The organism is Pseudomonas knackmussii B13 (assembly GCF_000689415.1).
Taxonomy (GTDB): domain Bacteria; phylum Pseudomonadota; class Gammaproteobacteria; order Pseudomonadales; family Pseudomonadaceae; genus Pseudomonas; species Pseudomonas knackmussii.
Genome location: NZ_HG322950.1, coordinates 5,815,084 through 5,872,754 on the forward strand (window position 1 = coordinate 5,815,084; position 57,671 = coordinate 5,872,754).

46 protein-coding genes (1 of these 46 running past the window's edge) are annotated in these 57,671 nt (G+C 66.7%); 29 read left to right on the forward strand and 17 right to left on the reverse strand.

What is annotated here, in order from left to right; genetic code table 11:
* The first annotated feature begins 36 nt into the window (after positions 1 to 36).
* The 7 genes from PKB_RS27100 to PKB_RS27130 all read left to right on the forward strand — a co-directional run bounded on the left by PKB_RS27100 (position 37) and on the right by PKB_RS27130 (position 10,825).
* Positions 37 to 1,836: a sensor histidine kinase gene (locus PKB_RS27100; RefSeq protein WP_043256205.1), complete on the forward strand. Its 1,800-nt coding sequence runs from the start codon at positions 37 to 39 to the stop codon at positions 1,834 to 1,836.
* Positions 1,833 to 3,227 carry a sigma-54-dependent transcriptional regulator gene (locus tag PKB_RS27105; RefSeq protein ID WP_043256206.1) on the forward strand — a complete coding sequence of 465 codons (1,395 nt, stop codon included), beginning with the start codon at positions 1,833 to 1,835 and terminating at the stop codon, positions 3,225 to 3,227. The genes PKB_RS27100 and PKB_RS27105 overlap by 4 nt, the downstream gene beginning before the upstream one ends.
* A gap of 586 nt (positions 3,228 to 3,813) precedes the next feature.
* Complete coding sequence (arcD, locus tag PKB_RS27110) at positions 3,814 to 5,244, forward strand: arginine-ornithine antiporter (RefSeq protein ID WP_043256207.1); 1,431 nt, start codon at positions 3,814 to 3,816, stop codon at positions 5,242 to 5,244.
* Positions 5,245 to 5,261: 17 nt separating this feature from the next.
* Positions 5,262 to 6,518, forward strand: a complete 1,257-nt coding sequence (gene arcA / locus PKB_RS27115; RefSeq protein ID WP_043256209.1) for an arginine deiminase — start codon at positions 5,262 to 5,264, stop codon at positions 6,516 to 6,518.
* Positions 6,519 to 6,628: 110 nt separating this feature from the next.
* The gene (locus PKB_RS27120; protein ID WP_043256211.1) at positions 6,629 to 7,639 is read left to right on the forward strand and encodes an ornithine carbamoyltransferase; all 1,011 of its coding nucleotides are present in this window, start codon (positions 6,629 to 6,631) and stop codon (positions 7,637 to 7,639) included.
* Positions 7,640 to 7,704: 65 nt separating this feature from the next.
* On the forward strand, positions 7,705 to 8,637 hold the full coding sequence (arcC, locus tag PKB_RS27125) for a carbamate kinase (protein ID WP_043256212.1): 933 nt from the start codon (positions 7,705 to 7,707) through the stop codon (positions 8,635 to 8,637).
* Between the two features lie 280 nt (positions 8,638 to 8,917).
* A complete protein-coding gene (locus PKB_RS27130) occupies positions 8,918 to 10,825 on the forward strand; it encodes a beta-ketoacyl synthase (RefSeq protein WP_043256214.1) in 1,908 nt (635 codons plus the stop codon).
* 131 nt (positions 10,826 to 10,956) lie between these two features.
* Here PKB_RS27130 and PKB_RS27135 read toward each other — a convergent pair whose 3' ends face one another.
* Complete coding sequence (locus PKB_RS27135; RefSeq protein ID WP_043256215.1) at positions 10,957 to 11,835, reverse strand: HDOD domain-containing protein; 879 nt, start codon at positions 11,833 to 11,835, stop codon at positions 10,957 to 10,959.
* Positions 11,836 to 12,047: 212 nt separating this feature from the next.
* On the opposite strand from PKB_RS27135, the gene PKB_RS27140 reads away from it, so the two are divergent.
* The 8 genes from PKB_RS27140 to PKB_RS27175 all read left to right on the forward strand — a co-directional run bounded on the left by PKB_RS27140 (position 12,048) and on the right by PKB_RS27175 (position 22,791).
* Positions 12,048 to 13,244 carry a class I SAM-dependent rRNA methyltransferase gene (locus PKB_RS27140; RefSeq protein WP_043256216.1) on the forward strand — a complete coding sequence of 399 codons (1,197 nt, stop codon included), beginning with the start codon at positions 12,048 to 12,050 and terminating at the stop codon, positions 13,242 to 13,244.
* A 234-nt stretch (positions 13,245 to 13,478) separates the two neighbouring features.
* Positions 13,479 to 15,317: a dihydroxy-acid dehydratase gene (gene ilvD / locus PKB_RS27145; protein WP_043256218.1), complete on the forward strand. Its 1,839-nt coding sequence runs from the start codon at positions 13,479 to 13,481 to the stop codon at positions 15,315 to 15,317.
* Between the two features lie 387 nt (positions 15,318 to 15,704).
* Positions 15,705 to 17,084: a nucleobase:cation symporter-2 family protein gene (locus PKB_RS27150; protein WP_043256219.1), complete on the forward strand. Its 1,380-nt coding sequence runs from the start codon at positions 15,705 to 15,707 to the stop codon at positions 17,082 to 17,084.
* Positions 17,085 to 17,260: 176 nt separating this feature from the next.
* Entirely contained in the window at positions 17,261 to 17,908 is a 648-nt protein-coding gene (locus PKB_RS27155) for a 2Fe-2S iron-sulfur cluster-binding protein (protein ID WP_043256220.1), read from the forward strand.
* Between the two features lies 1 nt (position 17,909).
* On the forward strand, positions 17,910 to 19,577 hold the full coding sequence (locus PKB_RS27160) for an FAD-binding protein (protein ID WP_043256222.1): 1,668 nt from the start codon (positions 17,910 to 17,912) through the stop codon (positions 19,575 to 19,577).
* Positions 19,574 to 20,836 (forward strand): complex I 51 kDa subunit family protein, encoded by a 1,263-nt coding sequence (locus PKB_RS27165; RefSeq protein ID WP_043256224.1) that lies wholly within the window; start codon positions 19,574 to 19,576, stop codon positions 20,834 to 20,836. Before PKB_RS27160 ends, PKB_RS27165 begins: the two co-directional genes overlap by 4 nt.
* Positions 20,837 to 20,864: 28 nt before the next feature.
* The gene (locus PKB_RS27170) at positions 20,865 to 22,319 is read left to right on the forward strand and encodes an anion permease (protein ID WP_043256225.1); all 1,455 of its coding nucleotides are present in this window, start codon (positions 20,865 to 20,867) and stop codon (positions 22,317 to 22,319) included.
* 4 nt (positions 22,320 to 22,323) lie between these two features.
* Positions 22,324 to 22,791 (forward strand): metallophosphoesterase family protein, encoded by a 468-nt coding sequence (locus tag PKB_RS27175; protein WP_156958098.1) that lies wholly within the window; start codon positions 22,324 to 22,326, stop codon positions 22,789 to 22,791.
* 49 nt (positions 22,792 to 22,840) lie between these two features.
* On the opposite strand, the gene PKB_RS27180 is transcribed toward PKB_RS27175, so the two are convergent.
* On the reverse strand, positions 22,841 to 24,214 hold the full coding sequence (locus PKB_RS27180; RefSeq protein ID WP_043256227.1) for a GTPase/DUF3482 domain-containing protein: 1,374 nt from the start codon (positions 24,212 to 24,214) through the stop codon (positions 22,841 to 22,843).
* Complete coding sequence (locus tag PKB_RS27185; protein ID WP_043256228.1) at positions 24,207 to 25,598, reverse strand: DUF2868 domain-containing protein; 1,392 nt, start codon at positions 25,596 to 25,598, stop codon at positions 24,207 to 24,209. Before PKB_RS27185 ends, PKB_RS27180 begins: the two co-directional genes overlap by 8 nt.
* Before the next feature lie 170 nt (positions 25,599 to 25,768).
* On the opposite strand from PKB_RS27185, the gene PKB_RS27190 reads away from it, so the two are divergent.
* The 3 genes from PKB_RS27190 to PKB_RS27200 are packed head-to-tail and all read left to right on the forward strand — an operon-like array spanning position 25,769 to position 28,404.
* The gene (locus PKB_RS27190) at positions 25,769 to 26,791 is read left to right on the forward strand and encodes a hypothetical protein (protein ID WP_043256229.1); all 1,023 of its coding nucleotides are present in this window, start codon (positions 25,769 to 25,771) and stop codon (positions 26,789 to 26,791) included.
* Positions 26,788 to 27,849: a hypothetical protein gene (locus tag PKB_RS27195; RefSeq protein WP_052355402.1), complete on the forward strand. Its 1,062-nt coding sequence runs from the start codon at positions 26,788 to 26,790 to the stop codon at positions 27,847 to 27,849. Before PKB_RS27190 ends, PKB_RS27195 begins: the two co-directional genes overlap by 4 nt.
* Positions 27,850 to 27,882: 33 nt before the next feature.
* Positions 27,883 to 28,404, forward strand: a complete 522-nt coding sequence (locus PKB_RS27200; RefSeq protein WP_043256231.1) for a dihydrofolate reductase — start codon at positions 27,883 to 27,885, stop codon at positions 28,402 to 28,404.
* A 42-nt stretch (positions 28,405 to 28,446) separates the two neighbouring features.
* Here PKB_RS27200 and PKB_RS27205 read toward each other — a convergent pair whose 3' ends face one another.
* The 4 genes from PKB_RS27205 to PKB_RS27220 all read right to left on the reverse strand — a co-directional run bounded on the left by PKB_RS27205 (position 28,447) and on the right by PKB_RS27220 (position 32,261).
* Entirely contained in the window at positions 28,447 to 28,761 is a 315-nt protein-coding gene (locus PKB_RS27205) for a type II toxin-antitoxin system RelE family toxin (RefSeq protein WP_043256233.1), read from the reverse strand.
* Positions 28,742 to 28,999: a type II toxin-antitoxin system Phd/YefM family antitoxin gene (locus PKB_RS27210; RefSeq protein WP_043256234.1), complete on the reverse strand. Its 258-nt coding sequence runs from the start codon at positions 28,997 to 28,999 to the stop codon at positions 28,742 to 28,744. The genes PKB_RS27205 and PKB_RS27210 overlap by 20 nt, the downstream gene beginning before the upstream one ends.
* A gap of 233 nt (positions 29,000 to 29,232) precedes the next feature.
* Positions 29,233 to 31,023, reverse strand: a complete 1,791-nt coding sequence (locus PKB_RS27215) for an acyl-CoA dehydrogenase C-terminal domain-containing protein (protein WP_043256236.1) — start codon at positions 31,021 to 31,023, stop codon at positions 29,233 to 29,235.
* A 2-nt stretch (positions 31,024 to 31,025) separates the two neighbouring features.
* Positions 31,026 to 32,261, reverse strand: coding sequence for a 3-hydroxyacyl-CoA dehydrogenase (locus PKB_RS27220; protein WP_043256238.1), 1,236 nt, complete (start codon positions 32,259 to 32,261; stop codon positions 31,026 to 31,028).
* A gap of 110 nt (positions 32,262 to 32,371) precedes the next feature.
* On the opposite strand from PKB_RS27220, the gene PKB_RS27225 reads away from it, so the two are divergent.
* Positions 32,372 to 33,271, forward strand: a complete 900-nt coding sequence (locus PKB_RS27225) for a LysR family transcriptional regulator (protein ID WP_043256240.1) — start codon at positions 32,372 to 32,374, stop codon at positions 33,269 to 33,271.
* 253 nt (positions 33,272 to 33,524) lie between these two features.
* On the opposite strand, the gene PKB_RS27230 is transcribed toward PKB_RS27225, so the two are convergent.
* Both PKB_RS27230 and PKB_RS27235 read right to left on the reverse strand, forming a co-directional pair.
* Complete coding sequence (locus PKB_RS27230) at positions 33,525 to 34,127, reverse strand: nitroreductase family protein (RefSeq protein ID WP_043256241.1); 603 nt, start codon at positions 34,125 to 34,127, stop codon at positions 33,525 to 33,527.
* 104 nt (positions 34,128 to 34,231) lie between these two features.
* Positions 34,232 to 35,731, reverse strand: a complete 1,500-nt coding sequence (locus PKB_RS27235) for a flavin-containing monooxygenase (protein ID WP_043256243.1) — start codon at positions 35,729 to 35,731, stop codon at positions 34,232 to 34,234.
* Positions 35,732 to 35,925: 194 nt separating this feature from the next.
* Here PKB_RS27235 and PKB_RS27240 point away from each other — a divergent pair, with 194 nt between their 5' ends.
* Positions 35,926 to 36,363 (forward strand): MEKHLA domain-containing protein, encoded by a 438-nt coding sequence (locus tag PKB_RS27240; protein ID WP_043256245.1) that lies wholly within the window; start codon positions 35,926 to 35,928, stop codon positions 36,361 to 36,363.
* On the opposite strand, the gene PKB_RS27245 is transcribed toward PKB_RS27240, so the two are convergent.
* The 3 genes from PKB_RS27245 to hslO all read right to left on the reverse strand — a co-directional run bounded on the left by PKB_RS27245 (position 36,360) and on the right by hslO (position 41,113).
* Positions 36,360 to 38,285, reverse strand: a complete 1,926-nt coding sequence (locus tag PKB_RS27245; protein ID WP_043256246.1) for a RecQ family ATP-dependent DNA helicase — start codon at positions 38,283 to 38,285, stop codon at positions 36,360 to 36,362. The genes PKB_RS27240 and PKB_RS27245 overlap by 4 nt on opposite strands.
* Before the next feature lie 224 nt (positions 38,286 to 38,509).
* A complete protein-coding gene (locus PKB_RS27250) occupies positions 38,510 to 40,051 on the reverse strand; it encodes a phosphoenolpyruvate carboxykinase (RefSeq protein WP_043256247.1) in 1,542 nt (513 codons plus the stop codon).
* A 168-nt stretch (positions 40,052 to 40,219) separates the two neighbouring features.
* Entirely contained in the window at positions 40,220 to 41,113 is an 894-nt protein-coding gene (gene hslO / locus PKB_RS27255) for an Hsp33 family molecular chaperone HslO (protein ID WP_043256249.1), read from the reverse strand.
* Between the two features lie 118 nt (positions 41,114 to 41,231).
* On the opposite strand from hslO, the gene PKB_RS27260 reads away from it, so the two are divergent.
* Complete coding sequence (locus PKB_RS27260; RefSeq protein WP_043256251.1) at positions 41,232 to 42,032, forward strand: phosphatase PAP2 family protein; 801 nt, start codon at positions 41,232 to 41,234, stop codon at positions 42,030 to 42,032.
* 96 nt (positions 42,033 to 42,128) lie between these two features.
* Here the strand turns inward: PKB_RS27260 and PKB_RS27265 are convergent, their stop codons facing one another.
* A complete protein-coding gene (locus tag PKB_RS27265; protein WP_043256252.1) occupies positions 42,129 to 42,524 on the reverse strand; it encodes an RNA-binding S4 domain-containing protein in 396 nt (131 codons plus the stop codon).
* Between the two features lie 120 nt (positions 42,525 to 42,644).
* Here PKB_RS27265 and rimB point away from each other — a divergent pair, with 120 nt between their 5' ends.
* The 3 genes from rimB (at position 42,645) to PKB_RS27280 (ending at position 45,102) form a co-directional block, all read left to right on the forward strand.
* Positions 42,645 to 43,121, forward strand: a complete 477-nt coding sequence (gene rimB, locus PKB_RS27270; protein WP_043256254.1) for a retropepsin-like aspartic endopeptidase RimB — start codon at positions 42,645 to 42,647, stop codon at positions 43,119 to 43,121.
* Positions 43,118 to 44,023: a 30S ribosomal protein S6--L-glutamate ligase gene (gene rimK, locus PKB_RS27275; RefSeq protein ID WP_043256256.1), complete on the forward strand. Its 906-nt coding sequence runs from the start codon at positions 43,118 to 43,120 to the stop codon at positions 44,021 to 44,023. The genes rimB and rimK overlap by 4 nt, the downstream gene beginning before the upstream one ends.
* A gap of 152 nt (positions 44,024 to 44,175) precedes the next feature.
* Positions 44,176 to 45,102, forward strand: coding sequence for a S66 peptidase family protein (locus tag PKB_RS27280; RefSeq protein WP_043256257.1), 927 nt, complete (start codon positions 44,176 to 44,178; stop codon positions 45,100 to 45,102).
* Between the two features lie 14 nt (positions 45,103 to 45,116).
* Here the strand turns inward: PKB_RS27280 and PKB_RS27285 are convergent, their stop codons facing one another.
* Together PKB_RS27285 and ompR are read right to left on the reverse strand one after the other, a co-directional pair.
* Positions 45,117 to 46,436 carry an ATP-binding protein gene (locus PKB_RS27285; protein ID WP_043256259.1) on the reverse strand — a complete coding sequence of 440 codons (1,320 nt, stop codon included), beginning with the start codon at positions 46,434 to 46,436 and terminating at the stop codon, positions 45,117 to 45,119.
* 59 nt (positions 46,437 to 46,495) lie between these two features.
* Positions 46,496 to 47,236: an osmolarity response regulator transcription factor OmpR gene (gene ompR / locus PKB_RS27290; protein WP_043256260.1), complete on the reverse strand. Its 741-nt coding sequence runs from the start codon at positions 47,234 to 47,236 to the stop codon at positions 46,496 to 46,498.
* A gap of 220 nt (positions 47,237 to 47,456) precedes the next feature.
* On the opposite strand from ompR, the gene PKB_RS27295 reads away from it, so the two are divergent.
* The 3 genes from PKB_RS27295 (at position 47,457) to gshA (ending at position 51,939) form a co-directional block, all read left to right on the forward strand.
* Complete coding sequence (locus tag PKB_RS27295) at positions 47,457 to 49,793, forward strand: Tex family protein (protein WP_043256262.1); 2,337 nt, start codon at positions 47,457 to 47,459, stop codon at positions 49,791 to 49,793.
* 36 nt (positions 49,794 to 49,829) lie between these two features.
* Positions 49,830 to 50,192, forward strand: a complete 363-nt coding sequence (locus PKB_RS27300; protein WP_043257858.1) for a PaaI family thioesterase — start codon at positions 49,830 to 49,832, stop codon at positions 50,190 to 50,192.
* Positions 50,193 to 50,355: 163 nt separating this feature from the next.
* Positions 50,356 to 51,939 (forward strand): glutamate--cysteine ligase, encoded by a 1,584-nt coding sequence (gshA, locus tag PKB_RS27305; RefSeq protein WP_043256263.1) that lies wholly within the window; start codon positions 50,356 to 50,358, stop codon positions 51,937 to 51,939.
* Positions 51,940 to 52,094: 155 nt separating this feature from the next.
* Here gshA and argA read toward each other — a convergent pair whose 3' ends face one another.
* A complete protein-coding gene (gene argA / locus PKB_RS27310; RefSeq protein WP_043256265.1) occupies positions 52,095 to 53,393 on the reverse strand; it encodes an amino-acid N-acetyltransferase in 1,299 nt (432 codons plus the stop codon).
* Positions 53,394 to 53,515: 122 nt separating this feature from the next.
* Positions 53,516 to 54,655: an acetylornithine deacetylase gene (argE, locus tag PKB_RS27315; RefSeq protein WP_043256267.1), complete on the reverse strand. Its 1,140-nt coding sequence runs from the start codon at positions 54,653 to 54,655 to the stop codon at positions 53,516 to 53,518.
* 192 nt (positions 54,656 to 54,847) lie between these two features.
* On the opposite strand from argE, the gene PKB_RS27320 reads away from it, so the two are divergent.
* A complete protein-coding gene (locus tag PKB_RS27320; RefSeq protein WP_043256268.1) occupies positions 54,848 to 56,209 on the forward strand; it encodes a CYTH domain-containing protein in 1,362 nt (453 codons plus the stop codon).
* A gap of 82 nt (positions 56,210 to 56,291) precedes the next feature.
* Positions 56,292 to 57,671: the 5' portion of a type IV pilus assembly ATPase TfpB gene (gene tfpB / locus PKB_RS27325; RefSeq protein WP_043256270.1), read on the forward strand. 405 nt of this gene lie beyond the right edge of the window; 1,380 of the gene's 1,785 nt are visible here — the first part of the coding sequence; the start codon lies at positions 56,292 to 56,294; the stop codon falls past the right edge of the window.

Sequence of the window (57,671 nt, forward strand, 5' to 3'; positions counted from 1 at the left end):
AGCATCGCCGGCAATCTTCGAGCGATGTGAACCACCTTGAACCGCTACCTATCCCGCTGGCGTTCCTTGGGCGCTCTGGCAGTACTCTTCGTCCTGTCGCTCTGGCCGCTGCAGTTCTTCGCCGAGCGCTACTACAGCCAGCAACTCGCCGAGCAGAACCAGCAGACCCTGGACCTCTACGTCGCCACTCTGCTCGGCACGCTTCGCCGCTACGAGGACCTTCCGCCGATCCTCAGCGAACTGCCGCTGCTGAACGCCACCCTGCAGCGCACTGACGACACGGTTCTTCAGGCAAAGGCAAATTCGCGACTAGCGGAAATAAAGCAGCGCACCGGTGCAGACGTCATCTACCTGATGCGCCCGGACGGCACCACTCAGGCCGCTTCGAACTGGGACCAGCCGGACAGTTTCGTCGGTCGCAACTTCGCCTTTCGCCCCTACTTCAAGGACGCCATCCAGGGCCGGCCGGCGCGGTTCTTTGGCCTGGGCACCACCTCCAATCGGCGGGGCTACTACTTCGCGAGCGAAGTCCATGGAGTCGATCGCGTACTCGGCGTGCTGGTGGTCAAGCTGGACCTCGAACACATGGAGCAGCTCTGGGGCAATACCCCCGAGCAGTTGCTGGTGACCGACGCCAACGGCGTGGCCATCCTCAGCTCCAACGACGTCTGGCGCTTCCATGCCAGTCGACCGCTATCGCCGGCCAAACAGCGCGAAATTGCGCAGAACATCCCCTATCCGGTGCTGGACCCGAAGCCGTTGCGCATCAATGAGCGCAGCTGGATCAGCCTGAGCCGAGAGCTACCGGAAACCGGCTGGACCGTGAGCATCTACTCGCCGCGCAGCCAGGTCGACCGCCCGGTACGCAGCGTCCTGCTTATTGGCGGTGCCACCCTGCTGGCCTTGCTCCTGTTATTGGCACTGCTGAGCATCAGCCGCCGCCACTACATCGAGCGCATCGCCCTTGAGGCCCAGGCCAAGCGCCAACTGGAGATGCGCGTGCTCGAGCGCACCCAGGAGCTGGAAGACGCCAACGCTCGCCTGCAGCAGGAAGTCCATGACCGCGAGCAGGCGCAGCGCGAACTCATGCACGCCCAGGAAGAAGTGGTGCAAGCTGGCAAGCTGACCGCGCTGGGCACCATGTCGGCCAGCATCAGCCACGAGCTGAACCAGCCGCTCGGGGCGATCCGCAGCTATGCCGACAACGCGCGCGTGCTGCTTGATCATCAGCGCCTGGATGACGCTCGCGGCAACCTCGAGCAGATCAGCTCGCTGACCGAGCGCATGGCCTCGATCATCGCCCACCTCAAGGCCTATGCCCGCGGCGCCCGGCGCGCGCCGGAGAACGTCGCCCTGCAGCCGGCGATCAATGACGCCCTGGCGCTGGTCGCCAGCCGCCGCCAGGCCATGAATGTCGAATTGCAGCGTGACCTGCCCGATGCGCCCCTCTGGGTCCAGGCCGGCGAAACGCGGTTACGGCAGATCCTCGCCAATCTGCTTTCCAATGCCCTGGACGCCCTCAGTGAGAAAGCGCCGCCGCGGCGCATCTGGCTTACCGCCGAGCAGACAACCGAAGGCGTCATCCTGTCCCTGCGCGACAACGGTCCGGGATTCTCCGCAGAGGCTCTGGCGCATGCGCGCGAGCCGTTCTTCACCACGAAGACCAGTGCAAAGGGCCTTGGCCTCGGCCTGGCGATCTGCGACACCCTGCTGCGCGCCCTCGGCGGCCGGCTGGAACTGGGCAATCACCCCGAGGGCGGCGCTCTCGTACAATTGCACCTGTTGCCGGGCATCCCCGGCGTGACGCCGACGCCCCAGGAGGAAACCCGCGCATGACCCAGAGCGCCGCATTCGCCGCCGACAACCAGGTCGTCCTGATCGACGACGACCCGTACTTGCGCCAGGCGCTCAGCCAGACCCTCGACCTCGCCGGCTTCAAGGCGATCAGCCTGGGCGATGCGCGCGAGCTGGATGCAACTCGCTGCCGCGACTGGCCTGGGGTGGTGGTCAGCGACATTCGAATGCCCGGCATCGATGGCCTGGAATTGCTCGAACAGCTGCACGGCCAGGATCCCGACCTGCCGGTGATCCTCATCACCGGCCACGGCGACGTGCCCCTGGCCGTGAAAGCCATGCGCGCCGGCGCCTACGATTTTCTCGAGAAGCCCTTCCCCAGTGACGCCCTGCTCGACAGCGTGCGTCGCGCCCTGGAGGTCCGCCGCCTGGTGCTGGAAAACCGCAGCCTGCGCCTGGCACTGGCCGAGCGAAAGGAAGTGCGCGGCCGTCTGGTAGGCCAGTCGCCCGGCATGCGCCGCCTGCAGGAGCAGGTGGCAGCACTCGCCGGTTTGCAGGCTGACGTACTGATCCTCGGGGAGACCGGCTCCGGCAAGGAAGTGGTCGCCCGCGCGCTGCACGATCTGTCCAATCGCCGCAACGGCCCCTTCGTCGCCATCAATGCCGGCGCCCTCGCTGAGTCGGTGGTGGAAAGCGAGCTGTTCGGCCATGAGCAGGGCGCCTTCACCGGCGCGCAGAAACGCCGCATCGGCAAGTTCGAGTTCGCCAATGGCGGCACCCTGTTCCTCGACGAGATCGAGAGCATGAGCCTGGACGTGCAGGTCAAGCTGCTGCGTCTGCTGCAGGAACGCGTCGTCGAGCGCCTCGGCTCGAACCAGTTGATCCCGCTGGACATCCGCATCATTGCGGCGACCAAGGAGGACCTGCGCCTGGCCGCTGACGAGGGCCGCTTCCGTGCCGATCTTTATTACCGGCTGAATGTCGCCAGCCTGCGCATCCCGCCGCTGCGCGAGCGCGGGGAAGACATCCTGCTGCTGTTCCAGCACTTCGCCGAACAGGCAACGCAACGCCATGGCCTTCCGGCCCGCCAGGTCGAGCCGGGGCAGCGCGCCCTGCTCCTGGCGCATAGTTGGCCGGGCAATGTCCGGGAGCTGCAAAACGTTGCCGAACGCTTCGCCCTGGGGCTCGATCTGGGGCTGGACGAGGTCCCTGCACACTCGGGAAGCGCACCTGCGGGCGCCGGGCTGAACGAGCAGGTGGAAGCCTTCGAGCGTGCTCTGATCGCCGCCGAAATGGCCCGCTCGCATACCTCCCTGCGTAGTCTGGCCGAAGCACTAGGCCTGCCGCGCAAGACCCTGCATGACAAGTTGCGCAAACATGGCCTGATGCTCTCCGGCACTGGCGGAAATCCCGCCGATGAGGTCGAGTCCTAGGCGGATTCTTGCCGATCCGCTTTCTTATATATGCACCAACACCCCGCCAGCACTGACACGGTGCACGGGCGACGGGGTGGCACGCGGCTTGCTCGTCCAGGCACGAGCGCTTCGTGCGACTCTTTCCCTCGTGGCATGCGTGCCACGCCCTGCGGGCCACAAGCCCGTGGGAGACCTCTCGGCCATTGTGCCTCTCGTCGCCCGTCCTGGGTCGATGCGCCGTCGCGGCGATCCCGTGCCGGCAAACCTACTTCCTCCATGAAGCCCGGCCTCGCCGGGCTTCATGTCTTTTGCCTTTGGCGTCATTGAGTTGCATCGACAGAGTGCAGTGCGACTAGGGCCTTGCCGTTCGGCGGCAATGCCCGGAACGCCACTGAAATATCAAATCGCCGCTATCGAACCTTCACGTCGCCGCCTCTAAATCGGGCATCAGCGCAATTTCTTTCCTATCTTTCCTGAACACACAGACAGGGTCGTCGCGCAGTTGGAAACATTTGTTAGCAGGCTATTGATTTGCGTCAGTGTAGCTCCCTGACAGTCGGCGCCTAATAACTACACTCTCCAACTCCTATAGGGAGATTCGAAAATGTCGCAAGAAAGCAGCCAAAAACTCCGATTAGGGGCGCTTACCGCGCTCGTGATCGGCTCCATGGTAGGCGGGGGGATCTTCTCGCTGCCGCAGAACATGGCAGCCAGCGCCGACGTCGGCGCCATCCTGATCGGCTGGGCCATCACCGCAGTGGGGATGCTCGCCCTGGCCTTCGTGTTCCAGACCCTCGCCAACCGCAAACCGCAACTCGACGGCGGGGTGTACGCCTACGCCAAGGCCGGTTTCGGCGACTACATGGGCTTCTCTTCGGCCTGGGGCTACTGGATCAGCGCCTGGCTAGGCAACGTCGGTTACTTCGTCCTGCTGTTTTCCACCCTAGGTTACTTCTTCCCGGTCTTCGGCGAAGGCAACACCCTGGCCTCCATCATCGGCGCGTCGGTCCTGCTCTGGGCCGTGCACTTCCTGGTGCTGCGCGGGATCAAGGAGGCGGCCTTCGTCAACGTAGTGACCACCATCGCCAAGATGGTGCCGCTGTTCCTGTTCATCCTGATCTGCCTGTTCGCGTTCAAACTGGACATCTTCACGGCTGATATCTGGGGCCTGAACAACCCCGAACTCGGCAGCGTGATGAACCAGGTGCGCAACATGATGCTGGTGACCGTCTGGGTGTTCATCGGTATCGAAGGCGCAAGCATCTTCTCGGCACGTGCCGAACGCCGCACCGACGTCGGCAAGGCGACCCTGCTCGGCTTCGTCATCGTGCTGCTACTCCTCGTTCTGGTGAACATCCTCTCCCTGGGCATCATGACCCAGCCGGAATTGGCCAAACTGCAGAACCCGTCGATGGCTGCCGTGCTCGAGCACGTGGTTGGCCACTGGGGCGCTGTGCTGATCAGCGTCGGCCTGGTCATCTCGCTGCTCGGCGCCCTGCTGTCATGGGTACTGCTGTGCGCCGAGATCATGTTCGCCGCGGCCAAAGACCACACCATGCCCGAGTTCATCCGCAAGGAGAACAGCAAGCAGGTCCCGGCCAATGCACTGTGGCTGACCAACGGCTGCGTGCAGGTATTCCTGATCATCACGCTGTTCAGCGCCAGCACCTATCTGAAGCTGATCTACCTGGCCACCTCGATGATCCTGATCCCGTACTTCTGGTCCGCGGCCTACGCCGTCCTGCTGCCGCTGCGCGGGGAGACCTACGAGACCGACGCTCGCGACCGCAGCAAGGATCTGTTCATCGCCTCCATCTCGCTCATCTACGCCATCTGGCTGATCTACGCTGGTGGATTGAAGTACCTGCTGTTGTCGGCGCTGCTTTACGCGCCAGGCGCCATCCTCTTCGCAAAAGCGAAACGTGAAGTCGGACAACCCGTCTTCACCAACGTCGAGAAGCTCATCTTCGCAGTTGTCGTGGTCGGTGCATTGATCGCGGCGTATGGCCTCTACGACGGCTTCCTTACTCTGTGACATCACTGGAGACACTCATGAGCACGGAAAAAACCAAACTTGGCGTCCACTCCGAAGCTGGCAAATTGCGCAAAGTGATGGTCTGCTCGCCCGGTCTAGCCCACCAACGCCTGACCCCTAGCAACTGCGACGAGTTGCTGTTCGACGACGTAATCTGGGTTAACCAGGCCAAGCGCGATCACTTCGATTTCGTCACCAAAATGCGCGAACGTGGTGTGGATGTGCTGGAAATGCACAACCTGCTGACCGAAACCGTTCAGAACCCGGCAGCGCTGAAGTGGATTCTCGATCGCAAGATCACCGCCGACACCGTCGGTGTAGGCCTGCTCAACGAGCTGCGCTCCTGGCTGGAAGGCCTGGAACCGCGCAAGCTGGCCGAGTTCCTGATCGGCGGCGTGGCTGCCGACGACATCCCGGACAGCGAAGGCGCCCAGATCCTCAAGATGTACCGCGAGTACCTGGGTCACTCCAGCTTCCTGCTGCCGCCGCTGCCCAACACCCAGTTCACCCGCGACACCACCTGCTGGATCTATGGCGGCGTCACCCTGAACCCGATGTACTGGCCGGCGCGACGCCAGGAAACCCTGCTGACCACCGCGATCTACAAATTCCACCCGGAATTCACCAACGCCGACTTCCAGATCTGGTACGGCGATCCGGACAAGGATCACGGCATGTCCACCCTCGAAGGCGGCGACGTGATGCCCATCGGCAAGGGCATCGTGCTGATCGGCATGGGTGAGCGGACCTCCCGCCAGGCAATCGGCCAACTGGCGCAGAACCTCTTCGCCAAGGGTGCCGCCGAACGCATCATCGTTGCCGGCCTGCCGAAATCCCGCGCAGCGATGCACCTGGACACCGTCTTCAGCTTCTGCGACCGCGACCTGGTAACCGTCTTCCCGGAAGTGGTCCGGGAAATCGTGCCCTTCACCCTGCGTCCGGACGACAAGAGCCCCTATGGCCTGCACATCGCCCGCGAGGAGAAGGACTTCATCACCGTGGTTGGCGAAGCCCTGGGCCTGTCGAAGCTGCGCGTGGTCGAGACTGGCGGCAACAGCTTCGCCGCGGAACGCGAGCAGTGGGACGACGGCAACAACGTGGTCTGCATCGAGCCGGGCGTGGTGGTTGGCTATGACCGCAACACCTACACCAACACCCTGCTGCGCAAGGCCGGTGTGGAAGTCGTCACCATCAGCGCCGGCGAGCTCGGCCGCGGCCGTGGCGGCGGTCACTGCATGACCTGCCCGATCATCCGCGACCCGGTCGACTACTGATTCATCCGCAAGCACAAGACAACCAGGCGGCCCCCACATCCGGGCCGCCGCCCCGCCAGCCATAAGCTGTACTGACGAGGCCGAGACTCCATCCCACAAGGAGAAAGAACATGGCTTTCAACATGCACAACCGCAACCTGCTCAGCCTGATGCACCACAGCACCCGCGAGTTGCGCTACCTGCTCGATCTGTCCCGCGACCTGAAACGAGCCAAGTACACCGGCACCGAGCAACAGCACCTCAAGCGCAAGAACATCGCGCTGATCTTCGAGAAAACCTCCACCCGTACCCGCTGCGCCTTCGAAGTGGCCGCTTATGACCAGGGCGCGAACGTCACCTACATCGACCCGAACTCCTCGCAGATCGGCCACAAGGAGAGCATGAAGGACACCGCCCGGGTGCTCGGCCGCATGTACGACGCCATCGAGTACCGCGGCTTCAAGCAGGAGATTGTCGAGGAGTTGGCCAAGTATGCCGGCGTGCCGGTGTTCAACGGCCTGACCGACGAATACCACCCGACCCAGATGCTCGCCGACGTACTGACCATGCGCGAGCACAGCGACAAGCCGCTGCACGACATCGCCTACGCCTACCTGGGTGACGCCCGCAACAACATGGGCAACTCGCTGCTGCTGGTCGGCGCCAAGCTAGGCATGGACGTGCGCATCGCCGCACCGAAGGCCCTGTGGCCACACGATGACTTCGTCGCCCAGTGCAAGAAATTCGCCGAGGAAAGCGGCGCGCGAATCACCCTCACCGAAGATGCCAAGGCTGCAGTGAAAGGCGTGGACTTCGTCCACACCGACGTCTGGGTATCCATGGGCGAACCGGTGGAAGCCTGGGGCGAGCGCATCAAGGAGCTGCTGCCCTACCAGGTCAACCTCGACATCATGAAGGCCGCCGGCAACCCGCGCGTGAAGTTCATGCACTGCCTGCCCGCCTTCCACAACAGCGAAACCAAGGTCGGCAAGCAGATCGCCGAGCAGTATCCGAACCTGAAGAACGGCATCGAGGTCACCGAGGACGTCTTCGAATCCCCCTACAACATCGCCTTCGAGCAAGCGGAAAACCGCATGCACACCATCAAGGCGATCCTCGTCTCCACCCTGGCCGACGTCTGATCCGGCTTTCCTCCCGGGGCATCGCCCCGGGAGGCGTGGAAATCCTTTCTTGAGGGAGATGAATTATGCGAATCGTCGTCGCATTGGGCGGTAACGCCCTGCTGCGTCGTGGCGAGCCCATGACCGCGGAAAACCAACGCGAAAACGTGCGGATCGCCGCCGAACAGATATCGAAAGTGGCACCCGGCAACGAGCTGGTGATCGCCCACGGCAACGGCCCGCAGGTCGGCCTACTGGCCCTCCAGGGCGCCGCCTACGAAAAGGTCCCGACTTACCCGCTGGACGTTCTCGGCGCCGAGACCGAAGGCATGATCGGCTACATGATCGAACAGGAAATGGGCAACCTGCTGCCCTTCGAACAGCCCTTCGCCACCATCCTTACCCAGGTCGAAGTGGACGCCAAGGACCCGGCCTTCCAGCACCCGACCAAGCCGATCGGCCCGGTCTACTCGAAAGCGGAAGCCGAAGCCCTGGCCAAGGAAAAGGGCTGGAGCATCGCCCCGGACGGCGACAAGTTCCGCCGCGTAGTGGCTAGCCCCCGTCCGAAGCGCATCTTCGAGATCCGCCCGGTGAAATGGCTGCTGGAGAAAGGCACCATCGTCATCTGCGCCGGCGGTGGTGGCATCCCGACCATGTATGACGAGTCCGGCAAGAAGCTCTCCGGCGTCGAAGCGGTGATCGACAAGGATCTGTGTTCCTCGCTGCTGGCCCAGGAACTGGATGCCGATGTGCTGATCATCGCCACCGATGTGGATGCGGCCTACGTCGACTGGGGCAAACCGACCCAGAAAGCTATCGCCCAGGCCCACCCGGACGAACTGGTACGCCTTGGCTTCGCCGCCGGCTCCATGGGTCCGAAGGTCCAGGCCGCGATGGAATTCGCCATTGCCACCGGCAAGGATGCGGTGATCGGCTCCCTGGAAAACATCGTGGCGATCACCCAGGGCAAATCCGGCACTCGCGTCAGCACCAAGAAACCCGGTATCGAATACCGCTGATTCTCCCCCGGCAGTTCTCTGCCCCCCGGAAGCCGTCTGGCTTCCGGGCTCCCCTCCCGCCTCCCTCCTCACATGCAGGTTCGTCGCCTTTCGCCGGCAATCCCTGGCCAAAGGCGTGACTCGGCAGTCATCATTCACGTCACCTTAAGCATTCCAAATCACAGTGCCGCCAAAGGGCTCCAGCCCTGGCCCGCGATGCCGCCGCCCAGCCTTGCGCACAGCGCCCGCCGCGTCATCGAGGTCCCGCACAGGACGGACTTAATGAAGGAGTTCCCGAGTGATGTCTCGACTACCGGTCATCGTTGGTTTTGGTGGCTATAACGCCGCGGGTCGCAGTTCGTTCCACCACGCCTTCCGCCGTACCGTCCTCGAATCGCTGGACGCCGCCGCGCGCCAGCAGACCCTCGCCGGTCTGGCGGTGATGATGAAACTGGTCAAGTTCGAGGGCGGTCACTACCGCGACATCGCCGACGGCAGCAACCTCGACCTGGCCGCCATCGAGCAGCGCCACGGTGCGCAGATCCTCGCCTCCACCCTGATACGTCGCATCGAGAAGCAATACTTCGATGTCGACGCCGCGCACTGGCACAAGAGCCTGACCGTCGAGGCCGACGCCGCCGCGCCGCTGAGCTTCACCACCGCGCGCAAGCAACTGCCCGAGCCGCTGCCGGCCAATTGGTCGGTGGAGGAACTGGCCGACAACCAGGTCCGCGTGACCCTGCACGACAGCTGCGAATTCAAGGTCGACAGCTACCGCGAGATGCCGGTGAAGTCCGCCGGCCAACTGCCCACCGGCTTCGAGCCGGGCGAGCTGTACGCTTCGCGCTTCCACCCGCGTGGCCTGCAGATGGCCGTGGTCGGCGCCACCGATGCGATCCGCTCGATCGGCATCGACTGGAAGCGCATCGTCGACCGCGTACAGCCCGACGAGATCGCGGTGTTCTCCAGCAGCATCATGAGCCAGCTCGACGAGAACGGCTTCGGCGGCCTGCTGCAGTCGCGCCTGAAGGGCCACCGCGTCAGCGCCAAGCAGCTGCCGCTGGGCTTCAACAGCATGCCCACCGACTTCATCAATGCCTACGTACTGGGCAGTGTCGGTCTGACCGGCAGCGTCACCGGCGCCTGCGCGACCTTCCTCTACAACCTGCAGAAAGGCATCGAGGTGATCACCTCGGGCCAGGCACGCGTGGTCGTGGTCGGCAACAGCGAAGCGCCGATCACTCCGGAGATCGTCGAGGGCTACGCCGCCATGAGCGCGCTGGCCACCGAAGAAGGCCTGCGCAACCTCGGTAGCGAAGGCGAGGAAGTCGACTTCCGCCGCGCCAGCCGCCCGTTCGGCGAGAACTGCGGCTTTACCCTGGCCGAGTCGAGCCAATACGTGGTGCTGATGGACGACGCCCTGGCCCTGGAGCTGGGCGCCGACATCCACGGCGCAGTGACCGACGTCTTCACCAATGCCGACGGCTTCAAGAAATCCATTTCCGCACCCGGCCCGGGCAACTACCTGACCATGGCCAAGGCCGTGGCCGCCGCCGCGCAGATCGTCGGCGAAGACAGCGTACGCCAGCACAGCTTCGTCCACGCCCACGGCTCCAGCACCCCGGCCAACCGCGTCACCGAGTCGGAAATCCTCGACCGCGTGGCCAAGGCCTTCGACATCGCCGACTGGCCTGTCGCCGCGGCAAAAGCCTTCGTCGGCCACTCCCTGGCCACCGCCAGCGCCGACCAGCTGATCTCCGCCCTGGGTACCTTCCATTACGGCATCCTGCCGGGCATCAAGACCGTGGAGCGCTTCGCCGACGACGTTCACAAGGACCGCATCGCGCTGTCCAACAAGGACCGCCGTCGTGATGACCTGGAAGTCTGCTTCATCAACTCCAAGGGCTTCGGCGGCAACAACGCCACCGGCGTGCTCCTGGCGCCGAAAGTCGCCGAGAAGATGCTGCGCAAGCGCTACGGCCAGGCCGCGTTCGATGCCTACCTGGCGCGCCGCGACGAAACCCGTGCCAACGCCCAGCACTACGAAGAGCAGGCGCTGCAGGGCCGTTTCGACATCATCTACAACTTCGGTCACGACATGATCGACGACAACGCCATCCAGATCACTGCCGAAAGCCTGAAGGTCCCGGGCTTCGCCCAGCCGCTGGTGTACAAGAAGGACGCGCGCTTCAGCGACATGCTCGACTGAGCCGATACGCGGATGTGAAAAAGCCGGGCGATTGCCCGGCTTTTTCGTTCAGAACGACGCGCTCTTTGTAGGAGCGGACCCTGTCCGCGAATCGCGGGCAAGGCCCGCTCCTACTGGTGCAGGCTGGCTACTCAGTAGCTCCCCTGCCCCACACCCAGCTCGAGGATGCTCGACTTGAGGTTCTCGAACTCGTACTCGGTCAGCCCCACGTAATCCAGCACCACGCTGCGTACGCTCTCCCACTCGTGATCCTCCGGCTGATTACCCAGCACGCGGTAGGAGCCGCAGATGTGCTCGGCCATCTTGAGGATCGCCAACAGGTTCTTCAGTTGGGTGTTTCGGCAACTCTCGTCGCTGAAGATCGACAGCGCGTTGTGATGGTTGGCGATGGCCTCGCAGACGTGCTCCGGCAGGCGCCAGGAGCGCGCGGTGAAGTAGCCCACCACCGCGTGGTTGGTGTTCAGCACGCGGTTCTCGGTGTCCACCACGCGGCGTTCGTCGCTGGCACTGGCGTAGGCTTCTTCGAGCACCGCCATGTAATGCGGGAAGCGCTTGAGCATCAGCGGGATGCCGCAGTTGTGGAACAGGCCCAGGGCATAGGCCTCGTCCACCGCCTCGTAGCCGATGCGCTTGGCCAGGGTCAGGCAGCTCATGGCCACGTCCTGCGCGGTGTCCCAGAAGCGGTTGAGGATGACGATGGTGTCGTCGGTCATCTCGCCCTTGATCGACTGCGCGTTGATCAGGTTGATCACCGAGCGGCTGCCCAGCAGGTTGACCGCGCGCTGGATCGAGGTGATGCGGTTGGCCAGGCCGAAGAACGGCGAATTGACCAGCTTGAGCAGCGCGCCCGAGAGCCCCGGGTCCTGGCTGATCAGCTTGGCGATGGTCGCCAAGTCCGGATTGGGCAGGAACTGCTCCATCTGCAGATCGACCATGATCTGCGGTTGCGGCGGTACGCTGATGCCCTGAAGGGCCTGACGAATCTGTTCGGCGGTGAGTTCTTGGGCCATGAGGGCGGCTTGGGAAAAGTTGACGGGGCGCACAGTTTACCCACAGTCGAGGGCTCTGCAGCAGGCGTTCTGACATTACTTTATCGACCGCGCCCTAGGTAACTTTACCCATCGGCCTAAAGCCGCCCGACGGCGGGGCTCGCGCAGCCGGCACGGCTCGGCGCTGCGCCGGGGCTTGGGTATAATCTCGCTCTTTTTCCCGGAGCACCGCCATGACCCTGCCCAGCTTGCGTCTGAAAGCCAATGCCGAGCGCCGCCTGCGCGCCGGCCACCTGTGGGTCTACAGCAACGAGGTGGATGTCCACGCCACGCCGCTGAACGCCTTCGCCGCCGGCGACCAGGCGATCCTCGAGATGGCCAACGGCAAGCCCCTGGGCGTGGTGGCGCTGAGCCCGAACAACCTGATCTGCGCGCGCCTGGTTTCCCGCGATACCAAGCACGTTCTCGACAAATCGCTGCTGGTTCACCGCATCAATGTCGCCCTGAGCCTGCGCGATCGTCTCTTCGACAAGCCCTTCTACCGCCTGGTCTACGGCGATTCCGACCTGCTCCCGGGCCTGGTGGTCGACCGCTTCGGCGATGTGCTGGTAGTGCAACTCGCCTCGGCGACCATGGAACGCCACCGCGACGACGTCCTCGCCGCGCTGCTGCAGGTGCTCAAGCCCAGCGCCGTGCTGTGGAAGAACGACTCCAGCGCGCGTGATGCCGAAGGCCTGGAGCGTTACGTGGAGAACGCCTACGGCGAAGTACCCGAGTGGGTGCCGCTGGAAGAGAACGGCGTGAAGTTCGAGGCGCCGGTGCTGGCCGGGCAGAAGACCGGCTGGTTCTACGACCACCGCATGAACCGCGCGCGCCTGGCACCCTATGTAAAGGGCAAGCGCGTCCTCGACCTGTTCAGCTACATCGGCGGCTGGGGTGTGCAGGCCGCGGCCTTCGGCGCCAGCGAAGTGATGTGCGTGGACGCATCGGGCTTCGCCCTCGACGGCGTCGAGCGCAACGCCACCCTCAACGGTCTGGCCGAGAAGGTCGCCTGCGTCGAGGGCGACGTGTTCGACGCCCTGCGTGAGCTGAAGGCCGCCGACGAGCGCTTCGACGTGGTCGTCGCCGACCCGCCGGCCTTCATCAAGCGCAAGAAGGACCTGAAGAACGGCGAGGCCGCCTACCGCCGCCTCAACGAACAGGCCATGCGCCTGCTGAACAAGGACGGCATCCTGGTCAGCGCCTCCTGCTCGATGCACCTGCCCGAGGACGACCTGCAGAACATCCTGCTCGGCAGCGCCCGCCACCTGGACCGCAACATCCAGCTGCTCGAGCGCGGCGGCCAGGGCCCGGACCACCCGGTACACCCGGCAATTCCGGAAACCCGCTACATCAAGAGCCTGACCGTGCGCCTGCTGCCCAACAGCTAAGGCCCGACGCTCCCGACCGCCAGCCTTCCCCTGGCGGTCGGGGCCGGCGTAGAATCGCGCAATCCCTCGCCAACACCCCCCGGCGGGCCCGTGAGCCCAGGCCGCGCGGGCGGTGACCCCGCCCCGCCTTGCAGCCCCCTCCGAACATGCAGCTCCATCTGCCGTTTGCATGTCCTTCGTACGACGCTCACGATAAGACTCTTACCGTTACCTGATTAGCCGCAGGAACTCGTCATGCCCGATTACCGCTCGAAAACCTCCACCCACGGCCGCAACATGGCCGGCGCCCGCGCCCTCTGGCGCGCCACCGGGATGAAGGACGAAGACTTCAAGAAGCCGATCATCGCCATTGCCAACTCCTTCACCCAGTTCGTGCCCGGCCACGTGCACCTGAAGGACCTGGGCCAGCTGGTCGCCCGCGAGATCGAGAAGCACGGCGGTGTGGCCAAGGAATTCAACACCATCGCCGTGGACGACGGCATCGCCATGGGCCATGACGGCATGCTGTATTCGCTGCCGAGCCGCGAGATCATCGCCGACTCCGTGGAGTACATGGTCAACGCCCACTGCGCCGACGCCATCGTCTGCATCTCCAACTGCGACAAGATCACCCCCGGCATGCTGATGGCCGCGCTGCGCCTGAACATCCCGGTGGTGTTCGTCTCCGGCGGCCCGATGGAAGCCGGCAAGACCAAGCTGGCCAACCACGGCCTGGACCTGGTCGACGCCATGGTCGTCGCCGCCGACGACTCCTGCTCCGACGAGAAGGTCGCCGAGTACGAGCGCAGCGCCTGCCCGACCTGCGGCTCCTGCTCCGGCATGTTCACCGCCAACTCGATGAACTGCCTGACCGAGGCCCTGGGCCTGTCGCTGCCGGGCAACGGCTCCACCCTGGCTACCCACGCTGACCGCGAGCAACTGTTCCTGCGTGCCGGCCGCCTGGCCGTCGAGCTGTGCCAGCGCTACTACGGCGAAGGCGACGACAGCGTGCTGCCGCGCAACATCGCCAACTTCAAGGCATTCGAGAACGCCATGACCCTCGATATCGCCATGGGCGGTTCGACCAACACCATCCTGCACCTGCTGGCCGCCGCCCAGGAGGCGGAAGTGGCCTTCGACCTGCGCGACATCGATCGCCTGTCGCGCAAGGTGCCGCAGCTGTGCAAGGTCGCGCCGAACATCCAGAAGTACCACATGGAAGACGTGCACCGCGCCGGCGGCATCTTCTCCATCCTCGGCGAGCTGGCCCGTGGCGGCCTGCTGCACACCGACGTGAGCACCGTGCACAGCCCGAGCATGGCCGACGCCATCGCCCAGTGGGACATCACCCAAACCAAGGACGAGAAGGTCCACACCTTCTTCAAGGCCGGCCCCGCGGGCATCCCGACCCAGGTCGCGTTCAGCCAGAGCACCCGCTGGGACACCCTGGACGATGACCGCGCCGAAGGTTGCATCCGCAGCGTCGAGCACGCGTACTCGCAGGAGGGCGGCCTGGCCGTGCTGTACGGCAACATCGCCCTCGACGGCTGCGTGGTGAAGACCGCCGGCGTGGACGAATCCATCCACGTGTTCGAAGGCACCGCGAAGATCTTCGAGAGCCAGGACGGCGCCGTGAAAGGCATCCTCGCCGACGAGGTGAAGGCCGGCGACATCGTGATCATCCGCTACGAAGGCCCGAAAGGCGGCCCGGGCATGCAGGAAATGCTGTACCCGACCAGCTACCTGAAGTCCAAGGGCCTGGGCAAGGCGTGCGCCCTGCTCACCGACGGCCGCTTCTCCGGCGGCACCTCGGGCCTGTCGATCGGCCACGCCTCGCCGGAAGCCGCCGCTGGCGGCGCCATCGGCCTGGTGAAGGACGGCGACAAGGTGCTGATCGACATCCCCAACCGCAGCATCAACCTGCTGGTGAGCGATGAAGAACTGGCCGCCCGCCGCGCCGAGCAGGACAAGAAAGGCTGGAAGCCGGCCGCCCCGCGCGCGCGCAAGGTGACCACCGCGCTCAAGGCCTACGCCCTGCTCGCCACCAGCGCCGACAAGGGCGCGGTGCGCAACAAGGCGATGCTGGAAGGCTGATCGTCCCGCGTCACGAAGAAGCCCGGCCTAGTGCCGGGCTTTTTCTTTTCCCTGCTGCAACGAGCGCTTGCCCCCAGAGAACGCGTAGGAGCAACTGTCTTTTGGGCTCCCGCGTTCGCGGGAGTGACGGGATTAAGATTCGTACTCTCCTGCGTCATCCCCGCGAACGCGGGACCCGGCTTCATCGCGAACAGCGCTTGCGCTGGCCCGAAGGGGAATCACCCAGAAACCCGTAGGAGCGAAACGCCCGCGCATCCGGGAGTCGCCATTTGCGAGCAAGGACGGGGCGCCCCTTCGTTCCTACGAAAATCCCCACGCCTGTCCTATGCCACTGTCCGATCGAAGCCCAGCCCCGTAAAATTCCGCTCTTTTTTTCGGACTGCCGCCATGAGTTCCCAGGAAACCCCCGTCCTCGCCGACACGAACCAGCGCGACCTGGTCTACGGCCTGGAAGACCGCCCCGCCCTGCCCATCGCCCTGCTCGCCGCGTTGCAGCACCTGCTGGCGATCATCGTCCCCATCGTCACCCCCGGCCTGCTGATCTGCCAGGCGCTGGGCGTGTCGCCGCGCGACACCAACCTGATCGTGTCGATGTCGCTGGTCATCTCTGGCATCGCCACCTTCGTCCAGTGCAAGCGCTTCGGGCCCTTCGGCGCCGGGCTGCTGATCGTCCAGGGCACCAGCTTCAACTTCGTCGGCCCGCTGATCGCCGGTGGCGCGCTGATGGTCAAGCAGGGCACGCCGGTCGAGCAGGTGATGGCGGCGATCTTCGGCGTGGTCATGGCCGGCTCCTTCATCGAGATGGGCGTATCGCGCATCCTGCCGTTCGTGAAGCGCCTGATCACCCCGCTGGTGACCGGCATCGTCGTGCTGATGATCGGCCTGACCCTGATCAAGGTTGGCCTGATCAGCATGGGCGGCGGCTTCTCGGCGATGAGCAACGGCACCTTCGCCAATAGCGAGAACCTGCTGCTGTCGGGCAGCGTCCTGGCGATCATCGTCGCGCTCAACCGCATCCCGGTGGTGTGGATGCGCAGCGGCGCCATCGTCATCGCCCTCGCCGTCGGCTACGCGCTGGCCGGCTACCTGGGCCGACTGGACTTCACCGGCATGCACCAGGCCGCGCTGTTCCAGGTGCCGACCCCGCTGCACTTCGGCCTGAGCTTCTCCTGGAGCCTGTTCATCCCGATGCTGGTGATCTACCTGGTCACCTCGCTCGAAGCCATCGGCGACGTCACCGCCACCAGCAAGGTGTCGAAGCAGCCGGTGGAAGGCCCGCTGTGGATGCAGCGGATCAAGGGCGGGGTGCTGGTGAACGGCGCCAACTCGCTGCTGGCCGGGGTGTTCAACACCTTCCCCAGCTCGGTCTTCGCGCAGAACAACGGCGTGATCCAGCTGACCGGCGTGGCCAGCCGCCACATCGGCCTGTGGATCGCTGCGATGCTGATCGTCCTCGGCCTCTTCCCCAGCGTCGCCGGGATCATCCAGGCGGTGCCCGAGCCGGTGCTCGGCGGCGCGGCCATGGTGATGTTCGGCGCGGTCGCAGCCTCGGGCATCAACATCCTCGCCGGCATCCAGCTCGACCGTCGCGCGCTGCTGATCATCGCCGTCAGCCTGGCCCTCGGCCTGGGCGTGTCGCAGGTGCCAGAGTTCCTCGCGCACATGCCGGCCGCCCTGCGCAACGTGCTGGAGTCCGGTGTCGCCACTGGCGGCATCTGCGCCCTGCTGCTGAACTGGTTCCTGCCGGAGGCAAAGGCACAGGCCTGACGCGAAAATCAGACCTGACTGACAGCCTCACGGGCAATCCGTGGGGCTGCGCGCCCCGCACAGGGGGCAAATCCGAGATGCCTTGAGCCAGATCAGGACAAGGCCGCCGACAAGCGCCCACGCTCTTCATCCCGCTGCCCCAGGGCAGCCCTCCCACTGTGCCAAACGGGGGTTCGATGAATCAGGAAGCCGCGCTGACCGTCAGCATCGACGGCGAAACCATCAGCACCAGCCAAGGCCGCTCGATCCTGCAGGCCCTGCTCGACGGCGGCCGCGCACTGACCGATGGCGTCGGCTGCATGGGCCAGGGCGTCTGCGGCTCGTGCCGCGTGCTGCTGCGCCGCGCCGGCTCGGCCGAGGTCACTACCGCGCTGGCCTGTGAAACCCAGGTCGAAGACGGCATGCAGGTCAGCTTCCTCGACCACCAGCCCTCCGCCCGCCACCACCCCTACAGCCCCGCCGACTGGCAGGAAACCTGGAGCATCCAGGAGCGCCTGCACGCGACCTTCCCCGAAGCCAGCCACTGCCGCCACTGCGGCGGGTGCGACCGCGCCCGCCCCCAGCACCCGGGGCGCCTGGAGGTGCAGAAGGGCGTGAACCTCGCGGCGGCCGGCGACCTCTCGGCGGCCTGGGTGTTCGACGAATGCATCATGTGCAACCTCTGCACCATCGCCTGCCCCGAGCACATCTCGCCCAACCACCTGGGGCTCTACGTTCGCCGCCTGAGCGCGGCGGTGGCGTTCCGCCCCTCGGACCTGACGCAGCGCCTCTGGCAGATCGACAAGGGCGAGCAACGCGTCGACCCAGACGCGGAGGTGAACTGAAATGGACCAAGGCATTCCCTACCTCCAGGCGCTGGACGCGCTGCGCCAGGGCGATTGCGGCGAGCCACCGGCGCTGGCCGACAAGCAGGGCCTGCTCGACGCCCACCACCCCGACTACCGCCCCGGCAGCCGCGTGCCCCTGGCCATTGGCGCCAACCGTGGCGAGCAGTGCCCGCTGGCATTGGCGCGCCTGCTGCAGAGCAACAGCCAGGTGGACGACGCCGACCTCGCCGGCGCCCCGGTGGTCAACACCGATGTCCTGGTGATCGGTGCCGGCGGTGCCGGTTGCGCGGCCGCCATCACCGCCGCGGAACAGGGCGTTCGCGTGCTGCTGGCGACCAAACTGCGCTCGGGCGACAGCAACACGGTGATGGCCGAAGGTGGCATCCAGGCCGCTGTCGGTGACGACGACAGCCTCCAGCAGCATTTCGAGGACACCCTGCGCACCGGCCACTTCTGCGCCGACCGCACCCTGGTGGCACGCCTGGCCGAATCGGGCCCGGAAACCATTCGCTGGCTGATTTCCCAGGGCATGCTCTTCGACCTCGCCGAAGGCGGCCCCATGGGCGGCAAGCTGCTGCGCAAGAAGCCCGGCGGCGCCAGCCGCGCGCGCATCCTCTCGTACCGCGACTACACCGGCCTGGAAATGATGCGCGTGCTGCGCGAGGCGGTGGAGCTCGAACCGCGCATCACCCTGTGGAACCGCTGCCCGCTGGTCGAGCTGCTGTCCGACGAGAACGGCCAGTGCGTCGGCGCGGTGCTCTACAACCTGGAACGGCACGGCTTCATCCTGGTCCGCGCCAGCCGGGTGATCCTCGCCACCGGCGGCGCCGGGCGGCTGCACCTGAACGACTTCCCCACCTCCAACCACTACGGCGCCACCGCCGACGGCCTGGTGCTGGCCTACCGCATCGGCGCCCGGCTGCGCGAGCTGGACTCCTTCCAGTACCACCCCACGGGCCTGGCCTGGCCGTCGCACCTGCTCGGCGGGCTGATCTCCGAGGCAGCGCGCTCCGCCGGCGCCTGGCTGGTCAACGGCGAGGGCCAGCGCTTCATCGACGAGCTGCAGCCGCGCGACGTGGTGGCCGCCGCCATCCTCCGCGAATGCGCCGAAGGCCGCGGCATCGAGCGCGACGGTTTGGCTGGCGTGTTCCTCGACACCCCGGGCCTGGAGCGCCGCTTCCCCGGCCTGCTGCGCCAGCGCCTGGTGAGCCTCTGCCACCTGGCCGCGCGCAGCAACATCAACCCCACCCGCGAACCCCTGCTGGTGCGCCCGACACTGCACTACCAGAACGGCGGCGTGGGGATCGACGAGTACGGCGCCACCACGGTGCCCGGCCTGTATTGCGCCGGCGAAGTCAGCGGCGGCATCCACGGGCGCAACCGCATGATGGGCAACGCCCTGCTGGAGATCATCACCTTCGGCCGCCGCGCCGGCGCCCACGCGGCGAGCACCGCCGAGAGCAAACCGGCGCCCAAGGTCGGGCTGTTCCACCTCTACGACTGGCAGCGCCAGCTGACCCTCGCCGGCTTGCCGGTGGACGTGCGCGGCCCCCTGCTGTTCCCGCCCTACGGCAACTTCGACCTGCGCGCCGACGCCAGCCTGCGCGGCACCGCGACCGGCCAGCGTCACGCGGCCCTGCCCGGCAACCCGGAGACCGCGCCATGAGCGAGTTCACCCCCGTCCTGCTCGCCCCTTCCGCGCAAGTAGGCGCCAACCTCCAGGCCTGGCTCGCCGGCAACGGCGGTCTGGGACTACGACGCGCCCTCAGCGATCCTGCGGCGATCATCCCACTGCTGCGCCAGGCAGACCTGCGCGGCATGGGCGGCGCCGGCTTCCCCACCTGGCGCAAATGGGCCGCCGTCGCCGAGCAGCCCGGCGGACAGGACAAGTACGTGCTGTGCAACGGCAACGAGGACGAGCCCGGCACCTTCAAGGATCGCGTCCTGCTGGAGCGCAGCCCGCACCAGGTCATCGAGGGCGCGCTGATCGCCGCGCTCGCGGTCGGCGCCAATCAGCTTCGGTTGTACGTGAACCCGCACCAGAGGGCATCGCTGGCAAGCCTGCGCGAGGCCGTCCAGCAATGGCGCCAGCACGCCCTCTGGGACGAGCTGTGCGGCGCTCTTGGCCGCCCGCTGGAATTGCACGTGGTGGAGAGCTCCGGGCTCTACATCGGTGGCGAGGAAACGGCGGTGATCGCCAGCATCGAAGGCGGCTTCCCCTTCCCCCGCAGCAAGCCGCCCTACCCGGCCGAACAGGGCGTGGACGGCCGACCGACGCTGGTCAACAACGTCGAGACCCTGGCCAACGTCCCGCACATCCTGCGCAATGGCGCCGACTGGTACGCAGCCCTCGGCCGTGGCCAAGCGCATGGCAGCAAGCTCTATTCGCTGTCCGGCGACGTGCTGCGCCCGGGCCTCTACGAATTGCCCATGGGCATCAGCCTGCGCGAACTGGTGTTCGGCCAGGGCGGCGGCATGCTCCTCGACCGGCCCTTCAAGGCAGTGTTCACCGGCGGCCCTTCGAACACCCTGCTGACCGCCGCCGACCTCGACGTGGCGCTCGACTTCGACAGCCTGCGCGACCGCCACTCCAGCCTCGGCACCGGCGCGATGATCGTGATTTCCGCCGGCACCAGCATCGTGCGCAAGGTCGCCGAGTACGTCGACTTCTTCGCCGCCGGCTCCTGCGGCCAGTGCCCGCCGTGCAAGACCGGCACCTACCAGCTCTCGCGCCTGCTGCGCCGCATCGACACCGGCAGCGGCGTGACCAAGGACCTGCGCGCCCTGGAAAGCCTCTGCGAGCTGCTCCCCGGCAGCGGCCGCTGCGCGCTGGTGGACGGCGCCGTCACGGTGGTGCGCAGCTCCCTCGAACAATTCGGCGACGAGTATCGCCAGCAGCTGCTCGACTACCCGCGAGGCGGCTGATCGGTTCGCTCATTCTTCAGGACGCATCATGAAACTCTCCTGGAACTACCTCCTCCCGGCGCTGCTCGCGCTGGCCCTGGCGGCCATCCCGGCGCCCGCCGGACTGGCGCCGCACGCCTGGTACTTCTTCGCGATATTCGCCGGAGTCGTGCTCGGGCTGATCCTCGAACCGCTGCCCGGCGCGGTGCTAGGCCTGATCGGCATCGCCGTGGTCGCCGCGCTCGCGCCCTGGGTGCTGTTCAGCCCCGAGCAACTGGCGAGCCCCGGTTTCAAGCCCGCCACCGAGGCGCTCGCCTGGGCGCTGACGGGCTTCTCCAACAGCACCGTGTGGCTGATCTTCGCCGCCTTCATGTTCGCCCTCGGCTACGAGCGCACGGGCCTCGGCCGACGCATCGCCCTGCTGCTGGTGAAAGCCATGGGCCGACGCACCCTGAGCCTGGGTTACGCGGTGATGCTCGCCGACCTCGCCCTGGCGCCCTTCACCCCGTCGAACACCGCGCGCAGCGGCGGCACCGTGTTCCCGGTGATCAGCAACCTGCCGCCGCTGTACGACTCGCGGCCGAACGACCCGAGCGCGCGGAAGATCGGCTCCTACATCATGTGGGTCGGCATCGCCTCCACCTGCGTGACCAGCTCGATGTTCCTCACTGCCCTGGCGCCCAACCTGCTGGCCGCCGCGCTGGTGGAAAAGACCGCGCACGTGCACCTGAGCTGGTGGAACTGGTTCGTCGCCTTCGCGCCCCTGGGCTTCCTCCTGCTCGCCTTGCTGCCGCTGCTCGCCTACTGGCTGTACCCGCCGCAGATCAAGCGCAACGACAAGGTCCCGGCCTGGGCCGCCGAAGAGCTGCGCACCCTCGGCCCGCTGTCGCGCAAGGAAATCATTCTGCTGGTGCTGGTGCTCGCCGCGCTGGCGGCCTGGGTCTTCGCCGCCGCCTGGCTCGACCCTGCGCTGGTCGGCATCCTGGTGCTGGTGGCGATGCTGCTGACCGGCGTGGTGACCTGGGACGACGTGCTTGGCAACCGCGCCGCCTGGAACACCTTCGCCTGGTTCGCCACCCTGGTGGCGCTGGCCGGCGGCCTGAGCAAGGTCGGCTTCGTCAGCTGGTTCGGCCAACTGGTGGCCACCCACATGAGCGGCCTCAGCCCCACCACGGCCATGCTGGTGCTGGTCAGCGTGTTCTATCTGGCGCACTACCTGTTCGCCAGCTCCACGGCGCACACCACGGCGCTGCTGCCGGTGATCCTCGCCGCCGGCATGGGCATTCCCGGCATCGACCTGCAGGTGTTCGCCCTGCTGCTCGGCACATCCCTCGGCCTGATGGGTATCATCACGCCCTACGGCACCGGGCCGAGCCCGGTGTACTACGGCAGCGGCTACCTGCCGAGCGCGGACTACTGGCGCCTGGGGTCGATCTTCGGCGCGCTCTTCCTCTTCACGCTGCTGGCCCTCGGCGCCCCCTGGATGATGGCTGTATTCGGCTGACTGCATGACCAAACCACCCCTGCGCATCGGCGTGATCGCCGACACCCACAACCTGCTCCGGCCCGAGGCGCTGGAGCGGTTGCGCGGCTGCCATCAGCTGCTGCACCTGGGCGACATCGGCAAAGCGGAAATCCTCAATGCCCTGCGCCAACTGGCGCCGCTGAACGTGGTGCGCGGCAACAACGACACCGACGCCTGGGCCGAAGCACTGCCGGAAACCCTCTGCCTGGAATTCGGCGGGCTGCGTCTATACCTGATCCACGACCTCAAGCAGCTGAGCATCGACCCGCGCGCCGAGGGTTTCGACCTGGTGCTGGCCGGGCATTCGCACAAGCCGTTGAACGAAGTGCGCGACGGGGTGCTCTACCTCAACCCCGGCAGCGCCGGGCCGCGCCGGTTCAAGCTGCCGATCTCGCTGGCGATCCTGACGATCAGTGAAGGACGTGCCGAGGTGGAGATGATCACCCTGTAGGAGCGGCCCATGGCCGCGATTCGCGCGCATGGCGCGCTCCTACACAGGGTCAAGGCTCCAGCAGTTGCTCCGCGAGCTTCGCCACCTGCTCCTGGCGCTCGCTCTTCTCCACGCGTTTGTGGCCATTGAGCGTCGACCACTCCGGGTGTGCGCGTGCCTTACGCAGGACTTCCGGCAGCTTGCCCTCGCGCCATTGCTTGTCCTCCGGCGAAGCCACGCGGATAGCCTCCATCGCCGCGTGCCCGCGGGTCTGCAATGCCGCCAGCAACTGGCGCTGCCGCAGGGCGAGCAGGCGCAGCACGCTGTCGTCCACCGAGAGTTCGCGCTGCCCTTTCAATTTGCCCATCAACCGCTGGCCGTAGTGGCCGAAGGTCTGCCAGGCGCCGCCGGCCAATGCACCGAGAGCGGTGGCCGCGCCCAGGGTCAGGCCACCCACCAGCAGGTCGATGCCGGCGCCCGCAGCGGCACCAGCTGCCACGCCGCCGCCCAGGCGCACGCCGAGCTGGCGCAGGGTTTCCGGGTTGAACAGGTCGTCGCCCCAGCGACCGTCGAGCAGCGGCAGGTCGGCGGCGCGGGCGTCGTCCTTGCGGAACGCGTACAGCCGCAATAGCGCCTGCACGCAGGCTTCCTCGCGCTTGCGCACGCGGTCGCGCAGTGCCTCTGTGGCCTGGCTGATCGCCGCGGCATCGCCGGGTACCAGGTCGCGGCAGGCGGCCACGTCCAGCAGCAGTTCGGCGATCAGTCGCGCGCCGGCCTCGCGGCGGGCCACGGCCTGGGCCTCGTGGTCGTCGATCAGGCGCTCCAGTTGCGGCCGCGACTTCTCCAGCAGCAGGGCCAGGCTCTCGTAGAGCCGACGCTCGCCGTCCAGCGGCGGCGCAACGCTGTCGAAGCGCACCAGCGCGTGCAGGCCAAGACGCGACAGCGCTTCGCGCCACTGCTCCTCGCGATGTTCATTGGCGGCGACGAAGTTCAGCACTGGCAGCAATGGCCGCGCGCAGCCGGCGAGCACTGCCAGTTCGTCGCGGTACTTGGCGAGCACCGGCTCGCGGGCGTCGATCACATAGAGCCCGGCATCCGACGCGAGCAACTGGCGCAGCACCTTGGCCTCCTGCTCGAAGCGCCCGCGCGCTTCGCTGCCGTCGAGGAAGCGGCGTAGCTTCTCCGGGCCGTCGAGGCGTTCGCCCGGGCGCTCCTGCGCATCGAGGTAGTCGCGCAGGGCGATGGCGTCTTCCAGGCCGGGGGTGTCGTACAGCTCCAGCAGCGCCTGGCCGTCCACCGACAGCCGCGCGCCTTCGACGTGACGGGTGGTGCTGGGGCGATGGGAAACCTCGCCGAAGCCGACATCGCGGGTCAGGGTGCGCAGCAGCGAGGTCTTGCCGACGTTGGTGTGGCCGACCACGGCCAGCCGCAGGGGCTCAGTCATGTCCGCTCTCCAGCCAGCCCAGCAGGGACGCGCCGCTGTGCCGCAGGCCGAGTTTGTCGATGGCCGCGTGCCAGTCGGCCAGGCGATCGCCGTCCAGCGCAGCGCCAGCCGGCGGTTGCAGCAGCCAGACACGGGTGGCGCCGGCGCAGCGCGACAGCTCGGCGATCAGCGCCAGGGTGCCGCGATCCGGCGAGCGCCGTGGGTCGCAGGCGATGGCCAGGCGCGCCGGCGGATAGCGCGTCAGTTGCTCCAGCAGACGGCGGCGCTGCGCACCGTCGTCGAGTACGCCGGCATCGGCTACTCCGGCCGGCAGCTTCGGCGGCCAGGCTTGGCTGTCATCCAGTTCGATGGCCACTAGCAGCGCGCCCTCGGCACTGGCAGCGGGGTTCTGCGCCTGCGGCTCGACCAGATTGGCGGGAGCGGCGTCGTTCACACCCAGTCGCTCGCTGCTCGGCAGCAGGCGCTCGCGCAGCAGGCTGTAGCCGGGCAGCGAGAGGTCCAGGCGCAACGCCGCGCGACCACTGCGCCAACGCCACAGGCAGACCAGCCAGAGCACCAGGCGCGGCAGCAGGCCGTAGACCAGCAGGATGCCCACCAGCCAGCCGGCCCAGGCGTGGCGCGCCGCTTCACTGGCCACCAGGGCATCGCCGCTGGCGCGCACCAGCTCGCTGTCCGGCAGCGGGAAGCCGAGCAGCGCCGGCAACGTGCCGAGGCCGTGGGTGAGGAAGACGAAGGTGTCGCCGCCGAGGATGGTGGTCTCCCAGACGAAGCCGTAGCGCCGCGTCGACAGCAGCGCCAGCAGCACCACCAGCGCGGCGCCGAGGGCCAGCAGCCAGAGGCCGTGGACCAGCATGCCGAGCACCCAGCGGGTCAGGCGCTGGCGGCCGAGCAGCACCAGAAGCGCCGGCGCCAGCTGCGCGGCCTGGGCATCGCGCGCGAGCTTGCCGCTCAGCCATAGCCACAGTCGCCCGAGCGCGCCGGCCGCCTCGCCGCCGCCAAGGGCAAAACCGCAGGCCCAGCCGAGCAGCATCAGCAGGTCCAGGCCGAGCAGGCTGGCCAATGCCCAGAACACGTTGACCGGACGCTGGCCATCGCCGAGCGCGGCCAGGGCGAGGCCGCCGCCGCTGAGCAGGGCGAGGACCACGAGCAGGTAGAAGGCCAGTTGCGCGCCCTGTTTCCACAGGCGCAGGGCGCTGTCGAGCTGGTCGCGGGCGGCCAGCCAGAGGGCGCGGGATTCGATGCGCCGGGGCAGCTCGCCGCCGGCGGCAATGGCGCGGCGGTTGGCCTCGGCGTCTTCCAGCGCGCCGGCCTGCTCCTCGCGCAGGCGCACGGCCTCGCACAGCCAGAGTCGATCGAAGGGGGAGGATGGGGCGCTGTCGCTCACGGGGTCTCCGATGCGGGTTCCTGGCCGGCAAGCATAACCCCTGCACCGCCACTCGTCCGCCCGGCGGGGTAACACCGGCCCGCCGCGACCCAACCAAGGAGGGGCTTACCCGGCGCCTGCGCGGGTATAGGGTGCGAAGACTCGCCAGAATAAGAACAACGAGGCCCGCCATGCCGCGCATCCTGCCCTGCGCCCTGCTCCTGCTGCTCGTCTGCGGTACCGCCGCTGCCGTCGAAACACCGCCGGTGCGCCCCTCCGACTGGGGCCCCGACACCCCGCTGATGCAGGCGGTGCCGCCGCGCAAGCTGGACGCGACGGTCGGCCAGCGCGCCTCCGACAGCGACGAATCGAAGCTGTGGATAAGCCATACCGACTTCCGCATCCACGACGACATCGGCTTCTTCATTCGCCGCATGCTGATCCGCATGAGCTCCAACGGGCCGAAGGGCACGCCGCTGCTGCTCGACGATCCCAAGGCGATGGTCGCGCGCATCCAGGCCGGCGACATCTTCGTCGCCGACGCCACCCTCGCCACCCTGCTCAACGAGGAACTGCGCAACGCCAATGCACCGGTACGCAACCTGGTGCTGAGCACCCGCAAGAACGGCCAGGAAGTGCGCGGCGAGCTGCTGCGCAAGGGCCGTTGGCGGCCACTGCGGATGCTCACCGGGATCGAGCAGGCCGGGCCGCTGAAGGTGGCGCTGGTGCCCAAGCAGATCTTCGTCGATGGCATCGACGTCACGCCCTCGCTCGAGGCCGCTTCCATCGAAATGTCCGAGGTGCTGCAACTGCACACCGCGCACATGCAACTGACCGGCAACCGCATCCTGGTCGACCTCGACGGCCTCTTCCCACCGCCGCGCCTGGAGTTCGCCGTGCGCAGCCTGAAGCTGGCCGACGGCGGCATGGACCTGCTGCTCGGCGACGACCTGGCCAGCCTGCAATGGCCACAGCTGAACGCGCCGGAAAGCTACATGTTCATCCAGGGCGGCGACATCAAGATGGCGCGCACCATCCTGGTCAAGGCCTATGCGCTGTTCACCAGCCTGAGCCCCGAGCAGCCGCTGCTGTTCAACCTCTACGACTACCGCCGCCAGTTGCAGTACGGCGAGATTCGCCTGCGCCAGGACGGCATGGTGCACATCGCCGTGTCGCCGGTGAAGGCGCCCGCGCCCGAGGAGAAAGCCCTATGAAGCGCCTCTTGCCCCTGCTCCTCGCCCTGCCGCTGATGGCCCAGGCGCAAAGCGCCATCGAGCGCCAGCAGGAAGAACTGCACCTGCTGCGCCAGGGCTGGTTCCAGCAGACCCCGCCGGACGCCGGGCACGCCGCCAGCCGCCCCGGCGGCATGCGCGATTCCGGCCAGGACGGCGTCGGCCTGCTGCTGCACGACGTGGACATGTATTTCGAAGGCGGCATCGGCTTCCACAGCCCCGAGCTGAAAGGCTGGCTGGTGCCGCTCAAGACCGGCGAACCGGTGGACTTCGACCGCCCGCAGGACATGCGCATCGAAGTCAGCGAAGGCGAGGTGATCCTCAACCCCCAGCAGCTGGCCAACCTGTTCAACCAGCGCATCCTGGCTTATCCACAGAGCATGCTGCGTAACTTCAGCATGAGCCTGGATGGCGACCGCCTGCTGGTCAGCGGCGAGGTACAGCCGCTTGGCATCGGCCCCTGGCTGCCGCTGCGGCTGTCCGGCGGGGTGAAGCTGGAAGGCGACGAGATCCTCTACCAGCCGGACCAGGTGAAGGTCCTCGGCGTACCTGCCTACGGCGCCATGAGCCTGGTCGGCCTGCACCTGGATTCGCTGGTCAGACTGGAGCGCCCCGGCGCCCTGCTGCGCGACAACGCCATGCGCCTGAACTACCACCAGGTGTTCCCACTGGTGGGCATCGACGGCCATGTCGACGCCGCCTGGCTCGACGACAAGGGCCTGCACCTGCGCTTCGCCCGACCGGCCGGCAGCCCGGCGCCGCGCTTCGAGCCACCGACCCAGGCCGGGCCGTCGTACGTCTGGCTGCAGTCGGGCGACCTGAAGATCTTCGAGATCCTCATCACCTACTCGCAGGTGCTGCTCAAGGCCGAGCAGCCCGGCCAGACGCTGGTGTTCAACCTCAAGGACTACCGCAAGGTGCTGTCCACCGGCATCACCCAGGTCAACGAGGACGGCACCTTCTTCATGCGCGTTCCGCCGTACAGCAACGACACCACCTCCGCCCGGCTGGTATCCTCTGCCGCCGTCGGATCACCTTGAACCCACGCCCCTGAAACCGAGAGTGGAGCCACGATGTCCCAAGCCCCTTCCCGCCTGCCGCTGGCCATGATCGCCGCCCTCGCCGAAAACCGCGTGATCGGCGTCGACAACCGCCTGCCCTGGCACCTGCCGGCCGACCTCAAGCACTTCAAGGCGATGACCCTGGGCAAGCCGGTGATCATGGGCCGCAAGACCTGGGACTCCCTCGGCCGCCCGCTGCCGGGCCGGCTCAACCTGGTGGTCAGCCGCCAGGCCGATTTGCAGCTGGAAGGCGCGGAAGTCTTCACCAGCCTGGACGCCGCGCTGGAACGCGCCGACGCCTGGGCACGCGAAGAGGAAGCCGAGGAACTGATGCTGATCGGCGGCGCGCAGCTCTACGGCGAAGCCCTGCCGCAGGCCGAGCGCCTGTACCTGACCCGCGTGGCGCTGAGCCCGGCAGGCGACGCGCACTTCCCCGAAGTGGAAGCCACCCGCTGGCGCCTGGCCTCGAGCATCGACCACGAGCCGACGGCGGAAACCCCGGCCTACTCCTTCGAGGTGTGGGAACTGGCCTGAGAGCGGAGATTCCAAAGGCCGCTGGACAGCGGCCTCTTCCGTTCAGCGCTTCCGAGCGTTCTCGTAGACGCTGCCGCGTTCGCGCTTGCCTACCGCGATGACCTCAACGACCACGATGTCGTCGTAGACCTGATAGACCAGCCGATAACCAGATGACCGCAATTTGATCTTGTAGCGGTCCTTCTGGTCCTGGCCGTGTAGCTTGGCCGACTCCACCCGCGGGTTCTTCAGCCGCTCGGCCAGCTTGGCATGTAGCTGTTGTTTCACGGGACCAATGAGCTTGTCCCATTCTTTCTTGGCCGAGGCCTTGAATCGGAGCTCGTAGTGCTTCTCTGCGTCACCAGTCCTTGAGGTCATCCAGGGTTACCGTCACCGTCGATTCATCCGCACGCTCATCTGCGAGGCGCCCCAGGTAGATGTCGTCAAGCAACTCGACCATCCGCTCGTACTCATCCGCAGGAACGACATAGAACACCGGCTCATTGCGGTTGAGGATCGCAACAGCGTGGCCCATACCGGCCCCTACCGTCCCCATGGGGTCTTTCTTCAGCTCAGTGATGGAGGCCGCAACGTCAGCCAACATAGCGTGTGCCATTTCATTCTCCTGCCGCGTCATGCGGCCCGGTGTGGTGAACCATCCTTGGCCCGAATCCAGTACTGCCTGTAGAGTAGGCAGAACATTAAGACACCAAATATAGTACTCGTAAAAGCACTATTCAAGGCACCATAGAACCCTATTAGCGATGCTAGCGCCTCTTAGGAAACCTTGCACCGCACAAATAAGAACGCCGCCCCGGTTTCCCGGAGCGGCGATTTTTCTTTCCATCCTCAGAAGGCGAAGTGCGCCTCGTCCAGCGCCATCAGACAACCGGCGCCGCCCAGCAGGGCCTCGCGGTGCATGCTCGCGCGCGGCAGGATGCGACGGAGGTAGAAGTCGGCGCTGGCCAGCTTGGCGCGGTAGAAGTCGGCCTCGCCGCTCCCCGCATCCAGTGCCTTCTGGGCCACGCCGGCAGCCTGCAGCCAGAGCCCGCCGAGCAGTACGTAGGCGGAGTACTGCAGGAAGTCCACCGACACCGCGCCAATCTCCTGCGGGTCGCGCTGGCAGGCGGCGATCACCTCGGCGGTGAGCACGCGCCACTCCAGCAGGCGCTGGCGAAGCGTCTCGGCCATGCCGGCCAGGGCCGGTTGCGCAGCCTGGGTTTCCGCCACGGCGGCCAGTTCGCCGATCAGCGCCGTCAGTTCGGCGCCGCCGTCGCCCAGCAGCTTGCGGCGGATCAGGTCGAGCGCCTGGATGCCGTTGGTGCCTTCGTAGATCTGCGTGATGCGGCTGTCGCGCATCAGCTGCTCCATGCCCCATTCGCGGATGAAGCCATGGCCGCCGTAGACCTGCACGCCGAGGCTGGCCACTTCCTGGCCCATGTCAGTGAGGAAGGACTTCACGAAGGGGATCAGCAGCGCCGCGCGCTTGGACGCAGCCTTGCGCGCCTCCGCATCGGGATGGCCGTGCTCCAGGTCCAGCTCGCGGGCGCAGAGCGCGGCGAGCATGCGGCTGCCTTCGGTGAGGGTCTTCTGCGTCAGCAGCATCCGACGCACGTCAGGGTGGACGATGATCGGATCGGCGGGCTTCTGCGGCTGCGCGGGGCCGGTCAGCGCGCGCGATTGCAGGCGCTCGCGGGCATAGGCCAGGGCGCCCTGGAAGCTGCGCTCGGCGATGCCCAGGCCCTGCAGGCCGACCTGGAAGCGCGCGTCGTTCATCATGGTGAACATGCAGGCCAGGCCCTGGTTGGCGTTGCCGAGCAGCCAGCCGGTGGCGCCGTCGAAGTTCATCACGCAGGTGGAAGCGCCCTTGATGCCCATCTTGTGCTCGATGGCGCCGCAGCTCAGCGCGTTGCGCGCGCCGGGCGTGCCGTCGGGGTTGGCGATGAATTTCGGCACGAGGAACAGGCTGATGCCCTTCACCCCGGCCGGGGCGTCCGGCAGGCGCGCCAGCACCAGGTGGACGATGTTTTCCGAGAGGTCCTGTTCGCCGCCGCTGATGAAGATCTTGCTGCCGCTGACCTGGTAGCTGCCGTCGGCCTGCGGCTCGGCGCGGGTGCGCAACAGCGCGAGATCGGTGCCGGCCTGCGGTTCGGTGAGGCACATGGTGCCGGTCCACACACCGCTGACCATCTTCGCCAGGTAATCGCGCTGCAATTCGGCGCTGCCGTGTTTGTACAGCGCCAGCACAGCACCCTCGGTCAGGCCGGAATAGACGCGGAAGGACAGCGAGGCGGCCATCAGCATCTCGTGGAAGTTCGCCGCGACCAGCTGCGGGAAACCCTGGCCACCAAACTCGACCGGGCCGGTCATGCTCGCCCAGCCGTTGTCGCAGTACTGCTTGTAGGCCTCGCGGAAACCGTCAGGCGTGGTGACTTCGCCGTCGTGCAGGGTCGCGCCCTGCTCGTCGCTGTTGCGGTTCAGCGGCGCGACGACTTCGCCGGTGTAGCGCGCGCCCTCTTCCAGCACGCCGTCGATCAGCTCGCGGTCGAGGCCGTTGCCGAGCAGTTCGCAGTGAGCGGTGGCGTCGAAGAGTTCATGGATGACGAAGCGCATGTCGCGCAGGGGTGCCTGGTAACTCACGATCAATGCTCCTTTTGTACGTCGGCGAAGCGCTGGCCGGCGGCGGCCAGGCGCTCGATCAGCGCGGCCGGCTGCCAGTGCGCACCGTGCTGCCCGGCGAGGTCGCGCAAGCGCGCCAGAATGGTCGGCAGGCCCTGGGCATCGGCCCAGGCCATGGGACCGCCCTTGTCGGCGGGGAAGCCGTAGCCGTTGAGGTAGACGGTGTCGATGTCGGCGCTGCGCGAGGCGATGCCTTCGTCGAGGATCTTCGCGCCCTCGTTGACCAGCGCCAGCAGGCAGCGCTCGAGGATTTCCTCCGGGCCGATGTCGCGGCGCGCGTAGCCCAGCCGCTCGGATTCGCGCAGCACCAGCGCATCGACCTCAGGGTCGTGCTCGGCCTGCCGGCTGCCCGGCTCGTAGTGGTAGAAGCCGTTGCCGCTCTTCTGGCCGAAGCGGCCCATCTCGCACAGGCGGTTGTCGACCTGCACGGTCGGTGCGTCCTGGCCCTTGCCGGCCAGCTCGCGGGCGCGCCATTCGAGGTCAATGCCAACCACGTCGAACATGCGGAACGGGCCCATGGCGAAGCCGAAGCCCTGGATGGCCGCATCCACCTGGTACGGCAGCGAGCCTTCGAGGATCAGCCGGCGCGATTCCTGCACGTACTTCTCCAGCATGCGGTTGCCGATGAAGCCGTGGCAGTTGCCTGCGACGACGCTCACCTTGCCCATGCGCTTGCCCAGCTCCAGCGCTGCGTCGAGCACGGCCGGCGCGGTCCTGGCGCCACGCACGATCTCCAGCAGCTTCATGATGTGCGCCGGGCTGAAGAAATGCAGGCCGAGCACCTGCGACGGACGTTTGGTGACGGCGGCGATGGCGTCGATATCGAGATAGGAAGTGTTGCTGGCGAGGATCGCCGAGGGCTTCAGCGCCGCATCCAGCTCGCGGAAGATCGCCTGCTTGAGTTCGAGGTTCTCGTAGACCGCTTCGATCACCAGGTCCGCCTCGCGGATCGCCGCGTAGTTCTCCGCTGGCGAGATGCGTGCACGGCGGGCCGCTGCTTCGGCCTCGTCGATGCGGCCCTGACGCACGTTGTGGGCGTAGGTGTCGGCCACCGCGCCCTGGGCCTGCAGGAGCATCTGCGGGTTGTTGTCCAGCCATTGCACCTGCACGCCGGCGTTGGCCAGGCACATGACGATGCCGCGGCCCATGGTGCCGGCGCCAATCACGGCGGCAGTGCGAATCGAAGGGGTCTGGCTCATGGTCTTCCTCTTGTTCTGCGAACGGGCGTTTGAGCGAAAAAGCGTCAGACACCTTAGGAAAGATCCAATTATTTTTGAAATTTAGTCTTGTGATGCGCAGTATTCGGCGGATGAATACGAACACCTTCGATCTCAACCTGCTCCGCGTGCTCGACGCCTTGCTGCGCGAACGCAGCGTTTCCCGCGCGGCAGAGCGCCTGGCCCTCAGCCAGCCGGCGGTGAGCAACGCACTGAACCGCCTGCGCGAGCTGCTCGACGATCCGCTGCTGGTGCGCGTCGGCCGCGCCATGCAGCCGACCGCCCGTGCGCTGGAACTGGAAGCGCCGATCCGCGAAGCGTTGCAGCGCATCCAGCAAAGTCTCAGCGGTGGCGAAAGCTTCGACGCAGCGCGCAGCCGCCAGCGCTTCACGGTGGCGCTGACCGACTACGCCGAACTGCTGTGCATGCCAGCACTCTTGCAGCGCCTCGGAACCGAAGCACCAGGCATGGCCCTGGACGTGCGCCACCTGAGCCCGAGCCTGCCGGTCGAGGCGCTGGACAAGGGCGACCTGGACCTGGTGCTGGGGCGTTTCGAGGACATCCCCGCACGCTTCCAGCGCCGCAGCTGGACCCACGAGACGCTGCGCCTGCTGGTCCGCAAGGGGCATCCCGAGGTGCAAGGCACGATCGACTTGCCGACCTTCCTAGGCCAGCGCCACCTGTGGGTGTCGGGCGGGCAGACCAAGGGCATGGTCGACCAGTGGCTGGCCAGCCAGGGGCTGAAGCGGCAGATCGCCTACGTCACCCCCAACTACCTGCAAGCCGCGCATCTGGTGGCCTCCAGCGACCTGCTCACGGTGCTGCCGACACGCCTGGCCGAACACTTCGCCCGCCTGCTGCCGCTGCAGGTGCTGGACCTGCCCTTCGACGTCGGCCAGTTCCACCTGGAGCTGGTGTACCTCGCCCAGCGCGAGCGCGACGTGGCGTTGCAGTGGCTGGTCGAGCAGGTCGTCGAGACGGCGCCGCGCTGATGTCGGCATAGACGGTTTTTGTAGGAGCGGACCTTGTCCGCGATAGCCGGGCAGTCCGGCACGATTCGCGGATGAGATCTGCTCCTACGTAGCTTCTGGATCCCCGCGTTCGCGGGGACGACGCAGGAAAAGCGAATCTTGATCCCGTCACTCCCGCGAACGCGGGAGCCCAATAGACAGTTGCTCCTTCTGCGCCAGCCGCCTGAACGAAAAAACGCGCCCGAAGGCGCGTTTCTCGCGTAACCGGCAACCGTCAGAAACGGTCGCGGATCACCACTTCGTCCAGGCTCAGCTTGCCCACGCGCGGCTTGGGCGCGACGGTCTGCTTGCCGACCGCGACCATCAGGCCGATGACGTGGTTTTCCGGCAGGTTGATCAGCTGGGCCACGGCGTCAAAATCGAAGCCATCCATCGGGCAGGAGTCCAGGCCCTTGCCGCGCGCGGCGAGCATCAGGGTCTGCGCCATCAGGCCGCAGCTGCGCATGGTTTCGTCGCGCTGCACCTGCGGCTTGCCGCGGTAGTAGTTGTCGATGGCGCCGGCCATGTAGTCCTGCACTTCCTGCGGCGCGCCTTCCCAGACGCGGCTGGCGTTCTTCTCCCAGCTGTCGAGCTGGGCGCAGATCACCACCAGCATCGAAGCGTCGGTGACCTGGGCCTGGCCCCAGGCAACTTCGCGGATGTGCGCGCGCAGCTGCGGGTCGCTGACTTCGACCAGGCGCACGTGCTGCAGGTTGAATGCCGAGGGCGCCAGCATGGCCAGCTGCAGCAGCTCGTCCTTCTCTTCACGGCTGAGGCTGAAGGCCGGGTCGTAGCCTTTCACCGCGCGGCGGCTGCGGATGGCTTCGTCGATATGCATGGAGGGACTCCTTTCGATGAGGGGCAAAAGGCGGCAATGGTAAACCGCTCTGGCCCGCGCGTTCAGGCCGATTTGCCGATGAGCATCATCGAAAGGAGCGATCCTCAGCCCTCCACCGGCGCCAGGCCGGCGTTTTCGCTGTACGCGTCCCGTGGCCCGGAGAACACCAGGTAGCCGTCCTCGACCTTGCCGTGGCGCAGCAGCGCCAGGTCCAGGGCGTAGTTCTGGTAGAGCTTCCAGGGCGTGCGATCGCCCTGCTTGGGCATCTTGTCGGCGGCGCGCTGGATGTAGCCGGACTGCAGGTTGAGGAAGGGTTCTTCCTTCACTTCGCCGACCCCGGCGCGCGGCGTGCACTGGCGCATGCCGATGGCGTCGAGGTGGTTGATCAGGCGGCAGAAGTATTCGCTGGAAAGGTCGGCCTTCAAGGTCCAGCTGGCGTTGGTGTAGCCGACCACGGCGGCCAGGTTGGGCAGGTCGCGCAGCATGATGCCGCGGTAGCCCATGCTCTGGTTGACCTGGAACGGCTTGCCGTCCACCGCCAGCTCCGCGCCGCCGAACATCACCAGGTCTAGCCCGGTGGCGGTGACAATCACATCGGCTTCCAGCACTTCGCCGGACTTCAGGCGGATGCCCTTCTCGCAGAAGCTGTCGATGTGCTCGGTGACCACCGAGGCCTTGCCCTTGCGCAGCGCCTTGAACAGGTCGCCATCAGGCACGCAGCACACGCGCTCGTCCCACGGCTTGTAGCGCGGGCTGAAGTGGCGCATGTCGAAGCCCTTGCCCAGCTGGTGCTTGGCCAGGCCGAGCAGGGCCTTACGCACCACATTGGGGAAGGCCTTGGAGAGCATGAAGAAGACCATCTGCATGGCCACGTTGCGGGTCCGCGCCTGGCGGTAGACCCAGGTTTCCGGCAGGAAGCGGCGCAGGAAGTTCGAGATCGGGTCATTCTGCGGCAGGCTGATCACGTAGGACGGCGAGCGCTGCAGCATGGTGACGTGGCGCGCCTTGTCGGTCAGCGACGGCACCAGGGTCACGGCGGTGGCGCCGCTGCCGATCACCACGATGCGCTTGTCGCTGTAGTCGAAGCCTTCCGGCCACAGCTGCGGGTGAATGACCTGCCCACGGAAGCTCTCGCGGCCCTTGAATTCGGGGGTGAAGCCGGCCTCGTAGCGGTAGTAGCCGGTGCACATGAGGAGGAACTGCGCGCTCATGCGCACCGGCTCGGGCTCATCGCCGCGCTGCACGCTCAGGTTCCAGCGCGCGCTGTCGCTGCACCAGTCGGCCTTGAGCACGCGATGGCTGTAGCGAATCTTGCGGTCGATGCCGTTCTCCCGCGCGGTGTCCTCGATGTACTGGCGGATCGAGGGGCCGTCGGCGATGGCCTTGGGATCGGTCCAGGGCTTGAAGTTGTAGCCAAGGGTGTACATGTCCGAGTCGGAGCGGATGCCGGGGTAGCGGAACAGGTCCCAGGTGCCGCCCATGGCCTCGCGGCCTTCGAGCAGGGCAAAAGTCTTGCCCGGGCAATGCTTCATCAGGTGGTAGGCAGCGCCGATGCCGGAGAGGCCGGCGCCGACGATAAGAACATCCAGGTGTTCGACAGACATGGGACTTCCTCGGCCAGTGGGCAGGCAGTGCCTGCTGGAGTCTAGGAGCGAATCGCTTCCCCACACCCTACAAGGCCCGATATCCACACACCGCCAACCTTTAGATTTGCGCGTACACGCCAGCGTTACCGGTTGACCCTGGCCGCGCCCTGCGGCTCAATGCCGGCGCCTTTCGCCCGCCCCTGGAGTACGCCATGTCCACCGCCCTGCAACTGCTGCAGCAGATCGACGCCGCCTACCAGCGCCTGCACGGCAAAGGCATTGGCGCGGACGTCTTCGATGGAGAGGAAAGCGGCCGCCTGGACTGGCTGCACGAGCAAGCGCCCTTCGCCCTGCTCGCCCACGACGCATCCGCCGACCCGCGCTTCATCTACGTGAATGCCGCCGCGCGCCAGGCCTTCGGTTACGGCGAAGAAGAATTCATCGGCCTGCCCTCGCGGCTGAGCGCCGATGCCGATGCCCAGGCCGACCGCGACGCCATCCTCGCCTCGGTGCGCGAGCGCGGCTTCGCCCAGGGCTACGCCGGCACCCGCATCCGCAAGGACGGCTCGCACTTCCGCATCGAGCGCGGCGAGCTTTGGCAGCTCGACGAGCCCAAGGGCCAGGCCGCGCTCGTCTGGGCGGCCGCTTAGAGCTGCCCTTCCACCCACGCCCGCACCTGGGCGTACGGGTAGTCCTCCAGCGTCGCGTAACCCGGCAATGTGCGTGCACGCATGCGTGGGAAGACCGGCACGCTGATGCCGCAGAGGAAGCGCGTCACGCAGTCGGCACTGGGGGAAGCGCCGCGCGCGCCCTGGTACTTGTCGAGGAAGGCGGCACAACGGGTCTGCAGCGTCTGCCCCTCCAGCGGCGGCAGGGCCGGCGGCTCCGGCAGATGGGCCACGCGCCCGGCGCACACCGAGCAATGGCCGCAATGTTCCGGCGCGCGCTCGTCGCCGAAGTAGCGGGCCAGTCGATGGCTGAGGCATTCGTCGCTGGCGAATAGCGCCAACATGGCGCCAATACGCGCGATCTCGCTGCCTTCATGGCGCTTGAAGTAGCCATACAGCTCATCGCCCAGCAGCTGCGGGTCGAACTCGCGGTCGAGCACCGCGTAGACCTCGGTCATCTGCTTGCTTTCCAGCTCGATCCAGCCGCGTTCCTGGAAGTAGTCCAGCGCCTTCACCACCCGCGCGCGCTCGGCGCCGTGGCGTTGATAGAGGGTGTCGAAGTCCAGGGTCAACCAGGTCCGCGCGCGCGCCGAGCAGCTGAGGATCGCCTCGACGAACTGCCGCCGCTCACCCTCGAAGTGATTCAGCAGCGCCTCGGGCTCGATGAGGTTCTTGAAGCGATATTCGGCGAAATAGGCGAAACGCGGCGCGATGATGCCGCGTAGCTCCAGCTGCACCAGCAGCGTCTTGAGCGGCAGCTGGCGGATGTTCGACTGGTCCGACAGCGCCGTCAGCATCAGCTCCCACTGGCCGTTCGGCGCCTGGAGGATTTCCTCCAGCACGCTGCGGATGCCTTCGCGCTCGGGCGTGTCGCCGTAGACGAAGTTCTCCAGCACGTTGAGGCTGTCGCGGTTCGCCAGCACCAGGCAGTCCGAGGGCTGGCCGTCGCGCCCGGCGCGGCCGATCTCCTGGCTGTAGTTCTCCACCGACTTGGGCAGGTCGAAGTGCACCACGTTGCGGATGTCGCTCTTGTCGATGCCCATGCCGAAGGCGATGGTCGCGACGATGCAGTTCAGCTGGCCGGCCATGAAGCGCTTCTGAATCGCTTCGCGCTCGGTGTGATCCATCCCGGCGTGGTAGGCGCAGGCCGGGACGCCACGCTCGGACAGGTGCGCAGCGATTTCCTCAGCGGTCTTCTGCTGGGTGACGTAGACGATGCTCGGCTGGCCCACGCGCGGGCCCAGCCAGTCCACCAGGCGGGCACGTTTGGCCGCAGTGGCGACCGGCTCGACCTGCAGGTTCAGGTTGGCGCGGTAGAAGCCAGTGGTGACCACGTCCTGCTCGGCGATGGCGAACTTGGCGCGCATGTCGGCGATCACCGCAGGCGTCGCGGTGGCGGTGAGCAGCAGCACCTGGGGAATGCGGAACTGCTTCTGGTAGTCCGGCAGCTTCAGGTAGTCGGGTCGGAAGTTGTGGCCCCACTCGGAGATGCAGTGCGCCTCGTCGACCACCAGCAGGGAGATCGGCACCTCGCCGATGAAGTGGCGGAAGCGCTCGTTCTTAAGGCGCTCCACCGAGATCATCAGCACCTTCAGCTCGCCGCTGCGCGCGCGAGCCATGGTCTGCGCCACCTGCTCGCGGCTCTGCGCCGAGTCGATGCTGGCGGCAGCAATGCCATGGCGGGCGAGGAAGGCGAGTTGGTCCTGCATCAGCGCCAGCAGGGGTGAGACCACCAGGGTCAGGTGCGGCAGCAGCAGCGCCGGCAACTGGTAGCACAGCGATTTGCCGGAGCCGGTGGGGAAGATCGCCGCCGCCGAGCGCCCGGCGAGCACGGCCCTGACCGCCGCCTCCTGGCCGGGGCGGAACTGGCGGAAACCGAAGACGGGTTCGAGGGTGTCGTGCATGTGGATAACTCCGTTACATGGGCGTCCACCCAGCCTAGGGACTGCCATTGTAGGAGCGAGCTCGCTCGCGAACAGCGCAAATCCGCTTTGCAAGCGGGCCCGCTCCGCCGCTGGCGTAGGAGCGGGCCATGCCCGCGAATCGCGCCCATGGGGCGCTCCTACAGGGAAACTCCAGGCCAATGAAAAAGCCGCCCGAAGGCGGCTCTTTCAACGAACGGGCGCGCTTACAGCTGCGGGCCGGCGTTCTTGATGGCGTCGCTCACGTCGAACTTCTTGAAGTTCTCGATGAACTTGCTGGCCAGGCCCTTGGCGGCTTCGTCGTAGGCAGCCTTGTCAGCCCAGGTGTTGCGCGGGTTGAGCAGGTTGGTCTCGACGCCCGGAACGGCTTTCGGCACGTCCAGGTTGATGATGTCCAGGTGCTCGGTCTCGGCGCCGATCAGAGCACCGCTCTGGATGGCGGCGATCACGCCACGGGTGGTCGGGATGTTGAAGCGCTTGCCGACACCGTAGCCACCGCCGGTCCAGCCGGTGTTGACCAGGTACACCTTGGAGCCGAAGGCCTTGATGCGCTTGATCAGCAGCTCGGCGTAGACGCCAGCCGGACGCGGGAAGAAGGGCGCGCCGAAGCAGGTGGAGAAGGTCGACTTGATGCCGCCGCCCGAACCCATTTCGGTGGAACCGACCAGCGCGGTGTAGCCGGACAGGAAGTGGTAGGCCGCCTGCTCGTTGTTCAGGATCGACACGGGCGGCAGTACGCCGGTCAGGTCGCAGGTCAGGAAGATGACCGCGTTGGGCTCGCCACCCAGGTTGGCTTCCGAACGCTTCTCGACGTGCTCCAGCGGGTAGGCCGCGCGGGAGTTCTGGGTCAGGCGGTCGTCCGCGTAGTCCGGGGTGCGCTCGGCGTCGAGAACCACGTTCTCCAGCACGGCGCCGAACTTGATGGCTTTCCAGATGACCGGTTCGTTCTTCTCGGACAGGTCGATGCACTTGGCGTAGCAGCCGCCTTCGATGTTGAAGACGACGCCTTCGCCCCAGCCGTGCTCGTCGTCACCGATCAGGTAACGGCTTTCGTCGGCCGACAGGGTGGTCTTGCCGGTGCCCGACAGGCCGAAGAACAGGGTCACGTCGCCGGCTTCGCCGATGTTGGCGGCGCAGTGCATCGGCAGCACGTCTTTTTCCGGCAGCAGGTAGTTCTGCACGGAGAACATGGCCTTCTTCATTTCACCGGCGTAGCGCATGCCGGCGATCAGCACTTTCTTCTGGGCGAAGTTGAGGATCACGCAGCCGTCGGAGTTGGTGCCGTCACGCTCGGGCACGCACTCGAAGTTGGCCACGTTCAGCACCTGCCACTCGTCGCGGCCGGCCGGGTTGTAGGTTTCCGGGTTGATGAACAGGGCACGGCCGAACAGGTTCTGCCAGGCGGTGGCGGTGGTCATCTTGACCGGCAGGTAGTGATCGGCAGCCGAACCTACATGCACGTGGGAAACGAAATGTTCCTGCGCGTTGTTGAAGGCTTCGACACGCGCCCACAGGGCGTCGAACTTGTCGGCCGGGAACGGGCGGTTGATCGCGCCCCAGGCGATGGAGTCCTTGCTACCGGGCTCTTCGACGATGAAGCGGTCGGCAGGCGAGCGGCCGGTGCGGTGGCCGGTTTCCACGACCAGCGAGCCGTTGTCGGCCAGGCGACCTTCGCCGCGGCGAATGGCTTCCTCGACCAGTTGGGCAACGCTGATATCGGTGTACACGGCTTTATTGGCTTGCGTCATGTGGGTCCCCATCGGCCGGAGCCGAGTCCTCCAAACATTGCGTAGTGACTTCTGATTCCCACTACAGCGGAAAAAAGTCGCGGGATTATGCCAGAAAAGATTCTGGATCGTGCAGCCTCTGATCCGCTGCACGCGCCAAGCGTTCGGCTATCGAACCGATAGCCGCGATCAATGGCGGGTTTCTGACGGCGCCGCGCTGCCGCCACCGGCGAACAGTTGGGCGATGTCGTTGCCGTCGAACAGGTAGCGCTGGTTGCAGAACTGGCAGTCGACGGTGATCTCGCCGCCGAGCTCGCCCAGCAGGCGTTCGGCGTCGTCCTGGCCCAGGCTGACCAGCGCATTGGCCGAGCGCTCGCGCGAGCAGCTGCAGCGGAACACCAGTGGCTGGCCGTCGAACAGGCGCACGTCCTCTTCGTGGTACAGGCGGTGCAGCAGCGTTTCGTTGTCCAGGCCCAGCAGCTCCTCGGCGGTGAGGGTGTCGGCCAGGGCGGTGACGTGCTGCCAGCTGGCCTCGCGGGCCTCAGCGTCCTTCAGGCGGTCGGCCGGCAGTTGCTGCAGCAGCAGGCCACGGGCATGGCGGCTGTCGGCATTGAGCCAGAAGCGGGTCGGCAGCTGCTCGGAGGTGGCGAAGTAGCCGCTCAGGCACTCGGCGAGGTTGGCGCCTTCCAGCGGCACGATGCCCTGGTAGCGCTGGCCGTTCTTCGGGTCGATGGTCATGGTCAGCACGCCGTCGGGCATCAGCTCGTGCAGGCCCGCGCCGTCCTTCACCGACTCCGCGTCGTAGCGGGCCAGGCCACGCACTTCGCGGTCGCTGGAGCACTCGATCATGAGCAGCGGCACGCTGCCGCTGGAGCGCGCCTGGAGGATCAGCAGGCCGTCGAACTTCAGGGTGCCGCACAACAGGGCCGCGGCGGCGAGCATCTCGCCGAGCAGTTCGGCCACCGGCTGCGGATAAGGATGCTTGGCCAGCACCTCGGCGTAACTGCGCTCCAGCTCGACCATCTCGCCGCGGACGTCGGAGTTGTCGAAAAGGAAACGTTGACTTTGATCGTTCTGGGACATGCTGGGCACAACGCTGCTCGGATGCAGAAATGAATGACAAGCCGGTTACAAAGGCCTATAAAGCGCGCTTTGCGTCACCCGCCCGCACCTGGGTGGTTCGAAAAGGGGGATCGATTCTATGGAGAAAGCCTCTCCGTTCCAAGCCACCTGGTCGTGGCGAGCGTTCATCGCCTGCCACCTGCTGGCCCTCGTCCTGCTGCTGCTCTGGCTCTGGGCACCGACCCGCGCGGCGATCGACCTGTTCGATTACAGCCTGTTCCACGCCCTCAATGCGCCTCTGGCGACCAACGACACCTGGCGCGACATCTTCGCCGTGGCCAGCACCCGGCCGTTCGACGCGCTGGTCGGCCTCCTCCTGCTCGGCCTGCTGATCCGCGGCGACTGGATCTTCAAGGCAACCCAGGTGCGCGCGGCAAGCTTCGGCCTGATTGCCACCATGCTGGTACTGGTAGTGGTCCGCGTGCTCTACGCGAAGCTTGCGCATCATATGGACTGGCAGCACGACAGCATTTCCACCTTCGCCCCGGACGCCGTGCACCTGGCACAGTACTTCCCGTCCTGGAACGGCACCTTCCACGAGATCAAGGACCAGTCCGCGCGCAGCTTCCCCGGCGACCATGCTTCGGTGCTGCTGGCCTGGGCCCTGTTCCTCACGCTGTTCGCCCGCACCGCCCTGCAGTGGGTTGTGATCTGGGGCCTGGCGCTGCTGCTCATGCTGCCGCGCCTGGTGGCCGGCGCCCACTGGGGGCAGGACGACTATATAGGAGGGGTGCAGATGGCCCTGGTCGCCCTGGCCTGGAGCTGCTTCACACCTTTCGTCGCCTGGGCCTCTGGCGGGCTGATCCGTCTGACCGATCCGCTGTTCGACCTGCTGGCGAAGATTCCGCTGCTCAATCGACTGAGCGTGGTCTCCGCCTGAGCCGGTTTTCTGGGTCCCCGCGTTCGCGGGGATGACGGCCGAAGGGGCTCACCACGGCACGTCATTCCCGCGCACGCGGGAAGCCAATAAAAAGCCTCACTCCTGATCGTCGAGGAAGTGCAGCAACTGCCGGCGCTGCTTCTTGCTTGGCCTCCCGTCGGTCTGCACGCCCAGCGCACCAGCCTTGCGCCGCGCAGCGGCGTCCTCGCGGCGCTTCACACTCTCCTCGGTCTCCTCGTACAACTGCTGCGCTTCAGGCGCACCGCGGCGTACCACCGACAGCGCCTTGATCACCACGGTGCGTTCGTCGAAGCCGGTACGCAGCACATATTCCTCGCCGACCTTGGGCTCCTTGCTGGGTTTGCAGCGCTCGCCCCGGCAATGCACCTTGCCGCCTTCGATAGCCGCCTTGGCCAGCGCGCGGGTCTTGTAGAAGCGCGCCGCCCACAGCCATTTGTCCAGGCGCACCTTGTCGTCGTCTTTCTCGCTCACGGGACTGCATCCACAGGTCTGTAACCTGGCCAGTCTACCCTCGGGCCGGCGTTGTCGGCAGGCCCCTGGCGGGTGCCAATGGCCCTGCTAGAATGCCGCAAAACCCAGGAACGGCAGCCCTTGAAGACCTTCGACCACCTCTCCGTGATCGGCCTGCGTGAATGGATCGCCCTTCCTGACCTCGGGATCGTCGGCCTGCGCGCAAAGATCGATACAGGCGCCAGCACCTCCAGCCTGCATGCCAGCGACATCGTCACCTTCCACCGCGACGGCCGCGACTGGGTGCGCTTCACCGCCCACCTCGGCACCCAGGTGCTGCGCCGGCATCGCTGCGAGGCGCCGCTGGTGACGATGAAGACCATCAAGAGCTCCAACGGCCAGAGCCAGCACCGCTATGTGATCCGCACCACCCTGGCCCTGGGCGATCGCATCTGGCCTGTGGAATTCACCCTGGCCTGCCGCAAGACCATGCGTTACCGCGTTCTGCTCGGCTCCAAGGCGCTGGTCCAAGGCCAACTCGTGGTCAACCCGGCGCTGACCTACGTCCAGGACAAACCCCTCATCATGGTTACCCCCGCCCTTTCAGGTGCTCAATGAAAATCGCCGTGCTGTCGCGCAATCCGCGCCTGTATTCCACCCGTCGGCTGGTGGAGGCCGGGCAGCAACGCGGACATGAGATGGTTGTGATAGACACCCTGCGTGCCTACATGAACATCGCCAGCCACAAGCCACAGATCCACTACCGCGGCCAGCCCCTGGAAGGCTTCGACGCGGTCATCCCGCGCATCGGCGCCTCGGTCACCTTCTATGGCTGCGCGGTGCTGCGCCAGTTCGAGATGATGGGCGTATTCCCGCTCAACGAATCGGTGGCCATCGCACGCTCGCGCGACAAGCTGCGCTCGCTGCAGCTGCTTTCGCGCAAGGGCATCGGCCTGCCGATCACCGGCTTCGCGCACTCCCCCGACGACGTCCCGGATCTGATCCAGATGGTCGGCGGCGCGCCCCTGGTGATCAAGCTGCTGGAAGGCACCCAGGGTGTCGGCGTAGTGCTGGCAGAGACCCAGAAGGCCGCGGAATCCGTGCTCGAAGCCTTCATGGGCCTCAAGCACAACATCATGGTCCAGGAGTACATCAAGGAAGCCGGCGGCGCCGACATCCGCTGCTTCGTGGTCGGCGACAAGGTCATCGCCTCGATGAAGCGCCAGGCCGCGCCCGGCGAATTCCGCTCCAACCTGCATCGCGGCGGCAGCGCCAGCCTGATCAAGATCACCCCGGAAGAACGCATGACCGCCATCCGCGCGGCCAAGGTCATGGGCCTGAAGGTCGCCGGCGTCGACATCCTGCGCTCGCACCACGGCCCGCTGGTGATGGAGGTGAACTCCTCGCCGGGCCTGGAAGGCATCGAGACCACCACGCAGAAGGACATCGCCGGGGTGATCATCGAGTACCTGGAGAAGAATTCCGGGCCGCACTTGGTCCGCACTCAAGGTAAGGGGTGAGGAGACGCGTACGCGACGCATGCGTCGCGCTCACGAACGACCGGCCAGGGAAGGCCGGGCCGAGGGTTCCGGCAGGAACGATGCCTCGACAGGGATATCTACTCAGCGCTCACATGAAGCACACCGCCGCTCCGTCTGATCACGAATAACCGATGCCAAAATCCCCCCGTTCCTCCGAACTGACCTGGTCGCCCATAGAGGGCCGCGTCGCCCTGGTGGCACCCGCCTCCTCAATCGCCGATGAGGTCTTCGAGGCCACCCTGCGCCAGCTCGAAGTGCTCGGCATCGACTACCACCTGGGCGAACACGCCGAGGCGCGCTATCGCTATCTGGCTGGCACCGTCGAGCAGCGACTGGAAGACTTTCACAAGGCGTTCGAGCTACCCGACATCAGCGCAGTCTGGTGCCTACGCGGCGGCTACGGCTGCGCGCAGCTGGTGCCAAACCTGGACTGGGCGCGATTGCAGGCGGCCTCGCCACGGCCTCTGATCGGCTTCTCCGACATCTCGATCCTGCTCAGCGCCTTCCATCGCCATGGCCTGCCGGCCATCCACGGCCCGGTGGCCAGTGCCCTCGGCTTGCAGCCGCTGAGCGCTCCGGCCGAACAACGCGAGCGCCTGGCCTCGCTGGCTTCGCTAAGCCGCGTGCTGGCCGGCGATGAGCGACGACTGCCGACAGCACACCTGATGGGCCCGAAACAGGCCGTGGAAGGACAACTGGTCGGCGGCAACCTCACAGCACTGGCCAGCACGGCCGGCACGGTCGCCGGGCTGCATGCGCCGGCGGGGGCAATCCTGATCCTGGAAGATGTCGGCGAGCCCTTCTACCGCCTGGAACGCAGCCTCTGGCAGCTCCTGCAGAGCATCGACGCAGCGAGCCTTGGCGCTGTGGTGCTGGGTACCTTCACCGACTGCCCGCGCAAGAACGTGGCGCACAGCCTGGAAGAAATCTTCAGCGAATACCTGAAGCCGCTGGGCATTCCGCTCTACCACCAACTGCCCAGCGGGCATGGCGCACAGAACCGCGCCTGGCCTTATGGGAAGGTGGCGCGGCTGGATGCGAAAGGGTTGAGCTGGTAGATCGATGGTTCGCGTCAGGACGCCCCACGCGGCAGCATGAGTCCGAGCGGCAGGCAGACCCGCGCTTCCATCCCGCCGCCTTCGCGATTACGCAGTTCGACGCTGCCGCCATGCTGCGCGGCGATGCGCTTGACGATCGCCAGTCCCAGGCCGGTGCCCTTGCCGCCGCGCGCCTTGTCGCCACGAATGAAGGGATTGAAGATGCTGTCCAGTTCCTGCGGGGCGATGCCGGGACCGCGATCGAGCACGCTCAACACGATATAAGGCGCGCCTCCGCCACCGGCCAGGTGGCTGGCCACCTCGACATGACCGCCGCCGTGATGCAGCGCGTTGCCGATCAGGTTGCCAAGCAGGCGCTTCATCGACACGCGGCGCAACGGGAATGGCGGCAGCGGCTCCAGGGAAATGCCGACGCGCTTCTCACCCTGGTTGAAGGGCGCCACCACCTCACGCGTCAGTTCGTTGAGGTCACCCTCCTCCACCGGCTCGTCGCGACCGTCGCGGATGAAGGCGAGGAACTGGTCGAGGATCTGGTCCATGTCCTCGATGTCGCGAACCATGTCCTCGACCATTTCGCGCTCACCCTCGGGCATCAGCTCCAGCGACAGGCGCAAGCGCGTCAGCGGCGTGCGCAAGTCGTGGGAAACCCCGGCGAGCATCAGTTCGCGCTCGCGCCCGACCTGCTCGACGTCGTCAGCCATCTGGTTGAATGCGCGATAGACCTCGGCCATCTCGCTGGGCGTGTCCTGCCCCAGCGGCAGGCGCACGCTGCGGCCCTTGCCGAACTCCCGCGAGGCTACCACCAGGCGCTTGAGCGGCTTTCCGAGCTGGCGCACGAAGATCCAGGCCGCCGCGGTGGAAAGCAGGCCGATGCCGAGGAACCAGCCGAGCACGCTCCAGATCTGCTGGCCGCGCAGCGGGTGCGGATACAGCGGAATGCCCAGCCAGCCGTCGCCGAGACTGGGCGCGTGAACCCAGAGCATGGACGGCGCGTGGATGCGCAGGCGCGTCTCGGTGTCCGGCCCGAGTTCGGTGCGCATCTGCCGCTGGAAGATCCCGCTATACGGCCAGTGCTGCTCTTCCGGCTGCTCGTTTTCCTGCGACACCCAGGACAACCCCGCCGACTTGGCGATGGCTTCGCGCGAGCGCTCGTCGGCCGCCCAATAGGCGCGCACGGTCAGCGCCGCGCCGTGGCTGTACTGGCGGTCGACCACCATGTCCTCGTTCATCAGCAGGTAGACCAGCGTCAGCGCCTTGGAGAAGAGCACGACGATGAGCACCAGCCAGAGGGTGCGGGCGAAGAAGCTTTGCGGGAACCAGAGCGGGGTTTTCAAGAGGACTTACCAGGAAGGAGCTGGTGCAGGAGCGAGCTTGCTCGCCCCTGCCATCGGGGTCATTTACGGGCCGCGCCATCGGGTACGAACACATAGCCGACACCCCAGACGGTCTGGATGTAGCGCGGCTTGGACGGGTCCGGCTCGATCAGCCGGCGCAGGCGCGAGATCTGCACGTCGATGGAGCGCTCCAGCGCGTCCCACTCGCGGCCGCGGGCCAGGTTCATCAGCTTGTCGCGGGTCAGCGGCTCGCGGGCGTGCTGCACCAGTGCCTTGAGCACGGCGAACTCACCCGTGGTGAGCATGTGCACTTCCTCGCCTTTCTTCAGCTCGCGGGTAGCGAGGAAGAGTTCGTAGTCGCCGAAGCTCACCACTTCGTCCTCGCCCGCTGGAGCGCCCGGCACCAGCGGCGTCTGGCGACGCAGCACGGCCTTGATCCGCGCCAGCAGCTCGCGCGGGTTGAACGGCTTGGCCAGGTAGTCGTCGGCGCCCAGCTCCAGGCCCTGGATGCGGCTGGATTCGTCGCCCTTGGCGGTGAGCATGATGATCGGGATCTGGTTGTTCGCCTCGCGCAGGCGCTTGCACGCCGACAGGCCGTCCTCGCCGGGCAGCATCAGGTCGAGTACCACCAGTTGGAACAGCTCGCGGGCGAGCAGGCGGTCCATCTGTTCGGTGTTCTCTACAGCACGCACGCGATAGCCCTGCTCCTCGAGGAAGCGTTCGAGCAGACGGCGCAGGCGCGCGTCGTCGTCGACGATGAGGATTTTTTCGCCTTCGGGAAGAGTGGCGGGGTTCGACATGGTGGCTCCAGTTCTGATCGGGCCGGCGATTATCGCCCAGCCGCGCATTCCAACGGTCTGACCATTGTTAGCAGATTTTTCCCCGACCGACCGCCCTCCGGGTCAATCGGCCACGGGTATAATGCGGCGCTTTTGCGGCGGGGCGTTGTCATAGACGCCTGCACAGCGCCCGGGCGCGGCAGCCAAGCCCCGTATTTCGTTGGTTTCACCAGGTGGATTCATGGACAGCATCAACACCCGTATCGCCGAAGAGCTTTCCGCACTGCCCTCCGGCCGCGTTCAACCGCAGCAAGTCGCCGCTGCCGTCGCCCTGCTCGATGAAGGCTCCACCGTCCCCTTCATCGCCCGCTACCGGAAAGAAGTCACCGGCAGCCTCGACGACACCCAGCTGCGTATGCTGGAAGAGCGCCTGCGCTACCTGCGCGAGCTGGAAGAGCGCCGCGGCGCGATCCTCGCCAGCATCGAGGAACAGGGCAAGCTGACCCCGGAGCTGACTCGCGAGATCAAGCTGGCCGACACCAAGACCCGCCTCGAAGACCTCTACCTGCCGTACAAGCAGAAGCGCCGCACCAAGGGCCAGATCGCCCTGGAAGCCGGCCTCGGCGAGCTGGCCGACGCGCTGTTCAACGACCCGACGCTCACCCCGGAAGCCGAAGCCGCACGCTTTGTCGATGCCGAGAAGGGCTTCGCCGACACCAAGGCCGTGCTCGAAGGCGCCAAGTACATCCTCATGGAGCGCTTTGCCGAGGACGCCACCCTGCTCGACCGCCTGCGCGTGTTCCTCAAGGACAACGCCACCCTGACCGCGCGCCTCGTGCCCGGCAAGGAAACCGAAGGTGCCAAGTTCAGCGACTACTTCGAGCACGACGAGCCCCTCAAGAGCGCCCCGTCGCACCGCGCGCTGGCGATTTTCCGCGGCCGCAACGAAGGCGTGCTGAGCGTCGCCCTGAAGGTCGGCGACGAGCTGCCGGGCACTGCGCACCCGTGCGAAACCATGATCGGCGAGCGCTTCGGCGTGAGTAACCAGGGCCGCGCCGCGGACAAGTGGCTGGCCGAGGTGGTGCGCTGGACCTGGAAGGTCAAGCTCTACACCCACCTGGAAACCGACCTGCTCGGTGAGCTGCGCGAAGGCGCCGACGCCGAGGCGATCAACGTCTTCGCCCGCAACCTGCACGACCTGCTGCTCGCCGCTCCGGCCGGCCCGCGCGCCACCCTGGGCCTGGACCCAGGCCTGCGCACCGGCGTGAAGGTCGCCGTGGTCGATGCCACCGGCAAGCTGCTGGACACCGCCACCGTCTACCCGCACGCGCCGAAGAACCAGTGGGACCAGACCATCGCCGTGCTCGCCGCCCTGTGCGCCAAGCACAAGGTCGAGCTGATCGCCATCGGCAACGGCACCGCCAGCCGCGAGACCGACAAGCTGGCCATCGAGCTGATCAAGAAGTACCCGGCGCTCAAGTGCACCAAGGTCATGGTCAGCGAGGCCGGCGCCTCGGTGTACTCCGCTTCGGAACTGGCCGCCAAGGAATTCCCGGACCTCGACGTGTCGCTGCGCGGCGCCGTCTCCATTGCCCGCCGCCTGCAGGATCCGCTGGCCGAGCTGGTGAAGATCGAGCCCAAGTCCATCGGCGTCGGCCAGTACCAGCACGACGTGTCGCAGCTGCAACTGGCGCGTAGCCTGGATGCGGTGGTGGAAGACTGCGTGAACGCCGTGGGCGTGGACGTGAACACCGCTTCCGCCGCCCTGCTGGCGCGCATCTCCGGCCTCAACAGCACCCTGGCGCAGAACATCGTCTCGCACCGCGACGCCAACGGCGCGTTCAAGACCCGCGACGAGCTGAAGAAAGTCAGCCGCCTGGGCGAGAAGACCTTCGAGCAGGCCGCCGGCTTCCTCCGCGTGATGAACGGCGACAACCCGCTGGACGCCTCGGCGGTGCACCCGGAGACCTACCCGCTGGTGCAGCGCATCGCCGCCGACACCGGCCGTGACATCCGCTCGCTGATCGGCGACTCCGGCTTCCTCAAGCGCCTCGACCCGAAGAAGTTCACCGACGAGCAGTTCGGCCTGCCGACCGTCACCGACATCCTCAAGGAACTCGACAAGCCTGGCCGCGACCCGCGTCCGGAGTTCAAGACCGCCGAGTTCCAGGACGGCGTGGAAAGCCTGAAGGACCTCACGCCCGGCATGGTGCTGGAAGGCGTGGTGACCAACGTCACCAACTTCGGCGCTTTCGTCGACATCGGCGTCCACCAGGACGGCCTGGTGCACATCTCGGCGCTGTCGGAGAAGTTCGTCAAGGACCCGTACGAAGTGGTCAAGGCTGGCGACATCGTCAAGGTGAAGGTCATGGAAGTGGACATCCCGCGCAACCGCGTCGGCCTGTCCATGCGCATGAGCGACACCCCCGGCGAGAAGGTCGATGGCCCGCGTGGCAGCGGTCGTCCGCAGGGCGGTCAGCGCAACGAGCGCAGCGCCCCGCGCCAGCAGGAGAAGGCCCCGGCAAACAACGCCATGGCCTCGCTGTTCGCCAACGCCAAGCAACTGAAGAAGAAGTAAGGAACCGCCATGAGCGAGATGCCCAGCCGCGACATCATGATCAGCGCCTTCAGCGAAAACATCGGCCTGGAGCCGGTGCGCATCGGCGACGGCGAGGCGGAGGTGAGCCTGAGGATGGCCGAACACCTACGCAATCGCGGTAACGTGATGCATGGTGGGGCGATCTTCTCGCTGATGGACGTGACCATGGGCCTGGCCTGCTCCAGCGCCCATGGCTTCGACCGCCAGAGCGTGACCCTGGAGTGCAAGATCAACTACATCCGCGCCGTCGCCGAGGGCGAAGTGCGCTGCGTAGCCAAGGTCCTGCACGCCGGGCGTCGCTCGCTGGTGGTGGAAGCCGAAGTGTTCCAGGGCGACAAGCTGGTCGCCAAGGGACAAGGCACCTTCGCCCAGCTGTAAGCCGCCCTTCCCCACCTGCACTATCCTGACCATCGGCAGCCCGCACGCCACGCGGGCTCCGGTGAGTCGCAGCCCGCCAGGCGACAACGCCGGCCGCCCTCCCCCTTGTAGACCGCCTGGTCCACCCCCATAGTGGGGCGACCGCCGCGTGAAGGACTTCAAATTGAGCGACCTACTTTCCCGCCGCCTGGCTCTGCTCGGTGACGCTGCCAACCTGCCCCTGCTCGCCCAGTGCCTGCACGGTATCGAGCGCGAATGCCTGCGCGTCGACGAGGCCGGCCGGATGGCCCTGACCGAACATCCGCGCGTGCTCGGCTCGGCCCTGACCCACCCGCAGATCACCACCGACTACTCCGAGGCGCTGCTGGAGTTCATCACTCCGACCAGCACCAGCGTCGAACAGACCCTCGGCTCGCTCGAAAGCATCCATCGCTTCGCCAGCCAGCACCTCGACGGCGAACTGCTGTGGAGCCCGTCGATGCCTTGCGAACTGCCGGACGAGGAGACCATCCCGATCGCCCGCTACGGCACCTCCAACATCGGTCGCCTCAAGTACGTCTACCGCAAGGGCCTGGCGCTGCGTTACGGCAAGACCATGCAGTGCATCGCCGGCATCCACTACAACTTCTCGCTGCCCGAGGGGCTCTGGCAGCTGCTGCAGAAGCACGAGGATGGCGGTCAGTCGCTGCGCGACTTCCAGTCGGCGCACTACATCGCGCTGATCCGCAACTTCCGCCGCTACAGCTGGCTGCTGATGTACCTGTTCGGCGCCTCGCCGGCGCTGGATGCCGGCTTCCTGCGCGGCCGCCCGCACAACCTGCAGGCGTTCGACGAGCACACCCTCTACCTGCCCTACGCCACCAGCTTGCGGATGAGCGACCTGGGCTACCAGAACAACGCCCAGGCGGGCCTGACGCCCTGCTACAACGACCTCGACAGCTACGTCGAGAGCCTGCGCCGCGCGGTCAGCTCGCCCTACGAGCCGTACGCAAAGATCGGCACCAAGCAGAATGGCGAGTGGGTGCAGCTGAACACCAACGTGCTGCAGATCGAGAACGAGTACTACTCGAGCATCCGTCCCAAGCGCGTGACCCACACCGGCGAGCGGCCGATCCAGGCACTGGAGAGCCGCGGCGTGCAGTACGTCGAAGCGCGCTGCCTGGACATCAACCCCTTCCTGCCGCTGGGCATCGACGCCGCCGAGGGCCGCTTCCTCGACGCCTTCCTGCTCTATTGCGCGCTGCAGGACAGCCCGCTGCTCGCCGACGGCGAATGCGGTGCGGCGACCAGCAACTTCCTCAAGGTGGTCAAGGAAGGCCGACGTCCGGGCCTGCACCTGCAACGCGGCGGGCAGACCGTACCGCTGCAGGTCTGGGCCAGCGAGCTGGTCGAGCGCATCGCACCCATCGCCGAACTGCTCGACCGCGCCACCGGCAGCAACGTCCACGCGCAAAGCCTGATGCAACAGCGCGAGAAGATCGCCGATCCGGATCGCACCCCGTCCGCCCAGGTACTGGCGGAAATGCGCGAGCGCGGCGAAAGCTTCACCGCCTTCGCCCTGCGCAAGAGCCGCGAGCATGCCGAGCAGCTGTCCAAGCCGCTGCCGGCCGCCGAGCAGGAAGCCTTCGAAGCCATGGCGCGCAACTCCCTGGCCGAACAGGAAGCGCTGGAACGCCAGCCCGAAGGCGACTTCGACACCTTCGTCGCCGCCTACCAGGCGAGCATCCTGGGTCTGATCGGCGTCTGAGATCGCTGCAAAGAAAAAAGAGGCCTTCGGGCCTCTTTTTCATTTGTGCCTTTCACTGATGCGCGAAATCACCTTGTAGGAGCGTACCTTGTCCGCGATAGCTGGATATCCCTGCGCGATTCGCGGATGAGATCCGCTCCTACGAAAAGCCGGCGTTACAGGCTCTTCTCGAACACCTGCGAATTGCGCTGATAGTTGTACAGCGAGGCACGCGCCGCCGGCAGGCGGTCGACGCTGCTGGGCTGGAAGCCGCGCTCGCGGAACCAGTGGGCGGTGCGCGTGGTGAGCACGTAGAGGGTCTTCACACCCAGCGCGCGGGCGCGCTTCTCGATGCGCTCGAGCAGTTCATCGCCACGACCGCCGTGGCGGTACTCCGGGTTCACCGCCAGGCAAGCCAGTTCGGCCGAGTCGGAGTCGGCGATCGGATAGAGCGCCGCACAGGCGATGATCAGACCCTCGCGTTCGACGATGCTGAACTGCTCGATCTCGCGCTCCAGCACCTCGCGCGAACGGCGCACCAGGATGCCTTGCTCCTCCAGCGGACGAATCAGTTCCAGCAGGCCGCCGACATCCTCGATGCCCGCCTCGCGCAGCTGCTCGAACTGCTCCTGGGCAACCAGGGTGCCGTTGCCGGCGCGGGTGAACAGCTCGCTGAGCAGCGCGCCGTCCTCGGTGAAACTGACGATATGGCTGCGCCGCACGCCAGCGCGGCACGCCTGCGCGGCGGCGTCGAGCAGTTCGGCCTGATAGCTGGTGCCCAAACGTTGCAGGTGCGACGGCACCTGCTGCGGGCGCAGCTCGCGGACCAGCGCGCCGTCCTCGTCCAGCAGGCCGCGCTCGGCGCCGAACAGGATCAGCTTGTCGGCGCCCAGTTCGATGGCCGCGCGCATGGCCACGTCCTCGCAGGCGAGGTTGAAGATCTCCCCGGTGGGCGAGTAGCCCAGGGGCGAGAGCAGCACGATGGAGCGCTCGTCGAGCAGGCGGTTGATGCCCTTGCAGTCGATCCGCCGCACCTCGCCGGTGTGGTGGTAGTCGATGCCCTCGACCACGCCGATCGGCCGCGCGGTCACCAGGTTGCCGGAGGCCACGCGCAGCCTCGCGCCCTGCATGGGCGAGGCGGCCATGTCCATCGACAGGCGCGCTTCGATGGCGATGCGCAAGCTGCCCACGGCATCGATCACGCACTCCAGGGTCGGTGCGTCGCTGACCCGCAAGCCGCGGTGGAAGCGCGGCGCCAGCCCGCGCGAGGCCAGGCGCGCTTCGATCTGCGGGCGCGAGCCGTGCACCAGCACCAGGCGCACGCCGAGGCTGTGCAGCAGCACCAGGTCATGGACGATATTGCCGAAGTTCGGGTCTTCCACACCCTCGCCGGGCAGCATGACCACGAAGGTGCAGTCCCGGTGGGCGTTGATGTAGGGGGAGGCGTGACGTAACCAGTTGACGTAGTCGTGCATTGTGCAGAAAGCCTGTAAGCGTCGAGCGATGAAGGGTTGTCGAGTGCAAAGAGCCGGCAAGGGCGGGCGCGGCGGTTATCGTCGTCGCATGCACATCGACAGATATCTCCTCTTCATGACGTTTACAGGCAGTAGTGCTTGATCAGGCCGCGCAGCAGCTCCACGGTCGGAGGAATGCGCGCAAGGTCCAGATGCTCGTCTGGCTGGTGGGCGCAGGCGATGTCGCCGGGGCCGAGCACCAGGGTCTCGCAACCGAGCTGCTGAAGATACGGCGCTTCGGTGCCAAAGGCTACCGCTTCCGCCGAATGCCCGCTTAGACGTTCGGCCAGGCGCACCAGCTCGCTGTCCGCCCCCTGCTCGAAGGGCGGCACGGCGGGAAATAATGGGTGGTAGTCCAGGCGCACCGAGAATCGCTCTGCCAGCGGCTGCAGACGCTCGCCAATGGCCCGCCGCAGGGCCTCCGGGTCCATACCCGGCAGCGGCCGCAGGTCGAACTCCAGGGCGCATTGGCCACAGATGCGGTTGGGGTTGTCGCCGCCGTGGATGCAGCCAAGGTTGAGGGTCGGCTGCGGCACGCCGAACTGCGGATTGTTGAACTCGGTCTGCCACTGCGCGCGCAACGCCAGCAGCTCGCCGATGGCGGCGTGCATGGCCTCCAGGGCGCTATGCCCCAGGCGCGGATCGGAGGAATGGCCGCTCTGCCCGTGGATCTCGATGCGCTCCATCATCACGCCCTTGTGCAGGCGGATCGGCCGCAACCCGGTGGGCTCGCCGATCACCGCGGCGCGCGCCAGCGGCTTGCCGGCGGCGGCCAGGGCGCGAGCGCCGGACATGGAGCTTTCCTCGTCGCAGGTGGCGAGGATCAGCAGCGGCTGGCGCAACGGTTGGTCGAGCAACGGCAGCAGCGCCTCGATGACGATGGCGAAGAAGCCCTTCATGTCGCAGCTGCCAAGGCCATACCAGCGCCCGTCGCGCTCGTCGAGGCGCAGCGGGTCGCTTTTCCACAGGGACTCGTCGTAGGGCACGGTGTCCGTGTGCCCGGCGAGTACAAGGCCGCCGGGGCCGCTGCCGAGGCTGGCGAGCAGGTTGAACTTGCCGGGCGTCACTTCCTGCAGCTTGCAGGCGAAGCCGAGGTCGCTCAGCCAGTTGGCCAGCAGCTCGACCACCGGGCGGTTGGACTGGTCGAGGGTGGCCTGGGTACAGCTCACCGACGGCAGGGCGAGCAGGTGCGCGAAACGGTCTTTCAGACTCGGCAGGGACATGGGCTTCTCCGAACGCTTTGCCGCCATCATGGCCCAGGAAGGCGGACGATTAAACCTCCGGGACGCCAGCCGCCTCCTGTACACTGACGGCCCTCGACGCACGCGCCCAGCGCCGGGCCCGGCACCCTTTCGCCGCGCCCCGTCTACCCTTTTCCTTCCAGGGCGGCAGCCGCCCCCGACCCGGAACCCGTCATGCAGAAAGAAACCGAAATCAAGCTGCGCGTCAGCCGCGAAACCCTCGACGCGCTGCGCGACCATCCGCTGCTGAAGAAGCGCAACAAGTCCGGCTGGCAGCAGAGCGAACTGTTCAACCAGTACTACGACACCCCGGCCCGCGACCTCGCGCGCGCCCGTGTCGCGCTGCGCCTGCGCCGCGATGGCGAGCAGTACATCCAGACCCTGAAGAGCCGCGGCCACAGCGTGGCCGGGCTGTCCGAGCGCAACGAGTGGGACTGGTACCTGGACAAGGCCAAGCTGGACCTGAAGAAGCTCGACGACCAATGCTGGCCGGCGGCGCTGGCCGACCTCGACAAGAAGCAGCTGGCGCCGATCTTCACCACCGACTTCAACCGCCAGCGCGCGGAAATCGCCTGGGGCCGCGGCAAGGCCAAGGTCGTGGTGGAAGCCGCCCTCGACCTCGGCAAGGTGATCGCCGGTGAGCAGGAAGAGGAAATCTGCGAGCTGGAGCTCGAACTGCGCCAGGGCGAACCCGAAACGCTGCTGGAGCTCGCCGCCGAACTGGCCGCCGACCTGCCGCTGATGCCCTGCGACATCAGCAAGGCCGAGCGCGGCTACCGGCTGTACGACCCGGCCAGCTATTCGGTGCAGGCCGATACCCAGAAGCTGCTGGCGGAAACCCCGCTCGACGGCGCCTTCGCCGGCATCGCCTGGGCCCTGCTGGGCAACAGCCAGCGCCTCGCCGAGCAATACCGCTACAACGGCCACTGGCGCCTCCTGCAGGACTGGCTGCAACAACTGGTCGACCTGCGCGCGCTGCTCGGCAGCCTCGGCCAGGTGGTGCCGCGCGCCAGCTCCCGCGAGTTGCGCGAAGCCCTGGACGCGCTGATCGCCGACTGGAGCCCGCGCCTTGAGCAAGGCGAAACCGACGAAAGCGTCCGCCAGCAGGCGCCGGAAGCCTTCCGCGCCGAGCTCGCGCAAACCCGCTGGGGCCTGTTCTCGCTCAACGCCTCGCTCTGGCTGCTCAAGCGCGCCTGGACCGAAGGCCGCAACGAGCGCGGCAACCGCCAGGGCGCTGCGGCGCTGGGCAAATGGCTGCCGCGCCAACTGGCCGAGGAAGCCGAAGGCCTGCCGCTGTCGCGCGCCCAGCAGGACCCGATGCTGCTCGTCGACCACCTGCCGCGCCTGCAACGCATGCTGGTCTGGCTGCGCCAGGCGCGCGACGTCCTGCTGCTGGCCGAGGTCGACCGTCTCTATGGCGAGCTGGTGAAGCTGCAGCAGATGATCCAGCAGCGCGACCCCGAGACGCTGGATGCCCTGGCGGCCCAGGCCCATACTGTGCTGGCTCTCAAGCCCTGGAAGGCGCTTTTGAAATAAGCTGGGAACCCGGCGGCGCGGGGAGGACTCAGAACCGTTCCACCCGCAGCCGTCCGCGGCACATTCAACGCAGGGAGTCCGCATGTCCGTGTTCGCATCGCCAGCCCAGGACCGTTGGCTGGATCTGGCCGATATCCTCCACGAGCTGGTTGCCCAGGGGCGCATCGCGCAGGCCGATGCCGAGCAATGCCTGGCGATCCGTCGCAGCGCGGTGAAGAACCAGCAGCACCCCCTGGAATTCCTTGCCGCACAGCAGGTCCCGGACCTGCGCCACCCCGGTCGACACCTGGACCTGGACCAGCTCGTCCACTGGCTGGCCGAATACTCCGGCCAGCCCTACCTGCGCATCGACCCGCTGAAAATCGACGTCGCCGCGGTCACCCCGCTGATGTCCTACGCCTTCGCCCAGCGCCACAAGATCCTCGCCGTGGCGGTGGCGCCTGACAGCGTCACCATCGCCAGCGCGCAACCCTTCGTGCACAGCTGGGAGAGCAACCTCACCCACGTGCTCAAGCGCCCGATCAAGCGCGTGGTGTGCAACCCGCAGGACATCCAGCGCTTCACCACCGAGTTCTACCGCCTGGCCAAGTCGGTCAGCGGCGCCTCGGCGCAGGACATGAAGATCAGCGGCGTCGGCAACTTCGAGCAGTTGCTCAAGCTCGGCGCCAACGACCAGGAACCCGATGCCAACGACGCGCACATCGTCACCATCGTCGACTGGCTGTTCCAGTACGCCTTCCAGCAGCGCGCCAGCGATATCCACATCGAGCCGCGCCGTGAACAGGGCACCGTGCGCTTCCGCATCGACGGCGTGCTGCACAACGTCTACCAGTTCCCGCCGCAGGTGACGATGGCGGTGGTCAGCCGCCTGAAGAGCCTCGGCCGCATGAACGTCGCCGAGAAGCGCAAGCCGCAGGACGGCCGGGTGAAGACCAAGACCCCGGACGGCGCCGAGGTCGAACTGCGCCTGTCGACCCTGCCCACCGCCTTCGGCGAGAAGATGGTGATGCGGATCTTCGACCCCGAAGTGCTGCTCAAGACCTTCGACCAGCTCGGCTTCTCGCCCGACGACATGCGCCGCTGGCAGAGCATGACCAAACAGCCCAACGGCATCATCCTGGTCACCGGGCCGACCGGCTCGGGCAAGACCACCACGCTCTACACCACGCTCAAGCAGCTGGCCACGGACGAGGTGAACGTCTGCACCATCGAGGATCCGATCGAGATGATCGAGCCCTCGTTCAACCAGATGCAGGTGCAGCACAACATCGACCTGAGCTTCGCCAGCGGCGTGCGCGCCCTGCTGCGGCAGGACCCGGACATCATCATGGTCGGCGAGATCCGCGACCTGGAAACCGCCGAGATGGCGATCCAGGCGGCGCTGACCGGCCACCTGGTGCTCTCCACCCTGCACACCAACGACTCGCCCACGGCCATCACCCGCCTGCTGGAGCTGGGCGTG

Coding starts and splice junctions, on each gene's coding strand:
- PKB_RS27200 (WP_043256231.1), top strand. CDS start 27,883: ATGTCCCAAGCCCCTTCCCGCCTGCCGCTGGCCATGATCGCCGCCCTC.
- rimK (WP_043256256.1), top strand. CDS start 43,118: ATGAAAATCGCCGTGCTGTCGCGCAATCCGCGCCTGTATTCCACCCGT.
- PKB_RS27210 (WP_043256234.1), bottom strand. CDS start 28,999: ATGGCACACGCTATGTTGGCTGACGTTGCGGCCTCCATCACTGAGCTG.
- PKB_RS27220 (WP_043256238.1), bottom strand. CDS start 32,261: ATGAGCCAGACCCCTTCGATTCGCACTGCCGCCGTGATTGGCGCCGGC.
- PKB_RS27175 (WP_156958098.1), top strand. CDS start 22,324: ATGACCAAACCACCCCTGCGCATCGGCGTGATCGCCGACACCCACAAC.
- argA (WP_043256265.1), bottom strand. CDS start 53,393: ATGCACGACTACGTCAACTGGTTACGTCACGCCTCCCCCTACATCAAC.
- PKB_RS27130 (WP_043256214.1), top strand. CDS start 8,918: ATGTCTCGACTACCGGTCATCGTTGGTTTTGGTGGCTATAACGCCGCG.
- PKB_RS27230 (WP_043256241.1), bottom strand. CDS start 34,127: ATGCATATCGACGAAGCCATCCGCAGCCGCCGCGCGGTGAAAGGCTAC.
- PKB_RS27250 (WP_043256247.1), bottom strand. CDS start 40,051: ATGACGCAAGCCAATAAAGCCGTGTACACCGATATCAGCGTTGCCCAA.
- PKB_RS27120 (WP_043256211.1), top strand. CDS start 6,629: ATGGCTTTCAACATGCACAACCGCAACCTGCTCAGCCTGATGCACCAC.
- PKB_RS27240 (WP_043256245.1), top strand. CDS start 35,926: ATGTCCACCGCCCTGCAACTGCTGCAGCAGATCGACGCCGCCTACCAG.
- arcA (WP_043256209.1), top strand. CDS start 5,262: ATGAGCACGGAAAAAACCAAACTTGGCGTCCACTCCGAAGCTGGCAAA.
- ilvD (WP_043256218.1), top strand. CDS start 13,479: ATGCCCGATTACCGCTCGAAAACCTCCACCCACGGCCGCAACATGGCC.
- PKB_RS27295 (WP_043256262.1), top strand. CDS start 47,457: ATGGACAGCATCAACACCCGTATCGCCGAAGAGCTTTCCGCACTGCCC.
- arcD (WP_043256207.1), top strand. CDS start 3,814: ATGTCGCAAGAAAGCAGCCAAAAACTCCGATTAGGGGCGCTTACCGCG.
- PKB_RS27300 (WP_043257858.1), top strand. CDS start 49,830: ATGATCAGCGCCTTCAGCGAAAACATCGGCCTGGAGCCGGTGCGCATC.
- argE (WP_043256267.1), bottom strand. CDS start 54,655: ATGTCCCTGCCGAGTCTGAAAGACCGTTTCGCGCACCTGCTCGCCCTG.
- PKB_RS27170 (WP_043256225.1), top strand. CDS start 20,865: ATGAAACTCTCCTGGAACTACCTCCTCCCGGCGCTGCTCGCGCTGGCC.
- PKB_RS27160 (WP_043256222.1), top strand. CDS start 17,910: ATGGACCAAGGCATTCCCTACCTCCAGGCGCTGGACGCGCTGCGCCAG.
- PKB_RS27245 (WP_043256246.1), bottom strand. CDS start 38,285: ATGCACGACACCCTCGAACCCGTCTTCGGTTTCCGCCAGTTCCGCCCC.
- PKB_RS27195 (WP_052355402.1), top strand. CDS start 26,788: ATGAAGCGCCTCTTGCCCCTGCTCCTCGCCCTGCCGCTGATGGCCCAG.
- PKB_RS27105 (WP_043256206.1), top strand. CDS start 1,833: ATGACCCAGAGCGCCGCATTCGCCGCCGACAACCAGGTCGTCCTGATC.
- PKB_RS27180 (WP_043256227.1), bottom strand. CDS start 24,214: ATGACTGAGCCCCTGCGGCTGGCCGTGGTCGGCCACACCAACGTCGGC.
- PKB_RS27165 (WP_043256224.1), top strand. CDS start 19,574: ATGAGCGAGTTCACCCCCGTCCTGCTCGCCCCTTCCGCGCAAGTAGGC.
- PKB_RS27155 (WP_043256220.1), top strand. CDS start 17,261: ATGAATCAGGAAGCCGCGCTGACCGTCAGCATCGACGGCGAAACCATC.
- PKB_RS27225 (WP_043256240.1), top strand. CDS start 32,372: ATGAATACGAACACCTTCGATCTCAACCTGCTCCGCGTGCTCGACGCC.
- PKB_RS27150 (WP_043256219.1), top strand. CDS start 15,705: ATGAGTTCCCAGGAAACCCCCGTCCTCGCCGACACGAACCAGCGCGAC.
- PKB_RS27190 (WP_043256229.1), top strand. CDS start 25,769: ATGCCGCGCATCCTGCCCTGCGCCCTGCTCCTGCTGCTCGTCTGCGGT.
- hslO (WP_043256249.1), bottom strand. CDS start 41,113: ATGTCCCAGAACGATCAAAGTCAACGTTTCCTTTTCGACAACTCCGAC.
- PKB_RS27280 (WP_043256257.1), top strand. CDS start 44,176: ATGCCAAAATCCCCCCGTTCCTCCGAACTGACCTGGTCGCCCATAGAG.
- PKB_RS27135 (WP_043256215.1), bottom strand. CDS start 11,835: ATGGCCCAAGAACTCACCGCCGAACAGATTCGTCAGGCCCTTCAGGGC.
- arcC (WP_043256212.1), top strand. CDS start 7,705: ATGCGAATCGTCGTCGCATTGGGCGGTAACGCCCTGCTGCGTCGTGGC.
- PKB_RS27235 (WP_043256243.1), bottom strand. CDS start 35,731: ATGTCTGTCGAACACCTGGATGTTCTTATCGTCGGCGCCGGCCTCTCC.
- PKB_RS27205 (WP_043256233.1), bottom strand. CDS start 28,761: ATGACCTCAAGGACTGGTGACGCAGAGAAGCACTACGAGCTCCGATTC.
- ompR (WP_043256260.1), bottom strand. CDS start 47,236: ATGTCGAACCCCGCCACTCTTCCCGAAGGCGAAAAAATCCTCATCGTC.
- PKB_RS27260 (WP_043256251.1), top strand. CDS start 41,232: ATGGAGAAAGCCTCTCCGTTCCAAGCCACCTGGTCGTGGCGAGCGTTC.
- PKB_RS27140 (WP_043256216.1), top strand. CDS start 12,048: ATGACCCTGCCCAGCTTGCGTCTGAAAGCCAATGCCGAGCGCCGCCTG.
- PKB_RS27320 (WP_043256268.1), top strand. CDS start 54,848: ATGCAGAAAGAAACCGAAATCAAGCTGCGCGTCAGCCGCGAAACCCTC.